Source organism: Pseudomonas putida, assembly GCF_001636055.1.
GTDB classification, from domain to species: domain Bacteria; phylum Pseudomonadota; class Gammaproteobacteria; order Pseudomonadales; family Pseudomonadaceae; genus Aquipseudomonas; species Aquipseudomonas machongensis.
The window spans coordinates 3,708,636-3,763,629 of record NZ_CP011789.1 but is presented as its reverse complement, the minus strand read 5'-3'; the positions used below and the strand labels follow the sequence as shown (position 1 = coordinate 3,763,629).

The following is a 54,994-nucleotide window of genomic DNA, read 5'->3' as shown; positions in this document are numbered from 1 at the left end:
CGCGTTATCGCGACGGCAGCAAGGACGCCGGGCAGTTGGTGCAAAGCGTCCGACAGGGCAGCCGGGGGCAATGGGGAGTGGTGCCGATGCCGCCACAGGCGCAAGCCCGCGAGGAAGATTTGCAGGCCATTACCCAGTGGATTCTCGAACAGCATTGAAAGCTGGGTTCACTATCCTGAAATTCGCAATGAATCATCCTGATCTGTCCTGCTTATCGCGACGGACCTGAACGCATAACCTGTGCCTCACCGACACCCGGCGAGGCCGTCAGTCCATGCAGCAAGTCCCTGTCTCACGTGCCCTCGCGGCACGCCTGCTCCGCCACTTCCCGGGCCAGTGCGAGAAACGCGGTCATGCCTGCCGAGGGATTGCGCCGCCCGGCGTAGTACAGGCACAGCCCCGGCAATGGTGGCGTCCAGTCGTCCAGCACACGCACCAGGCGCCCGGCCGCGATGTCCTCGCGCACGTCCTGCTCCATGAAGTAGCCAAGGCCCACGCCGGCCATGACGGCAGCACGTGCCAGGCTGGCCTCGTCCAGGGTGATGGGGCCCTGCACGTCGATCTGCTGCGCGCTGTTGCCGTTGGCGAACCGCCAGCGGAACAGCGCGCCATCCGGCAGGCGCACGCGGACGCAACTGTGGCGCTGCAGGTCGGCCGGCAACCGTGGCGTGCCCCGCGCGGCCAGGTAGGCGGCGGAGGCGACCACGGCATAGCGCTGCGGCCGGCCGAGGGAAAGGCTGATCATGTCGCTGGGCACCAGGTCGGCGACTCGCACGCCCAGGTCGAAACCATCGGCGACGATGTCCACCAGGCGCCCCTCGGTGACCAGGTCCACCTGCATCTGCGGATAGCGCCGCAAGAACTCCAGTACCAGCGGCCCGATGATCTCGCGTGCGGCGAACGCCGCAGCGTTGATGCGCAGCATGCCACTGGGCTGATCGCGCTGGGCGCGCACCACTTCCAGGGCGCCTTGCACCTCGCCCAGCGCCGGGGCGACGTGCTCGACGAACAGGCGCCCGGCATCGGTCAGCGACACGCTGCGCGTGGTGCGGTTGAACAGGCGCACGCCAAGGTTCGCCTCGAGCTTGCCGATGGCATTGCTCAAGGCGGTGGTGGACATCCCCAGGTCGATGGCCGCCGCGCGAAAACTGGCGCGCCGGGCGATGGCGAGGACGGCATCGAGGTCGTTGAGGCTGACGCGCTCCATGGTTCGGCTCGTTCGGACAAAAACACGATTCTATCCGCAACCCAGGTTGCTACCACCGGAGAATATCCATGAGTCATCCGTCAGAAACCCTGCGTGGCAAGCGCGTACTGGTCACCGCTGGCACCAAAGGCCTGGGCAAGGCCACGGTCGAGCTGTTCCTCGAGCTGGGCGCCCGTGTACTGACCTGCGCGCGCACAGCGCCCGTCGATGCCCCTCAGGCGTCGTTCGTCAAAGCCGATCTGACCACCCTCGAGGGGTGCGAGCAGTTGGCGGGCGAGGTCGAGCGGCAGCTGGGCGGTGTCGATGTCATCGTTCATGTGCTGGGCGGTTCCAGCGCACCGGCCGGGGGCTTTGCCGCCTTGGGCGAGGCGCATTGGCAACAGGAGCTGGACCTCAACCTGCTGCCCGCCGTGCGTCTGGATCGGGTCTTGCTGCCCGGCATGCTGGCGCAGGGAGGCGGGGTGATCGTTCACGTCACCTCGATCCAGCACCAACTGCCGCTGCCGGAAGCCACCACCGCCTATGCGGCGGCCAAGGCGGCGCTGTCGACCTACAGCAAGAGCCTGTCCAAGGAAGTCGCACCCAAGGGCGTACGCGTGGTGCGGGTCGCGCCCGGCTGGATCGAGACCGAGGCCTCGGTAGCCCTGGCCGAGCGCCTGGCCAGCGAGGCGGGCACCGACTACGAGGGCGGCAAGCGCATCATCATGCAGGCCTTGGGCGGCATCCCGCTGGGTCGGCCCGCCAGCCCGAAGGAAGTGGCCAACGTCATCGGCTTCGTGGCCTCGCCAGCAGCTGCGGCGGTGACTGGCACCGAGTTCGTGGTGGATGGCGGGACCGTCCCTACCGCTTGAACCGCGTTACGAGGCGGTCCACACGGCCAGTTCGTAGCCGTCCGGGTCGATGAAGTGGAAGCGCTGGCCGCCAGGGAAGGCGAAGGTGGCGCGGCTGATGCGCGCGCCTGCTGCTTCTGCACGTCGTTGGGTGGCTTCAAGGTCGTCGGCGTAGAGGATGACCAGCGGGCCACCGGGTCGTACCGCTTCGCCGGTGGTAAAGCCGCCGCTCAGGCGGCCATCGGAGAACTCGGTATAGGTGGGGCCGTAGTCGGTGAAGGACCAGCCGAACACTGCGCCGTAGAACGCCTTGCTGCGGCCGATGTCGGTGACGTTGAACTCGATGTTGTCGATCTGTCGATCCTGCCCGCGAATACCCATGTGGCCTCCTTGCGTGATGGAGCGCGCAGTCTAGCGCATCAGCGCAAGCGCAGGGGCTTGATCACGGTCTCTCCCAGCGTATCGCCGGCTCACCTGCTCGTGGCTTGCTCAAGCTCCAGGGCCTGCAACGATCGTCCACGGACGATATACTCCGCGGCCCATGTCGTCCCCCGGAGAACCCCATGCGGCAGGCTTTGCTTATCGTCGATGTCCAGTCCACCTTCAGCCCTCCTGAGTGGCTGATCGATGGAATCCGCGCGTTGGCCGCGAAACTCCCCGCCATCGCCTCGGTCGAGTTGCACGACGAGCAGGTCACGCCGTTCCAGCAGCAGCTTGGCTGGCATCCAGCGCGCGAGGACGAGAGCCTGATCGAGGCAGACGAAGTGTTCGTCAAGCACGGCTACGGGCAGACCGCCGAGGCCATCGACTACCTCAAGCGACTGGGGGTGGAGCGCGTGCTGGTCTGCGGCCTGCAGACCGAAACCTGCGTACTGGCCGCCGGCTTTGCGCTGTTCGATGCCGGACTGAACCCGACCTTGATCACTGACCTGACGGTGGGCTCTTCACTGGACCGCTCGGGCAAGTTGGGTATCGAGCTGTGGACCCATCACTTTCGCCAGGTGACCACGGTGGCGCAGGTGGTCGAGGGGCTGCAAGGCTGAAGGGGCTGCACGCCAGCCCCTTGCACCTACACCACCGCGATCAGGTCAATCTCCACCGCGGCATTCTTCGGCAACTGATACACCCCCACCGAGGTGCGGGTATGCTTGCCGGCGTCGCCCAGCACTTCATGCAGGATCGCCGAGGCGCCGTTGGCCACTTCGCTCTGCTGGGTGAAGTCTGCCGCCGACTGCACGAATACATTGATCCGCGCGATACTCTTGACCGCATCCAGCGAGCCCAGGCTTTCGCTCAGCAGCTTCAGGCAGCGCAGGGCGCTGATCTTGGCGGCAGTCTGCGCATCGGCGAGGCTGACGTCCTCGCCCACCCGCCCCGGGAGCACCACGGTGTCGTTGACCCGCGGGATTTGCCCACTGATGTACACCTGGTCGCCCAAGTGCAGCACCGGCACGTAGTCGCCGCCGATCTTCAGCGGGCCATCGAACGAATAACCCAGCGCCTGCAGAGCGGCTTCATAGCGGTCGTGTCTGGACATCGGTAGTGCTCCCTGTGTGCTCGAGGCGATGGCCAAGCGTAATCAAACGCCCGCGTGCCGACCAGTGGCTCAACCCTCCCAGCGCTTGAAAATCACGCTGGCATTGACGCCGCCGAAACCGAAGCCGTTGGACAGCGCGTATTCGGTATCCAGGGGCCGCGGCTGGCCCGCGGCAATGTCCAGCCCGGCGGCTGCGGGGTCAGGCTCGACCAGGTTGAGCGTGGCCGGCGCCTGTTGGTCGCGCAGGGCAAGCACGGTGAAGATCGCCTCGATTCCGCCGGCGGCGCCCAGCAAGTGGCCGGTGGCAGACTTGGTCGCGCTGATCACCGGTGAGGGCACGTTGGCGAACACCGCCTTGATCGCTGCCAGCTCGCCCTTGTCGCCCACCGGTGTCGAGGTGGCATGGGCATTGAGATGGCCGACCTGTTGTGCACGGATACCGGCCTGGCGCAGGGCCAGGGTCATGGCGCGTCGCGCGCCGTCGCCGTCTTCTGGCCCCGAGGTGATGTGATAGGCGTCGGCGCTGGTGCCGTAGCCCACCAGCTCGGCCAGCGGCGTGGCGCCGCGTGCCAGTGCATGCTGCAGTTCTTCGATCACCAGCAGGCCGGCGCCTTCGCCCATGACGAAGCCGTCGCGGCGGGTGTCGAACGGGCGCGAAGCCTGTTCCGGGTGCTCGTTGAAATCGCTCGACAAGGCCCGCGCGGCGGCAAAGCCGGCCAGGCTGACACGATGAATGGCCGCCTCCGCGCCCCCGCACAGCGCCACGTCCGCTTCACCGGCCAGGATCATTCGCGCGGCGTCGCCAATCGCCTGCACCCCGGCAGCGCACGCGGTGACCGGTGTACCCAGTGGGCCCTTGAGCCCGTGGGCGATCGACACCTGGCCGGCAGCCAGGTTGCCGAGGAAGGAGGGGATGGTGAAGGGTGACAACTTGCGTGGGCCTTTGCTGTCGGTGGTGCGCACGGCCTCGGCGATGGCCGGGAAGCCGCCCACGCCGGTACCGATGATGGTTGCCGTGCGTTCCTGCTGTTCGGCGCTTTGCGGTTGCCAGCCGGCCTGCGCCAGGGCCTCCTGTGCGGCGCCCAGGGCGAACAGGATGAAACGATCGACCTTGCGCTGCTCCTTGGCTGGCAGTACGCGGTCTGGATCGAAGCCGGCCTCGCTGTCCTGCTGCAGGTCCGGCACCTGGCCGCCGATGCGCACCGCCAGGTCGCCGATCAGCGATTCCGGCAACTGCGCAATACCCGAGCGCCCCGCCAGCAGGCGTTCCCAGACCCGCTCAACGCCACACCCCAGCGGTGTGACCGCTCCCATTCCGGTAACGACGATACGCTTGCTCATGAAGGTCCAACTCCCATGGAGGTTTGCTACTATTCAGCTCAAGAGACGTTACTATCATTATAGAAGTAACATCCAGCCCGAATATTTCACAGACCCGTGGTGAGCCTGCCTGATGCAACGCAAGACGCTTGTGGATTCCGAATGCCCTATCGCCCTGAGCCTTGAACACGTGGGGGAGTGGTGGAGCCTGTTGATCATGCGCGATGCCTTGCAGGGCCTGAGCCGCTTCGACGATTTCGCCAAGAGCCTGGAGATCGCTCCGAGCATGTTGACCCGCAGGCTCAATGCGCTGGTGGAGGCCGGCCTGCTCGAGCGCCATGCCTACAGCACCCGACCCTTGCGCCACGAATACCGGCCCAGTGCTCGGGGGCGCGACCTGCAGGGCGTGCTCTATGCGCTGATCGCCTGGGGTAATCGGCATTTTGCGCCTGAGGCCATCAGTGTGCAGGTGGTGGAAAAGGGCACGGGCAAGGCCTTGCAGCCGATGATGGTGGACGTGGAGTCCGGGCGCGTAGTGCCCTGGTCGCTGTGCGAGCTGGTGCAGGGCCCTGGCGCCAGTGAGGGGATGCGGGCGCGGCTGCAGCGCAGTCGCGAGGGCTGATCAGCCGCGCAGGGCAGGGGCCTGGCGCAGGCCGTCGCCGGCCACTTCCACCTGGTCGGCACGCAAGATTGCAGCGCGCTGATGTTCGTATTCCTGCTGCGACAGGCCTCGGCGTTGCAGCGCCTCGAGCTGCAACTGGCGCGTTTCCTCGGCTGTGTAGGGGCGTTGTTCGGGATGGCTGGCACAGCCGGCAAGTGCGGCGATACCAAGGGCGGCCAGGGCAGCGAGCAGCAGGCGGGCGGTGGCGTTCATCGGCGGGTTTCCTGGTTCGAGGATTCGTCTTGCGAGTCGTTGAACACAGGTTATCGAGCACGGCCGCCGGGCAGAAATCGTTGTGCTCGATAGTCACTATCGATGAACGCGTCCGGCTCAGATCACCCGCGCACTGTGCAGGGCTTCCAGCGCCTGGCCGCGCAGACGAGCCAGGCGTTCGTCCTGACGCTCGCGCGGGTAGCCGAGGCCGACCCTCAGTTCGCGGCAGACAGTGCCCGGCCGGTTGCCGATCACCAGCACGCGGTCGCTCAGGTACAGCGCCTCGTCCACGTCATGGGTGACCACCAGCAGGGCGATGCGGTGGCGGCGTGCGAGGTCCAGCAACAGGTCCTGCAGCTTGAAGCGGGTGAAGGCATCCACGGCGCTGAACGGCTCGTCGAGCAACAGCAATTGTGGTTGGCCGTACAGCCCGCGGGCGATGGCCACGCGCTGGGCCATGCCGCCGGACAATGCCTTGGGCAGCGCATCGGCGAAGCCGCCCAGGCCCACCTCGTCGATCAGGCCATTGACCCGGGCACGGTCGTAGCGCCGGTCCTCACTGAAGCCGATATTGTCGGCCACGCTCAACCAGGGCATCAGGCGCGGCTCCTGGAAAACGAAACCGACCTGTTCCGGGCGTTGCTGCAGATGGCCAACGAAGTCGCGGTCCAGTTGCGCCACCAGGCGCAGCAGGGTGCTTTTGCCGCAGCCACTGGGGCCCAGCAGGCTGACGATCTCGCCGGGTTGCAGTTGCAGCTCGACCGCCCCCAGTACCGCAGTGGCACCGAATGCCTTGTGCTCGACGCGCAGGTCGAGCAAGGGTGCAGGTGTCGGTGCGGCAACGCGCAAGGGTTGGTTCATGGATTCAGGCTCCTCGGTCCGTGCCGTCGAAGGTGTCGCGCCAGTTCAGCCAGCGCTGCTCCAGCCCGGCCAACAGGCCATCGCTGAGTTTGCCGAGCAGTGCCAGGACAATGATCGCCGCGAGCACCAGGTCCGGTCGTGAAGTCTCCCGGCCGTCGCTGAGCAAATAACCCAGGCCGCGGGTGGCGGCGATCAGCTCGGCGGCGACGAGAAACATCCAGCTCAGGCTCAGGGCGCTGCGCAGGCCGGTGAATACGCCGGGTATCGCAGCCGGCAGCAGGATGCGCCGGGCCAGGCGCAATGGGCCGAAGCCGTACATGCGCCCGACCTCGACCAGCTTGCGGTCGATGTTGCGGATCGCGGCCACGCCGTTCAGGTACACCGGGAAGAACGCGCCGATGGCGATCAGTGTCACCTTGGAGGTCTCGCCGATGCCCAGCCACAGCAGCAACAGCGGCACCCAGGCCAGGCTCGGGATCGCCCTCAGGCTGGCGAAAGTCGGTTCCAGCCAGGCCTCGGCCTCACGGCTCAGGCCCACCCAGGCGGCGAACAGCAGCCCCAGGGCGGCGCCGATGGCAAAGCCGGCCAACACCCGCGACAGGCTGGCACCGATGTGTTTCCACAGCGCGCCGTCGGCCAGTTGCACCAGGGTCTGCGCCACTTCGCTGGGGGCGGGCATCTGGTAGGAAGCGATCCAGCCCAGGCGCACGACGGCCTCCAGCAGCAGGATGATCGCCAGAGGCAGCGCCAGGCCCTTGAGCCGACGTGGCCAGGGCGAGGCGGCAGTGGCGGGCGCCCGCGCGCTCACGCTGCGAGTGTGCGTGGAGAGGCTCATCGCTCGATGCTGGCCTTGCCGAAGGACGGGTCGATCAGCTGGTCGATCACGGCGTTGACGTCGGCGCCACGCTTGACCAGCTCCTCCGACACCAGGATCGGCGCCGCGGCCTTGGAGGCTGCTACGTCCTGTTCGGTCAGTTGCGGTGCCGAGAGGTCGGTACGCGACAGCTGCAGCTTGGCCACATCCAGCGGGAGCTTGGATTCATCGGCCAGCAGGCGGGCGAACTCGTCCGGGTGTGCGACTGCCCAGTGGCGGGCCTGCTCGTAGGCCTTGATCACCGTGGCGATGGTTTGTGGATGCTGCTTGGCGAAGGTCTCGGTGACACTGACCACGCCATAGCTGTTGAAGTCCTTGTTGCGGTACAGCAGGCGTGAGCCGGCTTGCAGTTCGCTGGCAGCCATGTGCGGATCGAGGCCGGCCCAGGCATCGACATCGCCTTTCTCCAGTGCGGTGCGGCCATCGGGGTGCTGCAGGTGCAAGAGCTCGACGTCGTCCTTTTTCAGCCCGGCCTTTTCCAGTGCACGCAGGGTGAACAGGTACGGGTCGGTACCTTTTGTGGCGGCGATCTTCTTGCCCTTGAGGTCGTCGAGTGTCTTCAGCGGCGAGTCCTTGGCCACCACCAGCGCGGTCCATTCGGCGCGGCTGTAGACGTACACCGACTTGATCGGGCTGCCGTTGGCCCGGGCCAGCACCGCCGAGAGGCTGGCCGAAGAGCCGAAGTCGGCACCGCCGCTGTTGAGGTATTCCAGCGAGCGGTTGCTGCCCTGGCTGAACACCCAGGTGACCTTGGAGTCAGGCAGGGCTTTTTCCAACCACCCGAAATGCTTGAGCACCAGGCTTACGGGGGAGTAGTAGGCGTAGTCCAGGCGGACTTCCTTGGGCACGGTTTCGGCGTGGGCGACGGGATTGAAGGCCAGGGCAACGAGGCCGGCAATAGACAGCGACTTCAGGGCGCTGGGCAGGGCTTGGGCAAACAGACGCATGGGGCGATCCAGTCGAGAAGAGGGATCAGGACCGGTTGCAGGCAGCGTGCCATCTCGCCAGGCCCTTGTTCTGCGTAGGCGCAGGAGCAAATCGGGGCTGACAGCTGTGGTGAGGCGGGCAAAGTGTTGCCCTGCTGTTGCAGGGCGAACAGTTGAAGGGGCAGCAGGTCAGCGCTGCGCGAACCGTGCCATCAACGCCGGATAATCCTGTGGGTCGGGAAAGCCTTCGAAGCTGACGACAGCACCGGTACAGGCCCATGGCAGCTTCTCCTGTGTCCAGGTTTCCATGAACGGTGCGTAGTGCTGCGGGTTTTCCAGCAGGCTGCTGCGCACGCCCACGACCGCGTCGTTACCGGCGGGCCGGGTGAACAGCCAGCTCATGCAGTGGGGGCAGAACTCATGACGGGTTGCGCCCCGAAGACCTCCAGGCACCGGCGCCCCGCGCGTGACCCTGAACCCTTCGGCTGGGAACAGCGCCGTCAGCGAGAACACACTGCCCGACATCTTCTGGCAGCCCGTGCAATGACAGGCGCTGGTCATGATCGCGGGGTGATCGGATTCGAACGTCACCTGCCCGCAACGGCACCCACCTTGAATCTTCATGCAACGGACCTCTTGAGGCCCTGGCACTGCAGGAGTCTGACGTGGCGGTGCGGATTCGCAGGCCTACCGAGGCGGCAGTGGTCACCCGGCATGTGGGGGACCTGCGGATAGGCCTGTATGCGACCCCTGAGCTGCTGCTGCGCCATGGCGTGCCGAACACCCATGCAGACCTTGCGCGCTATCCGCTGATCGGGCCTGATCGCAACCTTGCTGAAGTGATGTTTCTCGAGCAGAACGGCTTTATCTGTGTGCCGGAACGCATGGCGCTGCGCACCGACGATCACCTCGCCCAGTTCGCGGCACTCAGGGCTGGTGTGGGGGTTGGGGTGTGTGCCGAGCAACTGGCGCGGCGGCATGGGCTGGTGAGGGTGTTGCCGCAGGCCGTGGCATTTTCGGTGGATGTCTGGGTGGCAATGCACGGCGATCTGCGACGGGTTCGGCGGATTGGCCTGGTGTTCGAGGCGCTGGGGGCGGCGCTGTCGGCGTTTCTGGCCGCCCCGCGTGTCAACTAGTTCTGCTGCAGAGCATCGACAATAACCTGCCGCAGCCAGCGATGCCCTGGGTCCCGATGTACCCGCTCCGGCCACAGCATCAGCATCTCGAATCCCTGCACCGCCAGGGGCGCCTCTACCACCTTGAGCCTGGGGTCGCTGACCACCAGCCGCTGCGGAAGCATGGCTACTAGGTCCGAGCCGACCAGCACCGCCGCCAGCAGCATGAAATGCGGCACCGACAGCACCACGTTGCGCGCGAGTCCTTGCGCGGCTAGCGCGGCGTCCGTAGGGCCATGGAAGCCGCCGCCGTCGGGTGAGACGATCACCTGCTCCAGCGCACAGAACTGCTTGAGTGTCGGCTTGCGCCTGAGCCCTGGATGGTCGACTCGGCCGACCAGCACGTAGCGCTCGACGAACAGGCTGCGCTGGCGCAGCTCTGCCGGCACCTGCCGGGCAATGTGAAAGGCCATGTCGATCTCGCCGAGCTCGGCCTGGCGGAGCAGGGCCGAAGGCTGCAGGTCGAGCACCGCCAGGCGTGTGCCCGGGGCGGCGCTGCGTAGCCTGGCCAGGGCGGGCAGCAGGATGGTCGAGGCACTGTAGTCGGTGGCGGCCACACGCCAGGTCTGGCGGGCGGCGGCCGGGTCGAAGGGTTGCGGCGCAGCGATGGCAAGCTGCAACGCCTCCAGCGCCTGGCGCAACGGTGCGCGCAAGGCGTCTGCCCGCGCGGTCGGGCGCATGCCCCTCGGTCCGGGTAGCAGCAGCGGGTCTTCAAGCAGCTCGCGCAGCCGCGCCAGCTGCACGCTGACGGTTGGTTGTGCCAGATGCAGGCGCTGCGCCGCGCGCGTCACATTGTGCTCGCTGAGCAGGGCGTCGAGGGTCACCAGCAGGTTGAGGTCGAGGCGACGCAGGGAATCGTACACGGCAATACCTGGAATAGTGGATATTCATTTCAACTATACCGTGCGGCCGCCCATCATGGCTCGCATCCCTTTACGGAGTGCCACCATGAATGTGCTGATCGTCTACGCCCACCCCGAACCTCGCTCGCTCAACGGCTCGCTCAAGGACCATGCGGTTGCGCACCTGCAGCGCCAGGGTCACGTCGTGCAGGTTTCGGACCTCTACGCCATGGCCTTCAAGCCGCTGATCGATGCCAGCGACAATACCGCCGGCCAACCCGGCGTGCGTTTTCGGGTTTCGGAAGATTCACGCCAGGCCTTCGCCGATGGCACGCAGAGTGCCGACATCGCGCAGGAGCAGGAGAAACTGCGCTGGGCCGATGCGGTGATCCTGCAGTTCCCGCTGTGGTGGTTCGGCCTGCCGGCAATCCTCAAGGGTTGGGTCGAGCGGGTCTATGCCTATGGCTTCGCCTACGGTGTGGGCGAACACTCCGATCAGCACTGGGGCGACCGCTACGGTGAAGGCAGCATGGCCGGCAAGCGCGCCATGCTGATGGTCACGACCGGTGGCTGGGCCTCGCACTACGCGCCGCGGGGCATCAATGGCCCACTGGAGGCGATCCTTTTCCCCATCCAGCACGGCATCCTGTTCTATCCGGGGTTCGAGGTGCTGCCGCCGTTCGTACTCCATCGCACCAGCCGCATCGACGATGCAGCATTCGTCGATGCCTGCGTGCAACTGGAGCGGCGCCTTGATGGTTTGTGGGTCGATACGCCGATCCCTTATCGACGCCAGAATGGCGGGGACTACCTGATTCCCGAATTGACCTTGAGGCCAGAGCTGGCACCGGGGGAGGAGGGGTTGGGGGTTCACTTGCGTGGCGATTGAACATGCAAGTATTTGAATAGCAGCTATGGTGTCAAAGTGCCCATGTCTGGTGCCTACACGGCCATGGGTCAAGGACCTTTTACAAATCCATTGAAGGAGCAAGTGACATGAGCATCAAACCTGGACCGAAACCGATCGCTGAATCAACTGGCAAAGAGGATCAGCGTCGTCGTGTTACTCCAGAGAACCATCCGAAGCATCCAGATCTAAAAGAGCACAATCACAAGAAAGGTAAATGATTCTGAAGCCCCTCCTTGCAGGGAGGGGCTTTTACATCAATGTGCTGGGCGGACCAGTCGCACGTGCACATGCTTGTGATAATCAGGCTCGAGTGGTGTACCTCGTGTGCGAAGGCCCGGGATTTCAATCGACATTCTGCAGATAACACGGGTACTCGTATTTCTGTCGCCGAGCCTGCTCCAGGTCAATCCGTACAACCTGCAACAAGGCGTGGTCGTCAGCCTGGGCGGCGACGGCCAGTGGCTGGCCCGCGGGGGAGTACGCCATGCCGTGGCCGCCAAAGCGCTGACCCTGTGCAGCCTGCCCGGTGCGGTTGGCGCTGATCACGTAGGCGCCGGAAACGATCGCGGCCATCGCGGCGGCGCAATCCCAGTAGCGATAGTCGGTGCCGGAGGCGCGGGGGACGGCGATCAGGTCGGCACCATCGCGTCCGTAGTGGCGGGCGCGTTCGTTGAACATCAACTCGGTACACAGCAACACACCGAGCTGGAGCTTGCCCACCTCGATCACCTCGAACCCTGGCTCGACGGTGGTGAACCAGGTCTGCTCATGAAAGCCCGGCTCCTCGGGGAAGAAGTGTTTCTGGTGGACGAAGCGGTAGCCTGTGGCATCCAGCACGAAGGCTTCGTTGATCAGGCGCCCGTCCGCGAGCAGCGGCCTGCTCGACAGCACGGCAGGTACGTCGAGCCTGGCCAGGGCGCCGAGGGCGGATTCATGCAGGGCCACACTGTGCTGCGCAGCCTGAGCGTCGAAGGTGGCGTGCTCGGCCAGCCAGGGGCCGAAGGGCATTTCGTTGGTAATCAGCAGATCGGCCTCGGCGGCACGAACCTGCTCGGCGATCTGTTGCCACTGCGGCCTGTCAGGGGTCAGGCCTTCTGGCCATTGGGCGTAGGCCACGGTGATCAGGGACATCTGCAAACCTTGAGGGGCTGGGCGGGTGCGGCCAGTCTAGGCAACGAGCGGAAGAAGCACTTGCAGATTCTTGCGCTTGAGTCAGTGTCTCAACCCGCTTGCGACCGACGCCGCTTGACCCGGTACATCTCGCCGTCAGCATGGCTGAGCAGGGCATCGGCATCGCGCCCGTCGGCGGGGTAGCAGGCGACGCCGATGCTGCAGGTCGGCATGGCGAGGCCGCCGAAGTCGGCATCCAGCGGCTCGACCATGACGGCCAGGATCTGTGTGACCTTGTCGAATACGGCGCTGCGCGACGGCAGGTCGGTGAGCAGGATGGCGAACTCGTCGCCGCCCACCCGCGCTACCGTGGCATGCGCGCCGGCACAGCGCTCCAGGCGCTGGGCCACCAGGCGCAGCACGCGGTCGCCGGCACTGTGGCCGTGGGTGTCGTTGATTTCCTTGAAGTCGTCGATGTCGACGAATAGCAGCGCCAGGGTATCGCCGTGCTGCTGCGCCGCCTTCAACGCAGCGTCCAGGCGGCTGTTGAACAGGGTGCGATTGGCCAGCCGGGTCAGCGGGTCGTGGTGGGCGAGAAAGCGCAGCTCTTCTTCGGCCTCGGTGAGGGCGGTGACGTTGCGCGCCACGCCGATGCGTGCGCCGACCTCTTCTGACCAGAACGCCGCCCAGAGGATATGGACGACACCGCCATCCTTGCGGATGTAGCGGTTGCGAAAATCGAAATGCGCCTGGCCGGACATGACCCGGACGATCGAGGCCCGAGTGGCGGGCAGGTCGTCGGGGTGCATGTAATGCGTGATCGGCGTGCCGATGAGCTCCTCGGCGCGGTAGCCCAGCAGCGCTTGGCAGGCATCGCTGACGAACACGATCTGGTCGTCCTGGTCGACCACGAAGACGGTGTCGAGCATCAGGTGGATCAACTTGGGATAGAGCGCTTGCAGGTCGACGGGCATGGTGCGGGTGTCCGGGTCGTAAGGCTCGATCAGGGCCAGATCGCAGAAGGGCCGACGAGTCATCCTGCGCGCGCCCGGCACCCGGGCGGTACCGGCCGATCGTTCGCGGCCACAGCACAGCCTACAGGGTCTGACCGTTATGGCCAGCAGGGCGTTGAAAAATAGGGGCAGGTGCAGCCGAACGGGTTCGGTGATGGCATGATGCGCCGACGAATGGCATCTTGCAGCTGCCATTGCTGGCAGCTGACGGTTTCTGGTCCAGACTGTGTTAAGCCTGTCGCTGTTCATGTCGCCTGTCGGTCAGTCATCGCTTTTTCCCTGCTGTTCTATTCAGACGAGGGCCACCAATGATCGAGCGCCGTTCCTGTCGGGCCTTGCTGCTGTCGCTGACCTTCGCGGTATTGCCGCAGGTGGCGCTGGCGGTCGATGACTGCACGCGCCTGACCGCCACCGGCAACCCCGAGTATCCACCGTACCTGTGGCGTGACCCGCAGGACCCGCAGCACCTCGTCGGGGCCAATGCCGATCTGCTCAAGTACATGGCAGATGAGCTGGGGCTGGATGTGGACGTGAAGTATTCCGGGCCCTGGGGACGCGCCCAGGAAGAAGTGCGTACCGGGCGGGTCGATCTTCTGGCGGGCTACTTCCTGACCCGCGCGCGGCAGAACGAGGTGAACTTCATCGAGCCGCCGTTCCTGCACACCCCAAGCGTGGTATGGGTGCGCAGCGACAGCGCTTTCGCCTATAAAGGCTGGGACGATCTGCGCGGGCTCAAGGGTGGGGTACTGGTCAACAACAGCCATGGCGAGCAGTTCGACGAGTTCGCCCGGACCAACCTCAACCTGGAGGCAGTGCCCGGCGCCAGGCAGGCGTTCGAGAAGCTGCTGCACAAGCGTAGCGACTATGTGATCTTCGAGCAGTTTCCAGGCATGGCCCTGGCGCGCGTGCTGAAGGTCGACGAGCAGGTGCAGGTGCTCGAGCCTCCGGTGTCCAGCGAGGGGCTGTACCTGGCGATGTCCCACGACTCGCCGTGCAACCGGCCACAGTTGCGCGAGCAACTGGCCGCGAAGATGAGGGAGATCGTGTCCAGCGATTTGCCGCAGCGCCTGGTTGCACGAAACCTGGCGCTTTGGCGCCAGCAGCAGGAGAACGTGGCGGCGCCTTGATCAGGGCGGTGTGGCTGCGGCAAGACTTCCCAGCGAAAAAACCGGATAATGGCGCCCATTTCGTTTTACGCGCTGGTGTGCCCGCATGGAAATCAAGGTCAATTTTCTCGACAATCTCCGACTTGAAGCCAAGTTCGACGACTTCACGGTGATCGCCGATCAGCCCATTCGCTACAAGGGCGATGGCTCGGCGCCTGGTCCGTTCGACTACTTCCTGGCTTCCTCGGCGCTGTGCGCGGCGTACTTCGTCAAGCTCTACTGCCAGACCCGCGACATCCCCACCGAAAACATTCGCCTGTCGCAAAACAACATCGTCGACCCGGAAAACCGCTACAACCAGATCTTCAAGATCCAGGTCGAGCTGCCTGAGGATATCAGCGAGAAGGACCGCCAGGGCATCCTGCGCTCCATCGACCGTTGCACCGTGAAGAAAGTGGTGCAGACCGGCCCCGAGTTCATCATCGAGGAGGTCGACAACCTCGACGCCGATGCCCAGGGGCTGCTGATGCCGGTGTCCGACACCACCACCTACATTCCCGGCAAGGACCTGCCGCTGGAGCAGACCATCGCCAACATGTCGGCGATCCTGGCCGATCTGGGGATGAAGATCGAGATCGCCTCCTGGCGCAACATCGTGCCCAACGTCTGGTCGCTGCACGTGCGCGACGCGCAGTCGCCGATGTGCTTCACCAACGGCAAGGGCGCCACCAAGGAAGCTGCGCTGGCCTCGGCACTGGGCGAGTTCATCGAGCGCTTGAACTGCAACTTCTTCTATAACGATCAGTACTGGGGCGAGGACATCGCCAACGCACCGTTCGTGCACTACCCGAACGAGCAGTGGTTCATGCCTGGCCCGAAGGACGCGCTGCCGCAGGAGATCCTCGACGAGTACTGCCTGGAGATCTTCAACCCCGATGGCGAACTGCGCGGCTCGCACCTGTACGACACCAACTCGGGCAACAAGGCCCGGGGCATCTGCTCGCTGCCGTTCGTGCGCCAGTCCGACGGGCAGACGGTGTATTTCCCGTCCAACCTGATCGAAAACCTCTACCTGAGCAACGGCATGAGCGCCGGCAACACCCTGGCCGAAGCCCAGGTGCAGTGCCTGTCGGAAATCTTCGAGCGGGCGGTCAAGCGCGAAATCCTCGAAGGCGAACTGTGCCTGCCGGACGTGCCGCAAGAGGTGCTGGCCAAGTACCCGGGCATCGTCGCCGGTATCCAGGGGCTGGAGCAGCAGGGCTTCCCGGTGCTGGTGAAGGATGCCTCGCTGGGCGGCGAGTTCCCGGTGATGTGCGTGACCCTCATGAACCCGCGCACCGGCGGGGTGTTCGCCTCGTTCGGCGCGCATCCAAGCTTTGAAGTGGCGCTGGAGCGCAGCCTCACCGAATTGCTCCAGGGTCGCAGCTTCGAGGGTTTGAACGATCTGCCTCAACCGACTTTCGAAAGCCACGCGTTGACCGAGCCGAACAACTTCGTCGAGCATTTCATCGACTCCAGCGGCGTAGTGTCGTGGCGCTTCTTCAGTGCCAAGGCCGACTTCGAGTTCGTCGAGTGGGACTTCTCGGGCCAGGGCGAAGACTCCAACGAGCAGGAGGCGCAGACGCTGTTCGGCATTCTGGAAGGGCTGGGCAAGGAGGCGTACATGGCGGTGTACGACGACCTCGGTGCCACCGCTTGCCGCATCCTGGTGCCGGGCTATTCTGAAATCTATCCGGTCGAGGACCTGATCTGGGACAACACCAACCGCGCGCTGGGCTTCCGAGCCGACATCCTCAACCTGCACAACCTCGACAGCCGCTCGCTGAAGTTGTTGTACAAGCGCCTGGAACAGGTCGAGGTGGACGAATACACCACCATCACCACGCTGATCGGCGTCGAGTTCGACGACAACACGGTGTGGGGCCAGCTGACTATCCTCGAGCTCAAGCTGCTGATCCAACTGGCGCTGCAGCGTTTCGAGGAGGCCAAGGAACTGGTGGAGATGTTCCTGCAGTTCAACGACAACACCGTCGAGCGCGGGCTGTTCTACCAGGCGCTGAACGTGGTGCTGGAAGTAGTGCTGGACGACGAGCTGGAGATGGACGACTACGTTTCCAACTTCCGGCGCATGTTCGGCAATGAGCGCATGGACGCGGCACTCGGCTCGGTGGACGGCAGCGTGCGTTTCTATGGGCTGACCCCAACCAGCCTGAAACTTGAAGGTCTGGACCGCCACCTGCGTCTGGTCGAGAGCTACAAGAAGCTGCATGCGGCGCGAGCCCGGGCGGCGGGCTGAGGCCCGCTTCAGCCCAAGAGAGGGTACATAGCGACCCTCTCGCCTATTTTTTTGTACCAATCCCCTCAGCCATGTGTCCATTTGGCTGAACTTGGCGTCAGATTTGCCTGTCCATCATGTAACAAAACTGTCATATATCCGTGACAAGTGTGACGAGCTAATCCGATGCCGCTGACAACCCCTCCCGCCAAACACAGAGCGACGATCATCTGCTTCGACAAAGGAAGGGTCTTGCTCGTGCGCAAGAAAGGCGGCAAATGGAACTTCCCGGGCGGCGTCATCGAGCGAGGCGAACAGCCGCATGAGGCGGCAGCCCGAGAGTTGCATGAGGAAACCGGTCTGAGCGACCACGGTTTGCTGCATCTGTGCACCTTGGAAGTGGCCGGGGTTCTCCATTACATCTTCACCACCCACCTTCACCCCGGCGATCGCCCCTGTGCGCGCAGGGAAATTGCCGCGTGTACATGGATCGAGCGCTGTGGGCTGGCGCGTGCGCCGCTCAATCCAGCGGCCGAGGCGTTGCTCGCCTGCCAGATACCGGCGCTGTCGGCCTGGGCAGCCTGATACCGAACACCGCTTCGCTTGGCGATGGCAGCCGAGACTTGTGACGGCGCCCGCATTACTGCATCTTCACCGTTCATTTCTGTAGGAGGTATCCCATGGACTGGAATGACCTGCGCGTCTTCCTGGCGATCGCCCGCAGCGGCTCGCTCGGGGCGGCCGCCAAGCAGTTGGGCGTCAGTCATCCAACCGTAGGTCGGCGCCTGCAGGTGCTCGAACAGAGCAACGGTCATGCTTTTTTCCGTCGCACCAGCGAGGGGCTGGTACTCACTGCGGCCGGGGAGAGCATTCTTGAGCTGGCCGAAAACATGGAACGTAGCGCCTTGGCCATCGAACGGCGTATCACAGGCTTAGGCGAACAGCCCGAGGGCTTGCTGCGCATCGCCTGTGCAGACTGGTTCGCAGGATTCGTGCTGGCACCTGTGCTGCATGAGTTGCACCGCCGTTATCCGTTGATCGTGGCCGAGGTGATCCCCAGCCATCGATTGTTCGACCTGGCCCGCCGGGATGCCGAAATCGCTTTTCGCATCGTCCCGTTCACCGAGCCGGACATCGTTCAGCGTCGGCTCATGACCCTGCACTATGGGCTGTACCAGGCCGAGCACCAAGCCTTCGATCCCGGCGAGGGCGGTGAGGCGCTCGGTCTTGTCACCATGAATACGGCCCAATCCCATTACCCTGACGTCCACTGGTTGCAGTCGCACTTCCCCAAGGCGCGGACTGTGTTCACCAGCAGTAGCCGCAGTGTGCAGGCGCGGCTATGTGCATCAGGGCTGGGTGTTGCAGTGCTGCCGCGAGCGATCGGCGACCAGTCGCCGTTGCTGCGCCGGCTGGATATCGGCGAGCCGCCACCAGACCGTGAGATCTGGATGGGCTATCACCAGGACATGCGCCAGATGGACCGTCTGCGGGCATTGGCCGATCTGGTGGTAGAGAGGCTTGGCGATGCTCCATGAGCGCAGGCACCGCTACCGGGCAGCTGCGGGGCGGCGCGCCAGGGTAAAACTCAAGCCTGCGCCCAACACCAGGCAAGCGGCCATGCACAGCAGCGCAATGGTGAAGGCATGACTGATGGCGGTCGGGTCGGTGCCAGCGCCCAGCACCCCATAGAATATGCCGCCGATCACCGCCACGCTGAGCGCCGTGCTCACTTGCAAGGTCGAACTGGTGACACCGGCCATCATCCCGGACAACGCTGGGGCGACGCGCCCTGTGATCATGCGCATCAGGGTCGGCATCGCCAATCCCTGGCCGAAGCCGATGACGAATAGCACGACGGCGAAAATCGCGGGCTGCGGGCCAGGGTTGCCAGGTGTGAGGGTAATGAGGCCTGCGAGTGCGACCAGGCCTGCAACCATCAATGCCAGGCCAACGGCGTTGGTGTAGAGGCCCAGCACGCGTGTGCACAACGGCGCGGTCAACGGCCCGATGAGAAACCCCGCGCCGAAGGGCAGGAAGACCAGGCCTGCATGCAGCGCGCTCACATGCAATGCACCTTGCAGGTAGATCGAGAAAAGCAGGAAGAAGGCACCGATCGTGTAGAACGACAGGGCGACCAGCAATGCCCGGCGCAGCCCCGGCACGCGCAGCGCGGCCGGATCCAGCAAGGGCGCTCCCCCCGCGCTGGCCAGGCGGGCCTGGTGGCGCCAGAAGGTCCAGCCAAGCAATGGACAGGCGATCAGCGACAGCCACGCCCACAGCGGCCAGCCGGCCTCACGACCTTCGATCAACGGCACGATCAGCGTGGCAAGTGTGAGCATCGACAGGCCCATGCCGCCGAGATCGAGCCTGCGCGCATGGCTGGCGCGAGTCTCCTTGATCAAGGGAATGCCGAAGAGGATGACCAGCAGCGCGACCGGCAGATTGATGAGAAAGATCATCCGCCAGCCAAGCCCGAACAGATCGAGCGAAATCAGGATACCGCCCAGTGCCTGTCCGATCACGCTGGCCAGGCCGAACACCGCACCATACAGGCTCAGCGCCAGGGGCTTTTCCGCCTCGGGGAAGATCGCCTGTACCGAGGCCAGTGCCTGTGGCGCCATCACTGCCGCGGTGATGCCTTGCAGCGCACGGCCAGTGATCAGCATCCAGGGCGTGGCAGCGAACCCGCAGAGCAACGAGGCGGCGGTGAAGCCGACAAGGCCGATGAAGAACATGCGTCCGCGGCCATGCAGGTCGCCCAGCCGGCCACCGGTGATCAGCGTTACCGCATAAAGCGCGGCATAGGCGGAAATGACCAGTTGCTCGGCCGATGCCGAAGCATTCAGGTCGCTGCGTATCGATGGCAGCGCCACATTGACGATGAAGAAGTCCAGCGGTGGGAGGAATGCCCCGACAAGCAGGACCACGAACATCGCCCAGCGGCGTTGGTCGGGGCCGGCTGCCCTGTCGTCAGGTGCCAGCGTGAGTGAGTGGTCAATATCAGGTGGGTTTTTCATACGAGGCCCTCGTAAAAGATGGGGCCATGCTAGGAAGCGCTTGCAGATGGGGTCAACGCTTTACCCCCTTACAAAAATGAACGTTGAAACTGCAGGAATGACAGTCCCGTCAATGCCTTGCGACTCGCACAATGGCTCGGACAACCGGCTGTGAACGCCGGCTCCCCAGACTTGCAGGAGATCGTTGCAATGAACCTTGAGACTTTGGAAAAACGCCTGGACCGCATGGAAAGCCGCCTGGCGATCGAATCGCTGATCTGGACCTACGCCCAGGCCTATGACCGCGTGGATGAGGCACTGCTGGAAAGCATCTGGCATGTCGATGCAACCCTGGACTTGCCGGCATTCGGGCACGGAACCGGGCGCGAGGGCATTCTGGCCATGGCTCGAGAATCGTGGCGGAAAATGCCGCACATGCATCACTGGATGGCCAACCCGCTGATCGAGCTTGACGGCGAAAGCGCCACCGCGGTCTCACAGGCCGACTGTCTGTTCCATGACATCGAACAAGGCCCTGTGCAGGCCGCTGGTTTGTACCATGACCGCTTCGAGCGACGCGATGGAGAATGGCGCTTTACCGCGCGTCGCTTCGAGCTGATGTTCCTGGTGCCACTGCAAAACTGGCAACCCATTGCCGGTTCGCAGGCGTTCGCCCGCTCATGAAATCAATAGCCTTGCTCGGATGTGGCAACTAGCTCGAACCCGTGTAGGAGCAACTGTCTTGTTCAAAATCTAAAGGCCAGCCCAGGAACCCGCGCTGCTTCTGTAGGAGCGGCACAAGGCCGCTCCCACAGGGGATTGGGCTGGTCTTTAAATTTTGAGCAAGACAGTTGCTTCTACAGGTGCGATGGGCACCTGTAGAAGCGGTTCAGGGTGTCCGTCGGAGCAGCAAGACAGCGCCCGCCAGCTTGCGAAAACACCTTCACTCCTTCACCACCGCCAGCCCCGCTTCCTGGGGTGTTTCGGCCTCCAGCTTCAACCGGTCGGCCTTGCTGATGTACTTGGGCTTGTTGCTCTTGGGCGCCAGCTTGGCGTTGGCTTTCTTGGCGTGAGCCTTCAACAGCTGTTTGATCTTTTTCTGACGATTCATATTTTTCGCGCCCCTTGAGCGCATCCACTGGCAAAACGCGGCGAGCTTAGCGCCGCCGGCCCTGATGGACAAGGTTATCGATGTGCCGCCAACGAGAAGGGTGCATCGCTCTCGTGCGGCCGGCCTTGAAGGATCTGCCGGGTGATCATCTCGCCGCTGGCGCACGCAAGGGTGAAGCCCAGCGCGCCATGGCCAACGTTAAGCCACAGATTCTCCAGCCCCGGCGCCCGGTCGATGATCGGCTTGCCCAGCGCAGTGGCAGGACGCAGGCCCGCCCATGCCTGGGCCTGGCGCAGGTCCAGGGCGGGGAACAGTTCCGACACCTGCGCCTTCAAAAGGTCGATGCGCCGCTTCGGGGCCTCGGCCGAACGCACGCCCATGTCCACCATCGCGGCGATCCGCAGGGTGCTGCCCAGCGGTGCGTAGACAATCTTGCGACTGGCGTCGGTGACGCTGAGCCGGGGCAGGGCGTTGGCATCGACAGGCTGCACGCTGAGGCTGTAACCGCGCAGCCCATAGAGCGGCAGGCTGATCCCCAGCGGTTTGAGCAAGCCGACACTGGCGATGCCTGAGGCGATGATGAAGGCGTCAGCCTCAAGGGTTTCGTTGCCCAACTTCAGCGCAGTAATCCGCTTGCCCACCTTGGTAAAACCGCTCACGGCCTGGCCAAGCTTGAAGCGCACATTCGCCAGGCCATCCAGATGACGTTTGAGCCCCTCGCAGAACAACCGGCAGTCTGCGGTGGCTTCGCCGGGGGTGAAGATGCCGCCGGCAAGTTGCCCGACCACCCCTGACAGCGTGGGCTCAAGGTCGCTGCATTGGCTGGGCGTCAACAGGCGTTGCTGCGACCCGGCCTGTTGCTGAAGTTCGGCCAGCCTGACTGCGGCGCCCAGCGAAGCTTGGCTGCGATGGATGATCAGCTTGCCGGTCTGGCGCAGGTTGAAATCGATCGGTGTCTGTTGCAGCAACTGCTCCAGCAACGCCTGGCTGCGCTGGGACAGCCTGAGCATCTCGCGTACCGTGCGCTCGACCCGGGTTGCCCGGCATGCCCGCAGGAAGGCCAGGCACCAGCGCCATTGCTGCAAATCCAGGCGCGGCTGCAGGCGCAGTGGCGAGTCGCTGGCGAGCAACCACCTGGGCAGGTTGGCGAACACCGACGGGTCGGCCAGGGGCGCCACGTAGTTGTAGCTCAGTTGCCCGCCATTGGCGAAGCTGGTCTCCAGGGCGATATCCTCGTTGCGTTCGACCAGCGTGACCTGAAGCCCTTCGCGCGCCAGGTACAGCGCACTCGAAAGGCCAATGACCCCACCCCCCACGACCACCACATGCATGTGCCTTCTCCTGAAATCGTGCCACTGCGCTCAGTATCCAGCCTTGCCGTTCACGTCCGCCAAGGCCTATAACTGCAGCTTCCATAACCTTGGGCTATGACCATGCGTATCCGTCACATCGAAGTGTTCCAGGCAATCCTGCGGACCGGTTCCCTGACGCGCGCAGCACAGGCACTCAACATCACCCAGCCTGCGGCCAGCAAGCTGCTGGCCCATGCCGAGGCGAGCCTGGGTTTCGTCTTGTTCGAGCGGGTCAAGGGGCGTCTGCAGCTCACCCGCGAGGCCGAAATACTGATCCCGTCCATCGACAAGGTGTTCCGCGACCTGGACGATGTGCGGCGGCTGTCGCGCAGCCTCAGGCATCAGTCCAGGGGTGCGCTGCGCATCGGCTGCATTCCGTCACTGGGCTTGAAGGTGCTGCCTCACGCCCTGGCTGCAAGCCAGCGCGCCAATCCCGAGCTGTCCCTGGACCTGATCACCGCCCACAGCGAACAACTGGCGCAGGCGCTGCTGGCGCGCGAGATTTCGATTGCCTTCACCTTCAATGGCCAGCCGCGACCCGGCTTGAAGGTCATTGCCTTGCACGAAGTCGAGCTGGTCTGCCATGACGGCACGCAAGACCAGGGGCCGGTGTCTCTGGATGCCATCGACCCTGCGCGGATCATTGGCCTGCCGGCCTCGGACCCCCTCGGTGAGCTGGTCCGGCCATGGCTTGGCGGCGTGGACAGCCGCACCCAGGTCCAGACCTACTATGTGGCTTGCGCCCTGGCCCAGGCGGGGGCAGGTATCGCCTTGATCGATGAGTTCACCGCCGACGCCTTGCTCCCGCCAGGGCAACGCGCGCGACGGATCACGCCACGGCTGCCCGTGGTGCTGACAGCGGTGGTGCATGAGAATGCGGCGTTGTCGAAGCTTGAGAAAGACTTCATGGCCTCGGTCAGGCTCATGGCTGCCGGGGCAGCCATAACCTGAACTCATGCTTTGCTGCGTTTGCCTGCCTGGCGAACGAGGTGTTCAGCGTGTTGGACCCAGTTTTTTCTCGAAGTACACCCGGTTGAAGCCGTCTTCGCTGCGCCGTGCGACCTCGACATAGCCAAGCCTGGGGTAGAGGCCGAGGTTGTCGGTCATTCGCTCGTTGGTATAGAGCTGCACTGCATTCAGCCCGAGTTGGCGCGCGCGATCTTCGCACAGGTTGATCAGCGCCTTGCCGACACCACGTCCGGCGGCACTGGGCAGCACGGCCACGTTTTCCAGCAGCATGTGGTTGTCGTGGGGGTAGAACACGATGAAGCCCTGCAGGCTGGCCTGCTCGTCCAGGGCCACGTGGACCCAGCCAGTTGCGATCTGGCTGGCGTAGTCGGCCAGCATGGGGGCGGGCTTGCGGCCTATCAAAGGGATGTAGCGGGCATAAGCCTGTTCGGCGCAGGCCTGGATGGCGGATTGGTCGGCGGGGGTGGCGGGTCGAATCATCGTGCGCTCTCCTTGGGGCGGATGCGGGCTGAACCCGCGGGCGCGATCAGGCGCCCGCAGGCTTGCAACCTAGTGAAGATCCTTGAGCAAGGCAACGAGGCTGTGCATTTGCTCCACAGCTTCGGTTGCCGCCTTGGCCGGTGGCAGGCTTTCGCTGCGACGGATGGTGAAATAGCCGTCGTCTTGTGACGTTTTGCGAATACCGCGGCGTGCCCGTTCGGCGTTGGCGATTTCGATCAGTGGCTCACGGTACTGCACGTGCACGGAGTTGAGGTAGATGTAGGAGTTGATACGGAAGTGGTCGCCTTCCTGGCGGATCAGCAGCGCCGCCGCAAACAGTGTGCCCAGATCCGGGTCAAGGAAGCGTTCGAACTCTTCCAGGCTGAAGTAGGTGATGACCCGGCGAGGATCGGTGGTGAGATCGTCGAAAGCTTCGTTCAATGCTCTGTGGAACCGAGCGAACTTGCGTTCTTTCAGGCACCTGTCCCACACCTGCGGCCGACGCGCATAGAGCTGGAACAAGCGCACATTGGCCTTTGCTTCATTGCCCGTCGGCCCGTTGACCAGGGCTGCCAGGTCCTTGGCGCGCGAACTCGGTGCATTGGGGGTGAGGATCTTGTGCAGGGCGTCGAGTGCCTCCTGATGCTTGCTTGCCACCGTGGTGACCAGCTTGCCCAGGCCGTCGCCTTCGGCGATCTCCTCTTCTTCCTGGATGGCCTTGCGAAACTGCGCCAGGGTGGATTTCACGTGAGGCGCGGTCCACTCCAGTTGTTCGATCTGGGTGAGGAATTCGGTCAGCCAGGTGTAGCCGACCGGAATCCACTGGTCGTGCTCCGGGTCGTTCTCGTGGCCGTCGAGGAAGATATGGATGCCGCGGTAGTTCGGGTAGAGATTGTTCAGGGCTTCGTAGTAGGTCTTGGTCTGGTCTTCCCCCTCGTGATGACCAAACTTGTTCTCGATGGCGATGTAAATCTTGGCCGCGGGGTCCAGCGCGAGCACGTCGATATAGCGCTTCTGGTTGCGCAGGCCCAGTTCGGCCTCCGTCATCACCATGAGCGAGGAGAAGGCCAGGGTCTGTACGTTCGAGGCGGCCAGGAAACGGCGGTCATTGAGGCTCAGGTTTTCGACATGGCTGGATTGTCCTGCCCGGGTCAGCAGCGACTTGATCGCCTGGTCACCCAGCCCGTGGCCCTGGGTCGGATCGATCAGCCAGGCGAGGAAGCGCGAGACGTTCACTTCCTTGGGAAAGCAGATCTGAAGAGCGTCGCTGTGGGTGGAAAGCGCGAGCATCCGTTGCACATCCGAGTCGGCGTAAAGAGCGTCGACCAGAGATTCCAAAGTCATGCGAGTCCTGCAAGTCAGGTGGAGAAGATTGGTTCCGGGTGTTAGGGCCATTCACATGGCAGGCTTGTGCAACGTCGGGTGGACCGAGCGGTGGACAAGCGCTAAAGGCATTGTGCCATCAGCGCTTGTAGTGTTGCTATGGAGTCACTCCAATGGTTACTGCTTACGAATACCAACGATGTTCGCAGCCCCCCCTTCCATACGGAAATCGAAGCCGACCTTGTCACCGACCTTCAGCCCTTCGAGCTGCTCGGCGCTGGCCTTGAAGCCCATGGTCATCGCCGGCCACTGCAGTGCAGCCACAGGCCCATGGGCCAGCGTCACCTTGCCGTGCTCGGTGTCGATCGCCTTGACCGTGCCTTCGGCATGTGCGCTTGGCGCTGCCTTGCTGGCCGACATGTCCATGCCCTCCATCGTCATGCCTTCCATGCTTTGCTGCGCTTGCGCACCGGCGGCAAAGGCGACCATCAATACAGCGCCGAGGTACAGATTTTTCATTGGGTTTCTCCTGGTTGGGGGGTATCGGTTACTGCAAGATCGCGACGCCTGATCAGCCAGTACGCCGCGGGAATCACGAACAACGAGAGCAGCGGGGCGGTCAGCATGCCGCCGACCATGGGTACGGCGATGCGGCTCATCACTTCGCTGCCGGTGCCGCTGCTCCAGAGAATCGGCAACAGCCCGGCGACGATCACTGCCACCGTCATTGCCTTGGGCCGGATACGTTGCACGGCGCCTTGGCGAATCGCCTCGCGCAATGCCGCTTCGGAGTGCTCGCCCGTGTCCTGGCGCTCGGTCCAGGCGTTGTTCAGGTAAATCAGCATGATTACCCCGAACTCCGCCGCGACCCCGGCCAGGGCAATGAAGCCGACCCCGGTGGCCACTGACAGGTTGAAGCCCATCAGGTACAGCAGCCACACCCCGCCCGTCAGGGCGAAGGGCAGGGTGCCCATGATCAGCAGCGCCTCGCCGAGACGGCCGAAGGTCAGGTAGAGCAGTACGAAGATGATCGCCAGGGTCGCCGGCACCACCCAGGCCAGGCGCGCATTGGCGCGCTCCAGGTACTCGAACTGGCCGGAGTAGCTCAGGCTCATGCCGGGGTCGAGCTTCACCTCGCGGTCCACGGCCTGGCGCAGGTCGGCGACCACCGACGACAGGTCGCGCCCACGCACGTCGATGTACACCCATCCGGAGGGGCGGGCGTTCTCGCTCTTGAGCATGGGCGGGCCTTCGGCAAGGCGCACCTGGGCCACGCTGGCGAGGGTGATCTGGCCGCCCAGGGCGGTGTAGATCGGCAATTCGCGCAGTGCCTGGACCGAGTCGCGCCACTCGCGGGGGTAGCGCAGGCTGATCGGGTAGCGCGCCAGGCCCTCGACCGTTTCACCCACCGTATCGCCACCGATGGCGCCGGCGACGATGGCCTGCACGTCGGCGATGTTCAGGCCGTAGCGCGCCGCGGCCTGGCGATCGATGTCGAGGTCGATGTAGCGCCCGCCGGTGAGACGCTCGGCCAACGCCGAGGTGACGCCCGCTACGCCCTTGGCTGCGCGCTCGACCGCCTGGGTGGCGCGGTCGATCTGGGCCAGGTCGCTGCCGGCCACCTTGACCCCGATCGGGCTCTTGATACCGGTGGCGAGCATGTCGATACGGTTGCGGATCGGCGGAATCCAGATGTTGGTGAGCCCCGGCACACGCACGGTGCGGTCGAGTTCCTCGACCAGTTTTTCGCTGGTCATGCCTGGGCGCCACTGATCCTTGGGTTTGAGTCGCACAAGGGTTTCGAACATCTCAAGCGGCGCCGGATCGGTGGCCGACTCGGCGCGCCCAGCCTTGCCGAACACACTGGCCACCTCGGGTACGGTGCGGATCAGGCGGTCGGTACGTTGCAACAGCTCCGCGGCTTTTTGCGCCGACAGACCGGGCAGGGCGGACGGCATGTACAACAAGTCGCCCTCATCCAGCGGTGGCAGGAACTCGCCGCCCAGGTGGCTCAGCGGCCACAGGCTGCTGAGCAGCACCAGCAGTGCCCCGGCCAGGGTCAGCAACGGCTTGCGCAGCACCTGCTCCAAGGCTGGGCGATAGAGGCGGATCAGCCCGCGATTGAGCGGGTTGCGCGCCTCGGCCGGCAGAGGGCCGCGGATCCAGTAACCCATCAGTACCGGCACCAGGGTCACCGCCAGCCCGGCAGCGGCGGCCATGGCGTAGGTCTTGGTGAACGCCAGCGGTGCGAACAGCCGCCCCTCCTGGGCCTGCAGGGTGAACACCGGGACGAACGACAGCGTGATGATCATCAGGCTGAAGAACAGCGCGGGTCCGACTTCCTGCGCCGCCTCGGTCATCACCTTCCAATGCTGTTCGCCGCGCAGCACCTGCCCGGGATGCCGCGCATGCCAGGCCTCGACATGCTTGTGCGCGTTCTCGATCATCACCACGGCCCCGTCCACCATCGCGCCGATGGCGATGGCGATACCACCCAGCGACATGATGTTGGCGTTGATGCCCTGGTGGCGCATGACGATCAGTGCGATCAGCACCCCCACCGGCAGCGACACGATCGCCACCAGCGAGGAGCGCAAGTGCCAGAGAAACGCGGCACAGACCAGCGCGACGACGATGAACTCCTCGAGCAGCTTGTGGCTGAGGTTGTCCACTGCACGGTCGATCAGTTGGCTGCGGTCATAGGTGGTGACCAGCTCCACGCCGGGCGGCAGGCTTTTCTTGAGCACCTCAAGCTTGTCCTTGACGCGCCCGATGGCCTCGCGGGCATTCTTGCCGCTGCGCAGGATCACCACGCCACCCACGGCCTCGCCCTGGCCGTCCAGCTCGCCGATACCGCGGCGTTCCTGCGGGCCAAGCTGGACCCTGGCCACATCGCCCAGGGTCACCGGTGCACCATTGGCCGCCAGGCGCAGAGGGATGGCGCGAAAGTCATCGAGCGTCTTCAGGTAGCCCGAGGCGCGCACCATGAACTCCGCCTCGGCCTGTTCCAGCACGCCGCCACCGGTCTCCTGGTTGGCCTTGCCGATGGCCTGCGCCACCTCGTCCTGAGTGATACCCAGGCTTGCCATGCGCAGCGGATCGAGCACCACCTGGTACTGCTTGACCATGCCACCGATGCTCGCGACCTCGGCCACATCGGGCAGGGTCTTGAGCTCGAAGCGCAGGAACCAGTCCTGCAGGCTGCGCAACTGTGCAAGATCGTGCCCACCGCTGCGGTCGACCAGGGCGTACTGGTAGATCCAGCCCACCCCCGTGGCATCCGGGCCAAGCACAGGCCTGGCCGTGGCCGGCAGGCGCGACTGCACCTGGCTGAGGTACTCCAGCACCCGCGAGCGTGCCCAGTACAGGTCGGTGCCGTCCTCGAACAGCACGTAGACGAAGCTGTCGCCGAACGCGGAGAAACCGCGCACGGTCTTGGCCCCCGGCACCGAAAGCATGGTGGTGGTCAGTGGGTAGGTGACCTGGTTCTCGACGATCTGCGGGGCCTGCCCGGGGTAGGAGGTGCGGATGATCACCTGCACGTCCGACAGGTCCGGCAAGGCATCGATCGGCAGGCTGCGCAGGGAAAACACGCCCCAGGCTGCCAGGAACAGCGTGGCCAGCAACACGAGGATGCGGTTGCCGACCGACCAGCGAATCAGTTTCGCGATCATGGCCGAGCCTCCTGCGCGGCAGGCATCGAATCCGGCGCAGTGGTGGCCTCGATGCCCTTGAGGCTGGCCTCGGAGTCGATCAGGAACTGTCCCGATGCAACGACCTTCTGGCCTGCCTGCAACCCCTGCAGCACGGCGACCTGGCCGCCGCTCTCCTGGCCCAGCAGCACCTCGACCGGGCGGAAGCGGCCCTGGTCCTCGGCGAGCATCACCAGGTCGCGCTTGCCGGTCCGGATGACGGCCTCGGCCGGCAGCGTCAGGCCCTCATCGTCTGGCGCTTCCGGGCTCAGGGTTACCTGTGCCGTCATGCCGGGCCGCAGTCCTCCCTCGCGGTTGGGCAGCTCGATGCGCAGGCGCAAGGTGCGGCTTTGCGGATCGGCATCGGCCAGCAGGGCGGTCAGTGTGCCGCTCACCGTCTCGCCGGGATACGCCGGCAGGCGTGCCTGCACCGCCTGGCCCTCGCGCAGACCCTGGGCCTGGGCTTCGGGTACCGCGGCTTCGAGCCATACCTGGGCGATACCGTTGATCCGCGCCAGTGTTGCGCCCGGCGTCAGGGTCATGCCCGGTCGCAGGTCCAGGCTCTGCAGCGAACCCGCGCTGGGTGCCACCAGGGTCACCCACTGCTGTACCTTGCCGCTGCGCGCGACTCGCTCGATCAGTTCGGCAGGCATGCCGGCCAACAGCAACCGCTGGCGCGCAGCAGCCTGCAACCCCGCATCGCCGGTACGGCGCAGTGCGAGAAACTCCTCCTGCAACCCGGCCCACTCCGGTGCCAGCACATCGGCCAGCGGCGCGCCTTTGGCGACCACATCGCCGGTGGCGCGCCCGTAGGTGCGCTCGACGAAACCCGCGGTACGTGCCTGCAATACGCTGAAGTCGCGTTCGTCGAAGGCCATCACGCCGCTGACCTGCAGTGTGCGTTGCAGCCGGCTGCGCGTCACGGTCGCCAGACGTACCCCCAGATTCTGCTGAACGCCCGGGGTGATCTGCACCGCCGGTTGCCCCTGACCGCCATCACCCTCGGCATACTTGGCCACCAACTGCATGTCCATGAAGGGTGACTTGCCCGGTGCGGGGAAATGCTGCTGCGGGTACATCGGGTCATACCAGTACAGCGCCTTCTGTTCTGCGAGTGCCGCCGCCGTGGTCGGGCCGCCTTTGCGGGCGAGCCCGTAGCCGACGCTGGCGCCGACCGCCAGCGCGAGCACCGCGATCAAGCCGATGGATGTGTGTTTCATGCCTGCACCTCGCCATAGATGAAGTGCAGCCGTGCGGCGGTCGCCGCCAACTGCCCTTGCCAATCGATATCCTGCAATTGCGCCTCGACCCGCTGACGGCGGGCTGCGAGCAGATCGCCCAACGCCGACTTGCCGGCCCGGTAATCGGCCAGGGCCAGGCGAACCCGTTCTTCGGCCAGGGGTAGCAACGTCTCGCGACTGCGCGTGACGGCCCGTTGCAGGCGCTGGTACTCGGCCAGGTCCGTTTCCAGTTGCGCGGTGTGCTCGCGCAGCGCGGCTTGCTGCTCATCCTCGAGCTGACGCACCTGGGCCTGGCGAGCGGCGATGGTCGGGTCCTGGCGCGAGCCGGTGAACAGCGGCAACTGGAAGCTGACTTGCAGGCTGACCATGTTGCTGAATGCCGGGCCGCGTCGTTGGTAGTCCAGCTCCCAGCCCCAGTCGGATTTCTTCTCGGCTTGTGCCTGGTGCACCTGCGCCTGGGCTTCGCGGGTCATCGCGCCATAGGCGGCCAGTTCCGGGTGCACATGCAGGGCGTGCAGGTATGCCGGGGCATCCACTGCCCATTGCGGGAAGCTGCGCGCCAGGGTCTCGCCGTCCTGGCCGATCCAGCGTTTGAGCGCCGCACGCGCCTGGGAGGCCTGGCTGAGCAACTGGTCTTTCTGCTCATCCAGTTGCGCGGCCTCCTGCCCAGGTGCCAGGGCATCGGCCGCGGCGCCGCCACCACCGGCCAGGCGCGCCCGCACGGCGGCGTCCAGCAGACGGTTCTCGTGGTAGAACGCCTCGAACTGCTGCAGCTTGCGTTGCACGGTGTAGGCCGCGATCCACGCCTGGGCCGTGGCTGCACGTACTTTCAGGCGCTCCACCAAGGCTTCGGCATCGGCCCGTTCGACGGTCGCCTGGGCGGTCTCGACCCGCGCCTTGCGCTTGTCGCGGTTGGGCACTTCCTGGGCCAGGCCGACCACTTGCATGGTCATGAAGTCGCGGTTCGTGCTCCAGCGGTCGCTGCCGTCCACCGGCAGGTTCTGCAGCCCGAGGTTCAGGCGTGGATCGGGCAATTCACCGGCTGGCAGCACCGCATTGCGTGCCGCAGTGACCTGCTCCTGGCGCGCCTGCAGGGAAGGGGCGTTGCGTTCGGCCAGTCGCAGGGCATCGTCCAGGGACAATGCAGCGGCCTGCGCCGACAGTGCCGGCAGCAGGATCAGCAGGGTGGCCGCAAGCGTCCACCCGGCTTGGAAACGTAGGGGAGTCATGGACATGATTCCTTGAAAACACTCGCGCACAGGCGCATGCCATTGCCTGGCCGCAAGGACAGGGCAATGGAGTGAGGGTCAGCAAGGGATCAGGCGCGCGGAGGACGCCAGCGATCAGGCGGTGCGCGCGACAGCAGACTGTGGGCGTAGCTGTCGGAGGGGCGTGGGGTGGCGAAGGTCAGGGCAGGTGTCGCGAGGCTGACCTGCAAGGTGGTGGCGGTCTTGCACTCTTGGCCGGCCTTGCAGGCCTTGGAGGCGTGCTGGGAGGAGGATTTGCCGCTGTCCTGGTCCTGGCAGCAGTCATGGTCCATCCCCGCCATCATGCTCATGCCCATGGCCTGCATGGGGCAGGGTTCGGCAGGCGATTCGATGCCCGCCATCCCGGAGAGGGGAAGCGAGAGCATCAAAAGCAGGATGATCAGGCGGCGCAGGGTGGCGGACATGGCGCGAGTCTAGCGGGAATTGCGTTAGGGGAACATTAACAAAATGTGTCTGCGCCAGGCTGGCCGCTCGCTTCGAAACCAAAAGCCAGCCCAATCCTTGTTCAAAATCCAAAAGCCAGCCCAATCCCTGTGGGAGCGGGCTTGCCCGCGAAAAGGACACTGCGGTGAATGGCACGAGCTACGCCCGTGTTCGCGGGCGAGCCCGCTCCTACAGAGATCCGGGCTGGCCTTTGATGCCGGGCGGTTCAGTGAACGGCGCCGAACCCCGATCCTGGTACCTGCCGCAATGCTCCGACCAGGGCATCTGCCTGTCCGAGCGCGATCTCAAGGCTGCGCATGCTGGCACTCATCAACTGGCGCACCTCGACATCGGCACAGGTATCGTGGGCGTGGTACGCGTCGGTATAGGCGTGGAGCATGAAGTGGCAGGCGTTGGACAGCACCTCCTCGATGGGGACCAGACCTTCGAGAATGGCGGTGGAGAGGGATTTGCCGGCGGGGACTGCGAATTTGCGGAGGAGATTTTCGGGTGGGTCGGGGACGATTTTTTTCATGTGATTTCCTGAATGCAGTGAGTGCTGCACCATCCGTTTCCACACGAAAGGGTGGCAGCCATACGCGGGGTGGAAACCCGAGAGCATTCAGGAAAGCTCGGTAGGCACAGGGCCTCCCGCGCATAGCTGCCATGACGACACAACGCTGAATACTCTTCGGGTTTCCACACCCGGTCGCTGAACATCAGCGACCGGGGAAGCCTATGGGCCAGGCTTCCCCGGGACAATCAGACGGGAGTCGACAGGTTGCGTAGGGTATTTCCCTGTTGCCATTGTTCTCTGTCAGACGCGGAGTAGTCCGCTGTAGGAATCAGCCCTTTATCGCGGCGCTTACGGCAAGTCCAGGCTGTACTCAGCGGCCGCGCCCTAGCGCATCCGGATTGGCCACATTCATCGGCGCACCCTCGAAAAACGCCAGCACATTGTCGAAAGCATCACCGAAGTACAGCTCGTAACCCGCCTTCTCCACGTACCCCAGGTGCGGCGTGCACAGTACGCGCGGGTGCTGGAGCAAGGGGTGGGCAGGGTCGAGCAGCGGTTCGCTCTCGTACACATCCAGGGCAGCAAAGCCCGGGCGTCCATTGTTCAGTGCCGCGAGCAGGGCACCGGGGGCGATCAGCTCGGCACGGCTGACGTTCACCAGCAGGGCATCGCGCTTCATGCGTGCCAGGTCATCGCCGGTCACGAGGTGGCGAGTGCTGTCGGACAGGCGCAGGTTGAGGCTGACAATGTCGGCTTCGGCGAAGAACGCCTCGCGCGAGGCTGCAGCCCGGTGGCCATCGGCCTGGGCAGCCGCGCGGCTGCTCTCGCTGCCCCACACCAGCACCGGCATGTCGAAGGCCTGGGCGTAACGCGCCAGGCGTTGGCCGATCTTGCCGTATCCCCAGATCCCCAAGGTCTGCCCCGCCAGGGCCTGCCCCAGGTTGACCTGCCAGCGCCCTTGCCTGAAGGCATCGATGGCCGACACTAACTGACGGCGGGCGTTGAGGATCAGCGTCCAGGCCAGCTCAGCCGGCGCTACCGGCGAGCCGCGGCCTTCGGTCACGACAACGCCGCGTGCGGTGCAGGCAGCCAGGTCAAGGTGGCTGGATACCTTGCCGGTCTGGCTGATCAGCTTGAGCTTGGGCAACCGGTCGAGCAGCGCCGCGTCGATGCGCGTGCGTTCGCGGGTGAGCACGAGCGCGTCGGCATCGGCGAATCGCTCGACGAGCTGGTCCTCGGTGGCCGGTTGCAGTTGGTGGAGCACTGTGACCTTGTGGTTGCCCAGGCGGGCGAAGCAGTCGAGCGTGCTGATCACATTCTGGTAGTCGTCGGGGATGACAATGTGCATGTGCGGCGGTCCGAGCGGGTCTGGGGGAGGTTCAGACGATAGCCGAATTCGCCAGCGGTGCACGAGCCCTCTTCAGGTATCGCCACCGCGCGATAGCGCCTGGAGTACGGCCATCGCCTGTGCGGCGTCGTGACTGGCGACAAAGATATGGTCGTGATAATAGGCGGCGATCACGTTGCAACTGATGCCCGCTTCGCCAAGTGCGCTGGCGAAGGCCGCAGTGAGGCCGACGGCATCGAGCGCGGAGTGAATGGTCAGGGTGATCCAGGCCGCGACGAAGCTGTACTCCAGGCCCAGCGCATCGGCGCGTGAACGGTCGAGTATCGCGGTCAGACCTTCCTGCTCGAGGAAGCTGCCGAGCACTTCGCTGCCCTGCAAAGCTGCGCTGTCGGCCACGGTGCAGAACACGTATTCGCCGGGGTTGAGTTTGGGGCTCATGCCGCGCAGCAGCGCGGTGATGGATTTTTCGCCTGACATGGGGGAACTCTGTGTCTGAAAAGTTTGCCAGTGTGCCTGTCCGGTACCGATCAGTAGAGCGAATGTTGCTGATAGCCGATTAGCCTGGCTTATGTAGACAACGATGGACGCAGGCTTGCGGGCTGTGGAAGATTGATCCCCCTTTGGTGCCAGACTGTTCCCCCGCAAAGCGAGTGAAGCAATGGATCTGAAATTCAGTCATGTCGATGTACTGGTGAGCGACCTCGAGGCCGCGTGTGCGTATTACGCACGGATACTCGGTGCGCGGATCTCGAAAACCCAGGTCTGGGAGCGCGGCGGCCTGCATGTGCGCTACGCCGTCGTGCTGATGGGGGCGGAGCGTTTCATGCTGGTCCAGCCGCTGGCAGGCAATCTCAAGACGCTGCTCGAGACCCAGGGCGAGGGCACCATCTACCGCCATTGCTATTCGACCCCGGACATCGAGGTGGTGTACGACCAACTGATGGCGCAAGGTGTTCAGCCCGAGGACGAAAATGGCAACCCGCTGGCCCGGAATGACCTGCAAGCGCCGGGAGGCGGGCGGATCATCTGGCTACCCAAGCAGTTCGGGCACTTTTCGATCGAGATCCTCGAGGCCGAGGGGCTGGAGCGCTTTATCGAAGAGGTGTTTGCCTGAGGCACTGTCGACTCGGTCGCTCACTCAAGATCAGTGGGCGATAGGCGAAGCGTCTCGTAACCTTGGCGGTGTCGATCGATAATTCACGCACTTGTGCCGACGACTGCCCTCCCATGAGAAACGACACCCGTCTGGCGCTGCCGCTCGAGCGCCTGGGGAGCGTGACCCAGGCGCAGTTGGCAGACGATTTCGAACGGCGTTACCAGGGCCGTGTGCCCTTGGCCAAAGCGTGATTTGCCGGTATCGATCAATACCGGCACCGGTCACCAAAGCACGATATCGTAGGTCAGGTAGAGCCGATTGCTATCGCGGCCACGGGCGAAATCCGAGCGGTACACGTAGTTGCGCAGCTTGGCGCCCAGCCCCTTGAACGGTCCGGATTGCACAACGTAGGCCAGTTCCGCGTCGCGTTCCCATTCGCGCAACCCGTCTTCGCCTGAACGGTGGTTGTCGCCACTCAGGTAGCGGGTCATGAAGGTCAGTCCCGGCACCCCTGCGGCAGCGAAGTTGTAGGCATAGCTGGCCATCCAGGTCTTCTCGTCTTCCTCGATGAATTTTCCGATACCGACGTTGCTGAACGAATACACGGTCGCGCCGCTGATGTAGGGCAGGCCGGCGTCGCCGCGCAGCACCTGGTAGCCGGTGCCGAAGGCATGGCCACTGTGGCTGTAGGTCAGTTGCCCGCTGAGCATGTGGTTGTCGATGCGTCCGGCCTGGGCCGCGCCCTCGTCGCGACTCCTGAAATAGCGCAGGTCGCTGGCAAGCGTACCACCGGCCAGCGGTAGGTCATGCTGGATGCCGGCGAAGTCCTGGCGGTAGAAGTCGCTCAACTCACCGTGGAAATAACTCAGGCGCAGTTGCTTGCTGACCGCGTAGTCGGCGCCGCCGTAGCTGAAATCGCCGGATTCACGACCGCTGTAGCCGTCCACAAACAGCCCGGTGCTGTTCGATGAGTCGCGCTGCTTGAAGCGATCCAGATGCCCGAACGTGAGGGTGAGGTTGTCGAATTCGTTGCTGACCAGTTGGCTGCCCTGGTAGGTCTGCGGCAGCAGGCGGGCGTCGTTGTAGACCAGTACGGGTGTCTTGGGCAGCAGTGTGCCGTGCTTGACGACTGTCTTGCCCAGGCGTGCCTTGGCAGTGACGCCGGCGCTGGCGAATTCTTCGGCGGCGTGGCCGTCGTCGTGTACCGGCAGCAAGCCGGTGCCACTGCGTCCGGGGCCAGAGTCCAGGCGCACGCCAACCAGGCCCGATGCGTCGATGCCAAACCCCAGGACACCCGGGGTATAGCCGGATTGATAATCGAGCAGAAAGCCTTGCGCCCATTCCACTCGCTCGCTTTTGGCGTTGGCGGCGGCGCGGCTGCTCATGCCCTGTTCGTCACGGAAATTCTCGTTGAAGTAGACGTTGCGCAGTTGCAGCTTCAGTGTGCTGTCGTCGATGAAACCGGCAGCGTCGACAACAGGCATGCAACCGCAGAGCAGGGCACAGCCGGCCCCTCGCAGAACGATTCGAGACATGATCGGTACTCTAATGTGGGACGCGCAGAAGGCGGGCGCCAGTGGGCGCCGCGCAGCGGTTCAGACGAAGAACGACAGGGCGCCGGTGAGTAGCGCCAGTGCGGTGATCACCAGTGAGGTCAGCACCGCCCATTTCACCGTGGCCTTCTGGAAGTCGCCGATGTCGCGGTCGACCATGCCCACCAGCAGCAGGGTCGAAGCCACCAGTGGGCTCATCAGGTGCACCGGTTGGCCGAGTACCGAGGCCCGGGCGATCTCCACCGGATCGATGCCGTAGGCTGCCGCAGCGTTGGCCAGGATCGGCACCACACCGAAGTAGTAGGCATCGTTGGAGAGCACGAAGGTCAGCGGCATGCTGGTCAGCGCCACCACCAGCGGGAACCAGTGGCTCCAGGCCTCCGGGATCCAGTCCACCAACGTCTGGGCCAGCGCATCGACCATCTTGGTGCCGGAGAAGATGCCGGCGAAGATGCCCGCTGCGAACACCAGCAGCACCACGGTCATGGCGTTGCCGGAGTGAGCGAGGATGCGTGCTTTCTGCACCTCGAGCTGCGGGTAGTTGATCATCAGTGCGGCGACGAAGCCAATCATGAACAGGATCGCGGCGTGCATCAGGCCCATGACCAGGGCGCTCATCACGATGATGACCAGCACCAGGTTGACGTAGGCCAGGCGTGGGCGCTTGTGCGGGTTATCGCCGAGGATCTCCTTGATGTAGCAGTTGCCGCCCCCGGACTCCAGCGCCACGTTGCCGATGCGTCGGCGTTCGGCACGACCGAGCAGGAACGCGGTGAATACCACCCAGGCGGCACCTCCGATCACCGTCGGCAGCATCGGGATGAAGTATTCGGTCGCATCCAGGCCAAGTGCGGCGATGGCGCGGGTCGCCGGGCCGCCCCAGGGGCTCATGCCGCTCATGATGCTCAGCGACAGCATGGAAATGGTGGCGAGGATCATCGGGTTCATGCCGATGCGCTTGTAAAGCGGCAGCATCGCCGCGCAGGTGATCATGTAGGTGGTGGTGCCGTCGCCGTCGAGGGCCACCAGCAACGACAGCAGCGCGGTGCCGATGGCGATCTTGATCGGGTCACCATTGACCCGCTTGAGGATCTTGCGAATCAGCGGATCGAACAGGCCGGCATCGATCATCAGGCCGAAGAACAGGATGGCGAACAGTAACAGGGCGGCCGATGGTGCGACCATTTTCAGGCCGTCGAGCATCATCTTGCCCAGGTCCGGGGCGAAGCCGCCGATGATCGCGAAGACGATCGGCACCACGGTGAGTGCGACGATCGGTGACAGGCGTTTGCTCATGATCAGGTAGGTGAAGGTCACCACCATGACCAGGCCAAGGAGTGCAAGCATGGGTCGTTTCTCTTGTTTTTATTGTCGTCATGGTCGCCTGGCGCGCAGGCGTCCGCCAGCCCCCGCCCGAGGCGGGGGATCAAGTGAGGTGAATGTCAGTGAGTACGATGGGGTGGGGTTGCAGCCTGGGTAGGCTGCCAGGCCTGCTCGGCCGGGGTGTCGGCTTTGCCGCTGGCCAGGGTGCGCATGAGCGTTTCACGGTCGCAGGCGTTCTCTGACAATGAAATGACCACGGTGGCCACCGCGTTGCTCGCCAGGCTGGTGAGGGCTCGCGCCTCGGACATGAAACGGTCGATACCGATCAGCAGTGCAAGGCCGGCCAGCGGGATGTCGTGGATGACCGTGAGGGTCGAAGCCAAGGCGACGAAACCGCTGCCGGTAACACCTGCAGCCCCTTTGGACGACAGCAGCATGATCGCCAGCATGGTCAGGATCTGGCCGAGGCTCAGGTCGATGTTGCAGGCCTGGGCGATGAACACCGCGGCCAGCGACAGGTAGATCGCGGTGCCGTCGAGGTTGAACGAGTAGCCGGTCGGTAGCACCAGGCCCACCACGCCTTTCTTGCAGCCCAGAGCCTGGAGCTTTTCCAGCATGCGTGGCAGCACCGGCTCTGTGGACGAGGTCCCCAACACCACCAGGAACTCTTCGCGCAGGTAGCGCAGCAGCTTCCACAGGCTGAAGCCATGCGCCCGGCAGATGCCGCCCAGCACCACCATGACGAAGAAGGCGCAGGCGATGTACAAGGTGCCGATCAGCTTGGCCAAGGCACCGAGCGAGGTGATGCCGTACTGGCCGACGGTGAAGGCCAGTGCGCCGAAGGCACCGATCGGGGCGAAGCGCATCAGGTAGCCAAAGATGCGGAACACCATCTGCGACGCGGACTCCAGCACCTCCAGCACCGGCCTTGCGGATTCGCCCATGGCTGAGAGGGCGAAACCGCAGAGCACGGCGATGAACAGCACCGGCAGTACTTCGCCTTTGTCGAAGGCACCGATGAAGGTCTCGGGGATGATATGCATGAAGAAGTCCACCACGCCCAGTTTGGCGGCGGAGGTGGTGTATTGGCTGAGGCCCGCAGTACTGAGCGTTGCTGGGTCGATGTTCATGCCCACGCCTGGACGGAACAGGTACACCGCGACCAGGCCGATGATCAGGCTGACCACGGTCAACACCAGGAACAGCAACAAGGTCTTGCTCATCAACCGACCCAGCGAACGGCGGTCGGTCATGCCGGCGATGCCGGTGACGATGGTGCAGAACACCACGGGCGCGATCATCATCTTGATCAGCTTGATGAAGGCATCGCCCAGCGGCTTGAGCGCAACGGCCTGTTGCCCCCAGAAGTGGCCGACCACCACGCCTAGCAGGACGGCGCAGAGAATCTGAAAGTACAGCGATTTCATGAGTTTCATAAGGCATCACCCATTATTGAAGTTGTGCGGATGCGCTGGATGGAGCTGGATCGGGCTTAGCCCGCGAGTCGCCGCGTGGACGGTGCGTAGACGAACCCCGAGAACAATCGGCGTGCGGTGCGTACCACCGAGGCTTGCAGTGTCTGGCCATCGGCACCGGAGCGCGACAGGGCGATGTCGATGGCCCCGCTTGGATGCTCCAGACGTACCTCACGCAGGGTCAGGGCCTGTTCACCGAGCAGGTCGCCGATCACTGTGCCGGGGCTGACACAGGCAGTGGCCAGTCCGATCGCACCGGTGATCGCCAGCGCCCGGTGGCAGCTGTGCGGCATGAAGTAGCGAACCTGCAGAGTGCCATCGAAGCGTGGTGCGGATACCACGACCGGCTTCGGGATCACCATGTTGCTTACATCTCCCAGGCCCATGGCCCGGCCGGCCTTCAGCCGCAGGGCTTCGAGGCGTTTGAGCAGCTTTGCATCGGCGTCCAGTTGAGCCGGGCTCTCGCTGCCCTCAAGCCCCAGGTGACGGGCGTCGACGATCATCATCGGCATGGCCATGTCGATACAGGTGACCGGTACGCCATCGATTACCTGCTGGGACTGGCCAGTGGGGAACAGGCTGCCGGTCTTGCTGCCGACGGCATCGAGGAATGTCAGGTGCACAGGGGCCGCAGTCCCAGGAACGCCGTCGATGGCGGTACGGCCCTCGTAGCGCACGATCCCGCCAGGCGTCTGTACCAGCGAGTTAACGAATGTGCCGGTATTGAGGTTGCGGATGCGGACCAGTGTCTGGCCGTCGCTGCCCTTGACCAGCCCTTGTTCGATGGCGAAGGGGCCGACCGCGCAAAGCATGTTGCCGCAGTTGGGTGCAGTATCGACACGGCGCTCGGCGACCATCACCTGCACGAACAGATAATCGACATCGGCATCGGCGTGCAGTGAGGGGCTGATGATCGCAACCTTACTGGTCTGCGGGCTGCCGCCGCCAATGCCATCGATTTCCAGTTCATGGCCCGAGCCCATCAGGGCGATCAGCATCTCGTCGCGCTCGACGATATTGGACGGCAAGTCCCAGGCATGGAAGAAGGGGCCCTTGGAGGTCCCGCCGCGCATCAGCACACAAGGAATTCGTTGCATGAAATCTAGCTCTTGTTGATCAATGGACATCATTGATGTGTATGGGACAAGAGTGACAGGGGTGGATAAATCAATCCAATGCAAATATCGTCGCTATTATTGCGTTATACAAATAAATTGTCGGCCAGTGTCTGAAAGAGAATCAGCATGGAATATGAGCTTCAAGACATACGATCTTTCGTGAAAATCGCCGAACTGGGCAGTTTCCACGAGGCAGCAGAGGTTTTGCACTTGTCGCAGCCAGCCTTGAGCCGCCGCATCAAGAAGCTTGAGGACGGCCTTGGGACACCCCTGCTCGAACGCACCACGCGGCGCGTCGGACTGACCAGTGTCGGGCGTGACTTTCTACCCAAGGCCCGGCGCCTGCTGGACGATTTCGAGGATTCGATCCTGAGCATTCGCGAGCTGGCCGAGCGCCAGACCGGGCAGGTAACTTTGGCCTGCATCCCCACCGCAGCGTTCTACTTCCTGCCCTCGGTCATTCGCCTCTACAACGAACAGTACCCCAAGATTCGCATTCGCCTGCTCGACCTCAGTGCGAACGACGGGCTCGAGGCGGTGCTGCGTGGCGAGGCCGATTTCGGGATCAACATGATGAGCGGGCAGCACCCGGACATCGAGTTCGTTCCACTGGTGCAGGAGCAGTTCGTGCTGGCCTGTCGGCGCGACCATGTGCTGGCTGGGCGCGTGTCGGTGAGCTGGACGGAACTGGCCGAGCACCGGCTGATCGGGGTAGGGCGGCTCAGCGGCAACCGCATGCTGCTCGACCACGCGCTGTCGGGATTGGGGCTGCGGCCAAAGTGGTTCTACGAGGTACAGCATCTGTCGACCTCGCTGGGCATGGTCGAGGCCGGGTTGGGGGTGTCGGCGATGCCGAGCCTGGCGATGCCGGCGGCGGATCACCCGACCCTGGTCAGCGTGCCGCTGATCGAGCCCGAGGTGACCCGCACGCTGGGCCTTGTGTATCGCCGCGGCGCTTCATTGTCGCCAGCGGCGGAGAAATTCGTCTCGATCCTGCTGGAGCAGTGGCCGAACGTGTGAGCCGCCCTGTAGACAGGGCGGGCTGTTGCGCCTCGGTCAGCGAATCGCCACCGGGTTGATGTTCACCTGGGTCGAGCCTTTGTAGAGCGGCTGGCCAAGCACGAACATGAACTCGAAGGCCTTGTCCTTGACCAGCGCTCGAGTGTCGATCAGCTCGAGGTTGTAGATCCCGCGCTTGGCCAGCATGAACTGGTTGACCGGGAACTCTTCGCCCGTGGGGTTCGGATACACCTCCGAGGCCCAGGTATCACCGCCGAAGGCGACGATGCCCTGGTCGGCCAGCCATTGCGCAGCCGGCAGGTCGATGCCGGGCTCGGTGGCGAGAAACTGTGCGTTATCCTTGCCGATCAATTCCAGCCAGCCGGTGTTGAACAGCACCACATCGCCTTTGCGCAGGGTGATGTGCTGCTTTTTCAGCACGGCCTGGATGTCGGCGACGGTGAACGCGGTGCCGCCGGGAACGATGGCCTGGCCGTAGTGTGCGGTCATGTCCAGCACCACGCCGCGGGTCACCATCGGCGGTGCCTTTTCGATCCCAAGCTTCGTCACGCCTTCGACCGTGACGAAATCGGCGGCCTTGTTGCCGTTGTAGTAGACGTTGTCGATGCCGATATGGCCGATGCCGTTGAGCTGGGTGCCGACGCCGGTCCAGCCATTGACCAGTTCATCGTTGAAGGTGAACTTGTTGCGACCGAGGGTCTGGCCGGCCTGTTCGCCGGGCTGGATGTTGTAGAGGTGGAAGCTGCGGTGGCGAAAGGCTGGCAGGTCCTTGCTCACCGGCACGGCAAGGGGGTAGGTCTTGCCGGTCTTGATCAACTCGGCGGCCTGCTTGACCACGTCGGGGGTGAGTAGGTTGGCCGCGCCGATTTCATCCTGCGCGCCATAAGGCGAGGCTTGCCAGTCGGCGGCCAGTGCACTGTGCGCAGTGGCGGCCAGTGCGGTGGCCAGGAGCAGGGGTTTGAACGCTTTCATGGAATCTCCGAGGTGTGAAATGCAGTCGGGAGATTCTCGGCAGCGGGCGGTCTGGGAAAAAGTAGCGGTCGGGACAATCACTTTTGTCTGTGGGTCAACAGGGTTGCCCATCGCGGGACAAGCCCGCTCCCACAGGAATTGAGCTGGCTTTTAGATTGATGGATCAGGCCCTTGCTCCGGCCATCACGGTGTCCAGCTACCTGAGAACACTCGACAATCACACCTCCAGACACCGCTGCAACGCCTCGATAAACACCCCCTCTGCCCGACTCAAGCGCTGCTCGCGGTTCCACAGCAGGTGGATATCCACGTCGGCAATCCCTTCATGCGGCGCCAGCTTCCATAGCAGCCCGGCCTGCACATCGGCGGCCACCACATGCTCGGGCAGGCACCCTATACCGAACCCTGCGATCACCAGCCGACGCACTTCTTCAAGGCTCGGGGAGGACGCGACGATCCTGCCGGAAAACCCTTGCTGGTCGCGGAAGATGGTCAATGGCGAGAGCATGCCGCCAATCTGGTCGCTGGTGAAACTGACGAAATTCTCCCGTTGCAGGTCGCCTTCCTGGGCGCCGAACAGCGCATGGTGCTTGCCGCAGAAGAAGGCATAGCGCTGGCGCAGGAACAGGCGTTGCTCCAGGCGCGGTTGAGCACGGCGGTTGAGGCTCAGGGCTGCGGTGGCGGTCTTTTCCTGCAGGGCGGCGACGATGTCGGAGCTGCGCATGACGTCGATTTCCAACTCCACCCGTGGGTGCTGGCGATGAAAGTCGGCGAGAAAGTCGTCGAAGCGCTCACTGACGATACGGCTGATCATCAGCAGGCGCACCTTGCCCACCACTTCGTCAGCAGGCTGCTCCAGCAGCCCACCGATCTGCGACATCTGCCCATACACCTCGCCTGCGAGCTGGAACAGTTGCTCGCCCGTTTCGGTAAGCACGAAGCGTGGGCCGCGGCGGGCGATGAGCTGGCGGCCGAGTTGTTCTTCCAGGCGCTTGAGCGCCTGGCTCACGGCAGGTTGCGTAAGGTGCAGGCGAGCGGCTGCGCGGCTGATGGAGAGTTCCTGGCCGATCACGCGGAAGGTGCGCAGCAGGTTCCAGTCGAGGCGGTCGTTGAGCAGGCGGTCGGACATGATGGGCTCGAATTATAAGCGTGTCTAATAGTTCGAATAATAAATAGAAAATTGACTAATCATAGCCCCAGGCCGATAAATCAAGGGCATGCAGGGGCCAGTAAAAGCGGGCTCGCCCGTGAAACGGCCACCCCTGCAGCAAGACCAAGCGCCAAAGAGCGCCACCGTGACCCTCAACTCCTGCCAGAACAACAAGCAAAGGAGCCACCCCCATGCAGCCTTCCGCTTCGCCCCAGCCACGTCGGGCCGCGGCCGCCGCGTTCATCGGCACCATGATCGAATGGTACGACTTCTACATCTACGCCACTGCCGCCGCGCTGGTGTTCGGTGCCTTGTTCTTTCCTTCCGACAACAGCCTGTTCAGCACCATGGCGGCCTTCGGCACCTTCGCCGTGGGCTTTTTCGCCCGGCCATTGGGCGGCATCGTGTTCGGCCATGTGGGTGACCGCATCGGGCGCAAGAAATCCCTGGTCATCACCCTGCTGATGATGGGCGTCGTCACCATCGGTATCGGCCTGCTGCCGACCTATGCACAGATCGGCGCCACCGCACCGGTGCTGCTGATCCTGCTGCGTATCGTCCAGGGCATCGCCGTGGGTGGCGAGTGGGGCGGGGCGGTGTTGATGGCAGGCGAGCATGCGCCCAAGGGCCGACGTACCTTTTTCGCATCGTTCGCCCAGCTGGGCAGCCCGGCCGGCTTGATCCTCTCGCTGCTGGCCTTTGGCGCCGTCACCCGCCTTCCGGAAGAAGACCTGATGAGCTGGGGCTGGCGCCTGCCGTTCCTGGCCAGTGCGTTGCTGCTGCTGGTGGGCCTGGCGATTCGCCTGGGGGTCAACGAGTCGCCGGAATTCATCGCCAGCCGCGAGCAGGCGCTCAAGGCCCAGCGCAAGGAGCAGGCGCCGGTGCTGGAGGTGCTGCGTACCGCCTGGCGTCCGCTGTTGCTGTGCATCGGTGCCAATACGCTGGGCATCGCCGGCGTCTACTTCACCAACACCTTCATGATCAGTTACACCACCCAGCAGCTGCACCTGGAGCGCGCGCTGATCCTTGAGTGCCTGTTCTTCGTGGCGATCATCCAGTTCTGCGTGCAGCCGGTTGCGGCCTGGCTGTCGGAGAAGCTCGGCGCCACCCGCTTCCTTGCCCTGATGGCGCTGCTGGCGATGGCTTCGCCCTACCCGATGTTCGTGCTGGTCAGCTCCGGGCAGGGGCCGCTGATCGTGCTCGGTATCGCCCTGGCGGCGGCTTGCATGGCGTCGTTCTACGCGGTGATTGCCGGCTTCGTCAGCGGCATGTTCCCGACGCGGGTGCGCTACACCGCGATTTCCCTGGCCTACCAGGTGTGCGGCGCCATCGCCGGTGGCCTGACGCCGTTGATCGGCACCTGGCTTGCCCATCAGTTCAGCGGCCACTGGTGGCCGATGGCGCTGTTCTACACCTTGATCGCCAGCATCTCGCTGGTCTGTGTACTGGCCCTGGCCCGCCAGTATGCCCACAGCCAGCGCCTCGAGCTGGCCTGAAATCCCGATTCGACTGGAGTACCCATGATGTTGAAAAGCAATGGCGAACGCCTGTGGGCGAGCCTGATGGCCATGGCCGAGGTCGGCGCTACCGCCCGTGGTGGCAGTTGCCGCCTGGCCTTGAGCGAGGACGACAAGGCCGGCCGCGAGCTGTTCGCCGGTTGGTGCCGCGAGGCTGGCTTGAGCCTGTCGGTGGATGCCATCGGCAACCTGTTCGCCCGGCGCCCCGGCCTCGACCCGCAAGCCGCGCCCGTGATGATGGGCAGCCACCTGGACACCCAGCCTGAAGGTGGGCGCTTCGATGGCGTGTATGGCGTGCTGGCCGGCCTGGAAGTGGTGCGACGCTTGAACGACCTCGGCATCCAGACCCGCAAACCCCTGGAAATCGCTGTGTGGACCAACGAGGAGGGCGCACGCTTCACACCGGCGATGTTCGGCTCGGCGGTGTTCACTGGCGTGCTCGACCTGCAGCAGGCCCTGGCGATCCACGATGCCGATGGCATCAGCGTCGCCGAGGCGCTGGCCTCCACTGGCTATGCGGGTGAGCGGCCATTGGGCGGGCCGGTGGACGCCTATTTCGAGGCGCACATCGAGCAGGGGCCGATCCTGGAAGACAATGCCAAGAGCATTGGCGTAGTGACGGGCGGTCAGGCGATTCGCTGGCTCGACGTGACGGTCCAGGGCATGGCCGCCCACGCGGGCACCACGCCGATGACCCTGCGCAAGGATGCGTTGTATGGCGCTGCGCGGATGATCCAGGCGGTGGAGCAACTGGCGGTCGACTTCGCCCCCGAAGGGCTGACCACGGTGGGCGAACTGTCCATCGCCAAAGCGTCGCGCAACACGATCCCAGGCGTGGTGCGCTTTACCGTGGACCTGCGCCATCACCGCGACGAAGCCATCGAGGCCATGGAACGTGGCCTGGGTGAGTTGCTGCAAGCTGTCGCCGCCCAGCGCGGGCTGCAGGTGAGCGTCACGCGGCACTGGGTCAGCCCGGCCACCCCGTTCGACGCCGAGTGTGTGGCGACGGTGCAGCACGCGGTCGATGCCCTCGGCCATACCCAGCAGCGGATCGTCAGTGGCGCCGGGCACGATGCGATTCTGCTGGCGCGCTACTGCCCGACAGCCATGATCTTCATCCCTTGCGTGGGCGGCCTGAGCCACAACGAAGCCGAAGACGTGCTGCCCGACGACGCCCGTAACGGCGCCGATGTATTGCTCAACGCCGTGCTGGCCCGTGCCGGCCGTGTCGAACCAGGAGAGGCCTGATGCGCTGCTATTTCCACCCCGAACAACTGCTGCACCATCCGCGCAGCTACTACTCCCGTGGTGCCATGCGCACCCCCCAGGAAGTCCCTGAGCGCGCTCAGCGCCTGCTGCAAGCGGCCCGCGACCTGGACATGGACATCCGCCAACCGCAGGATGCCGGCCTGGCGCCGCTCGCTGCGGTGCATGGCGAGGCCTACCTGGCCTTCCTTCAGGAGGCTCACGCGCGCTGGAAAGAAGTGCCCGAGGATTGGGGCGATGAAGTGATGTCGAACATCTTCGTGCGCGAACCCAACGCCTTGCGCGGCATCCTGGCCCAGGCCGCGCGGTACCTGGCCGATGGCAGTTGCCCGGTGGGCGAGCAGACCTGGCGCTCGGCCTACTGGTCGGCGCAGAGTGCGGTTGCCGGGGCACGGGCGATTCTCGACGGTGAGCGTGCGGCCTACGCGCTGTGCCGACCGCCAGGGCACCACGCACGCGTCGAGGCTGCAGGCGGTTTCTGCTACCTCAACAATGCGGCCGTCGCCGCCCAGGTATTGCGCGAGCGTTACCACAAGGTCGCAGTGCTGGACACCGACATGCACCACGGCCAGGGCATCCAGGAGATCTTCTACGCGCGCAACGACGTGCTGTATGTCTCGGTGCACGGTGATCCCACAAACTTCTACCCGGGCGTGGCCGGCTTTGCCGACGAGCGCGGCACGGGCGAGGGCGAGGGTTACAACCTGAACCTGCCGATGGCCCATGGCGCGAGCGAAGGGGACTTTATGGCGCAACTGGGCATTGCCCTGGATGCGGTGAAGGATTTCGATGCCGAGGTGCTGGTGCTGTCGCTCGGCTTCGATATCTACGAACTCGACCCGCAGAGCAAGGTGGCGGTCACGACCCAGGGCTTCGCCACGCTCGGCGAGCGGATTCGCGAGCTGGGGCTGCCGTGCCTGATCGTGCAGGAGGGCGGCTATCACCTGCAGAGCCTGGAAGCGAATGCCCAGGCGTTCTTCGCTCAAACGAGTGACTGGCGTTGATATTGGCATCCAAATGGATTGTTTTGCCGCGTAAAGTCGCCTTTTTGCTCGCCAAAACCGGGCAAGCTGCTGTGCAGCTCGCCCGGTTGGCCTTTGCCGCTCAGGCCGAGCGGCGTTGAGTCTCGGCCATGGCCGGGGCCGTTTGCCCGGCCGATTCGAGAATCAGGTCTGCACCTTTTTCTGCCACCATCATCACTGCCGCGTTGGTATTGCCTGAGGTCACATTGGGGAATACCGAGGCATCGACGATGCGCAGCCCCTCCAGCCCATGCACTGCCAATCGCGCATCCACCACGCTGGTCGACGGGTCGTTGCCCATCGCGCAACTGCCGCACAGGTGATAGATCGATCCGCAGTTCTCGCGAAAGTACTGCAGCATGCTCGCGTCGTCGTCCACCGCCGGGCCCGGCAGCACTTCCTCGACCGTGATCGCGCGCAGCGCCGGGGCCTGCATGATCGAGCGCATCAGACGGCTGCCCTGGATGGCCTCGTCGATGTCTTTCTGCGTGCTCAGGTAGTTCGGATCGATCAGCGCAGGCTCACGCGGATCGCGCGAGGCGATGCGGACTTCGCCGCGGCTGGTCGGTCGGCAGGGGTTGAAGCACAGCAGGAAGCCCGAGTAAGGCTCCGGCTGCAAACTGGCCTTGTTGTTCTTGGGAATCTGGTACGACAGCGGGTTGAAGTACAGCTGCAGGTTCGGGTGCGCCTGTTGGGCATCGCTGCGGAAGAACCCGCCGGACTGGTTGACGCTCAGCGCCAGCGGCCCCTTGCGGGTCAGCAGGTATTGCAGGCCGAGCTTGAGCTTGCCCAACAGCGAGCCGAACACATCGTTCAGGGTCGGGATATTGGCCTTGTAGTAGTAGCTCACGCACAGGTGGTCCTGCAGGTTCTTGCCCACGGCCGGCAGGTGGTGGCGGGTGTCGATGCCGTGCCGGTCGAGCAGGGCGCGGTCACCGATGCCGGACAGTTGCAGGATCTTGGGCGTGTCCACCGCACCTGCCGCCAGGATTACCTCGCGGCGGGCACGAAACTCGCGCGCTACGCCGTTTTGCGAAATGCGGACGCCGACCGCGCGCTTGCCCTCGAGCAACACCTGTTCGACCAAGGCGTGATGCTCGATGTGCAGGTTCGGGCGCCCCAGCGCCGGGTGCAGGTAGGCGAAGCTGCTGGAGCTGCGTTGGCCGTCACGCACGTTGACGTCGTAGATGCCGGCGCCTTCGAAGTGCTTGCCGTTGAAGTCTTCGCTGCGCGGGTAGCCCAGTTGCTCGCAGCCTTCGAGAAACACATCGCAGATCGGATGGGCCTGGCCCTTCATCGGGGTGATGCCGATCGGCCCGCTGGCACCGTGGTATTCGCTGGCCCCAGCCGGGTGCGATTCGAGCTTGCGAAAATACGGCAGCACGTCCTTGAACGACCAGCCCTTGGCGCCATTGGCGGCCCAGTCATCGAAATCATGAGCCTGGCCGCGTACGTAGATCATCGCGTTGATCGAACCGGAACCCCCTTGCACCTTGCCGCGCGGCGCATACAGGTTGCGCCCGGCCAGATGGGCCTGGGGCTGGGTGTAGTACATCCAGTTGAAGGTGGGGTTGTAGTAGAGCTTGGCGAAGCCCACCGGCAGCTTGAACCATGGCGAGCTGTCCTTGCCGCCGGCTTCGAGCAGCAGCACGCTGTGGCGCCCCGACTCGCTCAGGCGCGCGGCGAGGATGCAGCCAGCCGAGCCTGCGCCGGCGATGATGTAGTCAAAATCGTTCATTTATCGCTAACCCTGTGAATAGAGGGCCGCCCCGAGGCCGGGGCGGCTTGACGCTCAACCTTTGGCCGGCGAGACGTCCTTGACGTCGACCGGATGCGGCGCCATCTGCAGGTGCAGGCGCTCGCCTTGGTAGCCCGAGTGACGGCGTACCACGTCCATGTCCAGCTCGACCCCGAGGCCCGGCTCGCGGGACGGGATGATGTAGCCGTCTTCCCATTGCAGGGGCTTCTTGAGGATTTCGGCGTGGAAGCCACCCCAGGTGCCGATGCTTTCCTGGATCAGGAAGTTCGGTGTGCAGGCCGCCAGCTGGAAGCTCGCCGCCGCGCCGATCGGGCCGTTGTAGAGGTGCGGGGCGATCTGCGCGTAGTAGGCCTCGGCCATGCTGGCGATCTTCTTGCCTTCGAGCAGGCCGCCGCAGCGTCCGACGTTCATTTGCAGGATCGACGCACCGCCCGCCTGCAGCAGCTTGAAGAACTCGTACTTGGTGGTCAGCCGCTCGCCGGTGGCAATCGGAATGCTGGTCTTGGCCGCGACCTGGGCCATGGCTTCTTCCTGGCCCGGTGGGATCGGCTCTTCGAACCACAGCGGATCGTATTTTTCCAGGCGCTTGGCCAGGCGGATCGCCGACGACGGCACCATCTGCCCGTGGGTGCCGAACAGCAGGTCGCAACGGTTGCCCACCGCTTCACGGATGCGCTTGCAGAAGGTTTCGCAGCGCTCCAGCACCTCCAGCGACAGCTGATGGCCGGAGAACGCGGTGTAGGGGCCGGCCGGATCGAACTTCAGCGCGGTGAAGCCCAGTTGCATGTTCTGCACGGCGCACTCGGCGGCCAGGTCTGGGTCGCTGTAGTCGTACTCGCCCTGGGCGTTGACGGGGTAGAGGTAGGTGTAGGAGCGCAGGCGCTCGTGCACCTGGCCGCCGAGCAGCTCGTAGACCGGCTTGTTCGCGGCCTTGCCGATGATGTCCCAGCAGGCCATTTCCAGGCCGCTGACCACGCCCATCATGGTCAGGTCCGGGCGCTGGGTGAAACCGCTGGAGTAGGCGCGGCGGAAGAAGCGCTCGATATGGTGCGGGTCCTGGTCGAGCAGGTAGCGCTCGAACACATCCTCGATGACCGGCACCATGGCGCGCGGATGGAAGGTCGCGGCGTAGATCTCGCCGACGCCCTCGATGCCGCAGTCGGTCTTGAGGGTGACGAACAGCCAGTACATGCCGCCGACATGCGGCGGTGGCACGGCCACCACGTGGGTTTGCAGGGATACGATCTTCATGCTTTGCCCGCCTTGGACTTGATGCGTTTGTTCAGGATGAGGGTGGCGACAACGCCGAGCAGGCCCATCACCACGACGTAAGAGAAGTAGATCTGGTAGCCGAGGAAGCCTGGGAAGTGATCGATGATCCAGCCGTTGAGCAGGGGCAGGAACACGTCAGGCGAGTAGCCGACCAGAGAGATGATGCCGATCGCCAGGCCCGTGACCCGCAGTGGCACCTGGCAGTCGTCGAGGATGGCCCAGTACAGGCCGCGGATGGCGTAGGTCATCAGGCCGATGAAGATCACCAGGAACACCAGCACGCCCAGCACCCGCAGGCTCGGCAGCACGATCAGGCCGATCATGCCGAAGGCGGCGAGGACCATGGCCCAGGCCAGTACGCCGGTCTTGGAGAAGCGGTCACCCAACCAGCCGCCGCCGATGCCGCCCAGCGGGCGCATCCACAGCTTGATGGTGGTGATCAGGCCGGCTGCGGTGGCGCTGAGTCCGAAGCCACCCTCCTGCAGGTAGGCCGAGAAGCTGTAGGTGGCCCAGAAGAAGTGGTAGCCGCAGAACACGATCGCAGTGACCAGCCACAGTTCAGGGATCGCCATCAGGGTGCGCAGGTCGTGCAGCAGGTTGGCCTTTTCGCGGGCCTGCTGGGCGCTGCTCTTGACCTGCGGGTCGCGCACCAGCATCAGCGCCAGGCCCAGGATCACGCAGCAGGCAGCGTAGAAGTGGATGACCCGAGTCAGGCCCACGGCGCTGCCACCGGCACTGTCGGCGACCTGGGCGAACAGGGCGATGGCGATGGTCGCCAGCAGCGCCTCGACCAGGCCACGGCCGCCATCGAGCACGCCGAAGAAGCGGCCTTGTTCGCTGTCACCCGCGATCATCTTGACCCGCTTGATCAGCGAGGCCCAGAAGGTCAGGCCGGTGGTGATGCCAAAGCCGCAGAAGATCGCCAGCAGTGCTTCGAAGCCTGGCAACTGGGCGTACCAGACGCCGAGCAGGCCGGTGCCGACCAGCGAGAAGCTGATCAGGAAACGCGGTGAAATGCGGTCGGCGAGCCAGCCGCTGGGCAGGTAGCTGACCAGGAAGGCGGTGCCGAGGATCGAGTACAGGTAGCCCAGCTCGCTGTTGCTGATCGACAGCGCCTCGAGCATGGTGCTCTGGTACACCTGGCGCAGGTACAGCATCGGGTAGATGGCGCCAGCGGCCAGCACCAGCAGGGCCAGTTGCAGGTAGCGTGAGAAGTTGGCAGAAGTGCTGGGCACGCTGAGCGCCTCGGGGTTTATTGTTTTTTTCATTGTTGTTCTCGTGGGCGGATCTGTCGTCGGGGTTGTCGCAGGGCAGTGGAGCAGGGCACGCAGGCAGCGTGCCCTGCGCGGGTCAGTACTTGAGGACCACCAGGCGGGTCTGGGTGAATTCGAGCATGCCGTGCTTGCCGTCATCGCCGCCCAACCCCGAGCGTTTCCAGCCGGCGTGGTAGCCCTGGTACGGATCGGCAGGCGTGCGGTTGACGTACAGCTCGCCAGCCTCGATGGCGTTGGCCAGCTTCATGGCGCTGCGGTAGTTCTCGCTGTAGAGCACCGACGACAGCCCGAACTGGTGGTCGTTGGCCATGGCCAGGGCCTCGTCGAGGGTGTCGTAGGCCAGTACCGGCAGCACCGGGCCGAAGGTCTCTTCCTGGACGATTTCCATGTCCTGGCGGCAAGCGCTGAGCAGGGTCGCGGGGTAGAAATTGCCTGGGCCCTCGGGCAGGTAGCCGCCGGTTTCGATACGGGCCCCGGCCGCCACGGCGCGCTGCACCTTGGCGTGGATCTCCTCGCGCGAGCCTGCACTGATCAGCGGGCCCATGCAGGCGGCATCCTCGGCGCGGTTGCCGATGCGCACGGCGGCGAACTTGTCGCGCAGCAGGTCAAGGAAGCGCTGGTGCACGCTGGCCTGCACATAGACGCGCTCGATGGCGGTGCACAGTTGGCCGCAGTGGGTGGTCTTGGAGGCGACGATGGCGGCGGCAGCGGCCTCCAGGTCGGCATCGGCCTCGATGATGGCCGGGGTCTTGCCGCCCAGCTCCAGCGAGGGCTTGGCGATGTTGGCCTTGCAGTATTCGAGCACCGTGCGCCCGGCGCGCACGCTGCCGGTGAGGGTGATCATGCCGACCGCCGGCTGGGTGCAGAGGGTGGCGGCGACATCGTGCTGCATGGCCAGGATGTTGATCACCCCGTCGGGCAGTTGTGCCTGTTGCACGGCGCGGGCGATGGCGAAGGCCGACAGCGGGGTGTTGTTGCTTGGGCGCACGACGACGGTGTTACCGGCGATCAGCGCCGGGGCAACCTTGCGCAGCAAGGTGTAGACCGGGTAGTTGAACGGGATCAGGCAGGCGACCACGCCGATGGCTTCGCGCTTGAGCAGGAGGGTTTCGTCGCGGGTGTCGCTAGGGATCACTTCGCCTTCGATGCGGCGTGCCCATTCGGCGTGGTAACGGGTGATCTCGGCGGCGTACAGCGCCTCGTTGCGGGCTTCGCCGGGGGCCTTGCCGGATTCGCAGGCCAGCGCTGCACCGATGTCGTCGGCGCAGGCTTCGAGGGCATCGGCCAGGCGGCGCAGGTGCTGGGCACGCTCGATCGAGGGCAGGGCAGCCCAGCTGCGCTGGGCGCGGCTGGCGGCTTCGACGGCCTGGATCGCCTGGGCAAGGCTGGCGGCGCTGACGCTGCCGACCTGCACGTCGGTGGCCGGGTCGAACACGCTCAGGGCGGGTTGCTCGGGGGCGACGACGAAGCGACCGTCGATGAAGTTGTGCTCTGTACGCATGAAATTGTCCGCTTGCGGGGTGAACGGGCCCACAAGGGGCTGGCGAGCGGGCACGGGGCGGCGCTGGCGCAGCGGTTTTTCTTGTGGGTTATGGCGAACAATTTGTCGCAGGCAGGGACGGGGAACAAACGATTAATGCGTGGGGGTAATGTGCTTAAAACGCATGTTACTTGAGCTGTAGTGGGGACTGCTTCGTGGGCAAGCGGGGCGCCGAACCGCCACTCCTGCGGGTACCCCAACGACTCTGAAATCGGCGCGGTACCTGTGGGCACCTGTCTTGCTCAAAAATCCAAGGCCAGCCCAATCCCTGTGGGAGCGGGCTTGTCCCGCGATCACCGGCGTAGCCGGTGCCATGCTCCGCGGTGTTCTTTTCGCGGGTAAACGCGATCCCACAGGGATTGGGCAGGCCTCAGATTTTTGAGCAAGACAGTTGCTCAACAGGTAACTGGAGCAGTATTCAGAAGTTGCGGGGCTGTTGGAGGCGGTTCGGCGCCGCGACTTGCCCCGCGATGGCGGCGGCGCCTATTCGCAGACCGCCACCTCCGATGGCCCACCCAGGTTGCGCTCGGCCAGCCACACTTCCTGCATCAGCCACTCGCGAAACTGCTCCACATGCGCGGGCAGTTGCTGGTCCGGTCGGGTCACGAACCAGTACGACTGGTGGCCGTCGACCTGCACATCCAGCACCTGCACCAGTTGCCCGGCAGCCAGCTCCCTGGCGACCATCTGCCGGTCGGCGATGGTGATGCCGAGCCCGTCGATGGCGGCGCGGATGGCCATGTCCAGCAGGTCGAATTCATAGCCGCCACGCAGGTCCACGCCCTGGATCCTGGCGGCGTCCAGCCAGTGGCGCCAGGTCAGGAAGCGTTGGTCCTCGCGGGCCAGGACATGCAGCAAGGTCATGTGATGCAGGTCGACCCGGCGCTCCTCCTGCTGTGCCAGCAGCGAGGGCGAGCACACCGCGATGTGCCGTTCGTGCATCAGCAGCGAACTGTCCAGGCCGTCCCATTCGCCATTGCCGAAACGGATCGCGCAGTCGAGCGTGGCGATTTCCGCGAGGTTGTCCTGCAGCTGGGTCGTCAGCGTCACCTCCAGGCCCGGACACGCCTCACGCAGGCGCCCAAGGCGCGGCAGCAGCCAGCGGCTGGCAAAGGTTGGCGGGGCGTTGAGGCGGATGCGCGTGGGGTGCTGGCGTTGCTGGATGCCGCGTACGGTGAGCTCGATGCGGTCGAACGATTGCTGCAGTGCATTGAGCAGCGTACGCCCGGCGTCGGTGAGCTGCAGGTGATGGTGGCGGCGCTGCAACAGCGATTCGCCAAGCTGCTCTTCAAGCTGACGCACCTGGCGGCTGACCGCGCTCTGGGTGACATTGAGCAGTTCGGCGGCGCGGGTGAAGCTGCCGGTGCTGCCGGCCACCTCGAAGGCTTTGAGGGCGTTGAGTGCCGGGATCTTGCGTTTCACTCGCCGGGTCTCCTGGTGGGAGTGGGGCCGCACAGCGGCCCGGGGTTTCAGAAGTAATAGCCGATGTTCATGTACAGCTGGTTCTCCCAATGGTCGGTGCCGCCCTGGGCGAGGCTTTCGGTGTAGCTGCTGCCGCCGATGTACGGGTCGTTGCGTCCGTTGAGCCACTCCACCGCGATGTAGAAGCTGCGCACCGAGAACGAGGTGCCGAGGATGAAGCGTTCGGAGCTGTCGAAGCCGCTGGCGGACTTGTCGAAGCGGCTGTAGTTGCCATACAGCGTGACTCCGCTGACCCAGTCGCCGAGAAAGGTGCCGGGCACGCTGTAGCTGAGGTCGCCGACGTACAGGTTACCGCGACTGGCGACGTTGTAGGTGCCGTCGTAGCCACCGAAGGTCACTCGCTCGCTGTTGTCCGGGTTGCGTGGCGACATCTGCTGGCGCGCGGCAAGCATCTGCACCCCCCAGGGGCCGTTCTTGCCCAGGTAGTGCACGCCGATCACATTGCGCCGGCCGTCGTCGTGGGTGTCGCGGTTTTCCAGGCGCGAGGTCAGGCCCGAGATGCCGGCCTCCGATTGCCAGTCGCCGAGCTTGAACGAGCGCGCCAGGCGCGCCACGGCGAGCTGGCGCTCCTG

55 protein-coding genes (2 of these 55 only partly in view) are annotated in these 54,994 nt (G+C 64.5%); 18 read left to right on the top strand and 37 right to left on the bottom strand.

The window, feature by feature from the left end; genetic code table 11:
• Positions 1–158: the 3' portion of a c-type cytochrome gene (locus tag AB688_RS16655; RefSeq protein ID WP_196759865.1), read on the top strand. It extends 154 nt beyond the left edge of the window; only the last 158 of its 312 coding nucleotides appear in the window; its start codon lies off the left edge, out of view; it ends in the stop codon at positions 156–158.
• Between the two features lie 134 nt (positions 159–292).
• Here AB688_RS16655 and AB688_RS16650 read toward each other — a convergent pair whose 3' ends face one another.
• Entirely contained in the window at positions 293–1,207 is a 915-nt protein-coding gene (locus AB688_RS16650; RefSeq protein WP_063545182.1) for a LysR family transcriptional regulator, read from the bottom strand.
• 68 nt (positions 1,208–1,275) lie between these two features.
• Here AB688_RS16650 and AB688_RS16645 point away from each other — a divergent pair, with 68 nt between their 5' ends.
• Positions 1,276–2,058 carry an SDR family oxidoreductase gene (locus AB688_RS16645; protein WP_063545181.1) on the top strand — a complete coding sequence of 261 codons (783 nt, stop codon included), beginning with the start codon at positions 1,276–1,278 and terminating at the stop codon, positions 2,056–2,058.
• A 6-nt stretch (positions 2,059–2,064) separates the two neighbouring features.
• Here AB688_RS16645 and AB688_RS16640 read toward each other — a convergent pair whose 3' ends face one another.
• Positions 2,065–2,418 carry a VOC family protein gene (locus tag AB688_RS16640; RefSeq protein WP_063545180.1) on the bottom strand — a complete coding sequence of 118 codons (354 nt, stop codon included), beginning with the start codon at positions 2,416–2,418 and terminating at the stop codon, positions 2,065–2,067.
• Positions 2,419–2,600: 182 nt separating this feature from the next.
• Between AB688_RS16640 and AB688_RS16635 the strand changes: the two genes are divergently transcribed.
• A complete protein-coding gene (locus AB688_RS16635; protein WP_063545179.1) occupies positions 2,601–3,080 on the top strand; it encodes an isochorismatase family protein in 480 nt (159 codons plus the stop codon).
• A 26-nt stretch (positions 3,081–3,106) separates the two neighbouring features.
• Here AB688_RS16635 and AB688_RS16630 read toward each other — a convergent pair whose 3' ends face one another.
• Both AB688_RS16630 and fabF read right to left on the bottom strand, forming a co-directional pair.
• Complete coding sequence (locus AB688_RS16630; RefSeq protein WP_063545178.1) at positions 3,107–3,574, bottom strand: RidA family protein; 468 nt, start codon at positions 3,572–3,574, stop codon at positions 3,107–3,109.
• A 69-nt stretch (positions 3,575–3,643) separates the two neighbouring features.
• On the bottom strand, positions 3,644–4,915 hold the full coding sequence (gene fabF, locus AB688_RS16625) for a beta-ketoacyl-ACP synthase II (protein WP_063545177.1): 1,272 nt from the start codon (positions 4,913–4,915) through the stop codon (positions 3,644–3,646).
• A gap of 112 nt (positions 4,916–5,027) precedes the next feature.
• On the opposite strand from fabF, the gene AB688_RS16620 reads away from it, so the two are divergent.
• On the top strand, positions 5,028–5,516 hold the full coding sequence (locus tag AB688_RS16620) for a winged helix-turn-helix transcriptional regulator (RefSeq protein WP_063545176.1): 489 nt from the start codon (positions 5,028–5,030) through the stop codon (positions 5,514–5,516).
• On the opposite strand, the gene AB688_RS16615 is transcribed toward AB688_RS16620, so the two are convergent.
• The 5 genes from AB688_RS16615 to AB688_RS16595 form a co-directional block, all read right to left on the bottom strand.
• On the bottom strand, positions 5,517–5,768 hold the full coding sequence (locus AB688_RS16615; RefSeq protein ID WP_054891461.1) for a hypothetical protein: 252 nt from the start codon (positions 5,766–5,768) through the stop codon (positions 5,517–5,519).
• Positions 5,769–5,885: 117 nt separating this feature from the next.
• Entirely contained in the window at positions 5,886–6,629 is a 744-nt protein-coding gene (locus AB688_RS16610; RefSeq protein ID WP_054891460.1) for an ABC transporter ATP-binding protein, read from the bottom strand.
• A gap of 4 nt (positions 6,630–6,633) precedes the next feature.
• Complete coding sequence (locus AB688_RS16605) at positions 6,634–7,464, bottom strand: ABC transporter permease (protein WP_063545175.1); 831 nt, start codon at positions 7,462–7,464, stop codon at positions 6,634–6,636.
• A complete protein-coding gene (locus AB688_RS16600; protein ID WP_063545174.1) occupies positions 7,461–8,450 on the bottom strand; it encodes an aliphatic sulfonate ABC transporter substrate-binding protein in 990 nt (329 codons plus the stop codon). The genes AB688_RS16605 and AB688_RS16600 overlap by 4 nt, the downstream gene beginning before the upstream one ends.
• A gap of 168 nt (positions 8,451–8,618) precedes the next feature.
• Positions 8,619–9,053, bottom strand: a complete 435-nt coding sequence (locus AB688_RS16595) for a GFA family protein (protein ID WP_063545173.1) — start codon at positions 9,051–9,053, stop codon at positions 8,619–8,621.
• Positions 9,054–9,094: 41 nt separating this feature from the next.
• Between AB688_RS16595 and AB688_RS16590 the strand changes: the two genes are divergently transcribed.
• Positions 9,095–9,565, top strand: a complete 471-nt coding sequence (locus tag AB688_RS16590; RefSeq protein ID WP_063545172.1) for a LysR substrate-binding domain-containing protein — start codon at positions 9,095–9,097, stop codon at positions 9,563–9,565.
• Here the strand turns inward: AB688_RS16590 and AB688_RS16585 are convergent.
• Positions 9,562–10,467 (bottom strand): LysR family transcriptional regulator, encoded by a 906-nt coding sequence (locus AB688_RS16585; protein WP_063545171.1) that lies wholly within the window; start codon positions 10,465–10,467, stop codon positions 9,562–9,564. The two genes, AB688_RS16590 and AB688_RS16585, sit on opposite strands and share 4 nt — an antisense overlap.
• A gap of 85 nt (positions 10,468–10,552) precedes the next feature.
• On the opposite strand from AB688_RS16585, the gene AB688_RS16580 reads away from it, so the two are divergent.
• Positions 10,553–11,335 (top strand): NAD(P)H-dependent oxidoreductase, encoded by a 783-nt coding sequence (locus AB688_RS16580; RefSeq protein ID WP_063545170.1) that lies wholly within the window; start codon positions 10,553–10,555, stop codon positions 11,333–11,335.
• A 107-nt stretch (positions 11,336–11,442) separates the two neighbouring features.
• Entirely contained in the window at positions 11,443–11,574 is a 132-nt protein-coding gene (locus AB688_RS27345) for a hypothetical protein (protein ID WP_256093727.1), read from the top strand.
• A gap of 124 nt (positions 11,575–11,698) precedes the next feature.
• Here the strand turns inward: AB688_RS27345 and AB688_RS16575 are convergent, their stop codons facing one another.
• Both AB688_RS16575 and AB688_RS16570 read right to left on the bottom strand, forming a co-directional pair.
• Positions 11,699–12,487: a carbon-nitrogen hydrolase family protein gene (locus AB688_RS16575; RefSeq protein WP_081255249.1), complete on the bottom strand. Its 789-nt coding sequence runs from the start codon at positions 12,485–12,487 to the stop codon at positions 11,699–11,701.
• An 89-nt stretch (positions 12,488–12,576) separates the two neighbouring features.
• Entirely contained in the window at positions 12,577–13,440 is an 864-nt protein-coding gene (locus tag AB688_RS16570; RefSeq protein WP_063546765.1) for a sensor domain-containing diguanylate cyclase, read from the bottom strand.
• Between the two features lie 347 nt (positions 13,441–13,787).
• Here AB688_RS16570 and AB688_RS16565 point away from each other — a divergent pair, with 347 nt between their 5' ends.
• The 4 genes from AB688_RS16565 (at position 13,788) to AB688_RS16550 (ending at position 18,398) form a co-directional block, all read left to right on the top strand.
• The gene (locus AB688_RS16565) at positions 13,788–14,606 is read left to right on the top strand and encodes a substrate-binding periplasmic protein (RefSeq protein WP_063545169.1); all 819 of its coding nucleotides are present in this window, start codon (positions 13,788–13,790) and stop codon (positions 14,604–14,606) included.
• 85 nt (positions 14,607–14,691) lie between these two features.
• Positions 14,692–16,881 (top strand): OsmC domain/YcaO domain-containing protein, encoded by a 2,190-nt coding sequence (locus AB688_RS16560; protein ID WP_063545168.1) that lies wholly within the window; start codon positions 14,692–14,694, stop codon positions 16,879–16,881.
• Positions 16,882–17,046: 165 nt separating this feature from the next.
• Positions 17,047–17,445, top strand: coding sequence for an NUDIX domain-containing protein (locus AB688_RS16555; protein ID WP_063545167.1), 399 nt, complete (start codon positions 17,047–17,049; stop codon positions 17,443–17,445).
• A gap of 95 nt (positions 17,446–17,540) precedes the next feature.
• Positions 17,541–18,398 carry a LysR family transcriptional regulator gene (locus AB688_RS16550; RefSeq protein WP_063545166.1) on the top strand — a complete coding sequence of 286 codons (858 nt, stop codon included), beginning with the start codon at positions 17,541–17,543 and terminating at the stop codon, positions 18,396–18,398.
• 12 nt (positions 18,399–18,410) lie between these two features.
• Here the strand turns inward: AB688_RS16550 and AB688_RS16545 are convergent, their stop codons facing one another.
• Positions 18,411–19,880: an MFS transporter gene (locus AB688_RS16545; RefSeq protein ID WP_196759864.1), complete on the bottom strand. Its 1,470-nt coding sequence runs from the start codon at positions 19,878–19,880 to the stop codon at positions 18,411–18,413.
• Between the two features lie 189 nt (positions 19,881–20,069).
• Here AB688_RS16545 and AB688_RS16540 point away from each other — a divergent pair, with 189 nt between their 5' ends.
• Entirely contained in the window at positions 20,070–20,543 is a 474-nt protein-coding gene (locus AB688_RS16540) for a nuclear transport factor 2 family protein (protein ID WP_063545165.1), read from the top strand.
• Between the two features lie 259 nt (positions 20,544–20,802).
• On the opposite strand, the gene AB688_RS26345 is transcribed toward AB688_RS16540, so the two are convergent.
• Both AB688_RS26345 and AB688_RS16535 read right to left on the bottom strand, forming a co-directional pair.
• Positions 20,803–20,970 (bottom strand): DUF2986 domain-containing protein, encoded by a 168-nt coding sequence (locus AB688_RS26345; RefSeq protein ID WP_065862662.1) that lies wholly within the window; start codon positions 20,968–20,970, stop codon positions 20,803–20,805.
• 74 nt (positions 20,971–21,044) lie between these two features.
• Entirely contained in the window at positions 21,045–22,301 is a 1,257-nt protein-coding gene (locus AB688_RS16535) for a D-amino acid dehydrogenase (RefSeq protein WP_063545164.1), read from the bottom strand.
• Positions 22,302–22,403: 102 nt separating this feature from the next.
• Here AB688_RS16535 and AB688_RS16530 point away from each other — a divergent pair, with 102 nt between their 5' ends.
• A complete protein-coding gene (locus AB688_RS16530) occupies positions 22,404–23,273 on the top strand; it encodes a LysR family transcriptional regulator (protein WP_063546761.1) in 870 nt (289 codons plus the stop codon).
• 42 nt (positions 23,274–23,315) lie between these two features.
• Here AB688_RS16530 and AB688_RS16525 read toward each other — a convergent pair whose 3' ends face one another.
• The 10 genes from AB688_RS16525 to AB688_RS16480 all read right to left on the bottom strand — a co-directional run bounded on the left by AB688_RS16525 (position 23,316) and on the right by AB688_RS16480 (position 34,060).
• Positions 23,316–23,771 (bottom strand): GNAT family N-acetyltransferase, encoded by a 456-nt coding sequence (locus AB688_RS16525; RefSeq protein WP_063545163.1) that lies wholly within the window; start codon positions 23,769–23,771, stop codon positions 23,316–23,318.
• 69 nt (positions 23,772–23,840) lie between these two features.
• Complete coding sequence (locus AB688_RS16520; RefSeq protein WP_063545162.1) at positions 23,841–25,115, bottom strand: PD-(D/E)XK nuclease family protein; 1,275 nt, start codon at positions 25,113–25,115, stop codon at positions 23,841–23,843.
• A 156-nt stretch (positions 25,116–25,271) separates the two neighbouring features.
• Entirely contained in the window at positions 25,272–25,613 is a 342-nt protein-coding gene (locus AB688_RS16515) for a copper-binding protein (RefSeq protein ID WP_054891448.1), read from the bottom strand.
• Positions 25,610–28,768 (bottom strand): efflux RND transporter permease subunit, encoded by a 3,159-nt coding sequence (locus AB688_RS16510; RefSeq protein WP_063545161.1) that lies wholly within the window; start codon positions 28,766–28,768, stop codon positions 25,610–25,612. The genes AB688_RS16515 and AB688_RS16510 overlap by 4 nt, the downstream gene beginning before the upstream one ends.
• Positions 28,765–30,006 (bottom strand): efflux RND transporter periplasmic adaptor subunit, encoded by a 1,242-nt coding sequence (locus AB688_RS16505; protein ID WP_231100246.1) that lies wholly within the window; start codon positions 30,004–30,006, stop codon positions 28,765–28,767. Before AB688_RS16505 ends, AB688_RS16510 begins: the two co-directional genes overlap by 4 nt.
• On the bottom strand, positions 30,003–31,256 hold the full coding sequence (locus AB688_RS16500) for a TolC family protein (RefSeq protein WP_063545160.1): 1,254 nt from the start codon (positions 31,254–31,256) through the stop codon (positions 30,003–30,005). The genes AB688_RS16505 and AB688_RS16500 overlap by 4 nt, the downstream gene beginning before the upstream one ends.
• An 89-nt stretch (positions 31,257–31,345) precedes the next feature.
• Positions 31,346–31,699: a hypothetical protein gene (locus tag AB688_RS16495; RefSeq protein WP_063545159.1), complete on the bottom strand. Its 354-nt coding sequence runs from the start codon at positions 31,697–31,699 to the stop codon at positions 31,346–31,348.
• 245 nt (positions 31,700–31,944) lie between these two features.
• Positions 31,945–32,253 (bottom strand): hypothetical protein, encoded by a 309-nt coding sequence (locus tag AB688_RS16490; protein ID WP_063545158.1) that lies wholly within the window; start codon positions 32,251–32,253, stop codon positions 31,945–31,947.
• Positions 32,254–32,605: 352 nt separating this feature from the next.
• Complete coding sequence (locus tag AB688_RS16485; protein ID WP_063545157.1) at positions 32,606–33,583, bottom strand: D-2-hydroxyacid dehydrogenase family protein; 978 nt, start codon at positions 33,581–33,583, stop codon at positions 32,606–32,608.
• A 72-nt stretch (positions 33,584–33,655) separates the two neighbouring features.
• Complete coding sequence (locus AB688_RS16480; RefSeq protein WP_063545156.1) at positions 33,656–34,060, bottom strand: ACT domain-containing protein; 405 nt, start codon at positions 34,058–34,060, stop codon at positions 33,656–33,658.
• 181 nt (positions 34,061–34,241) lie between these two features.
• Between AB688_RS16480 and AB688_RS16475 the strand changes: the two genes are divergently transcribed.
• Positions 34,242–34,697 carry a VOC family protein gene (locus tag AB688_RS16475; protein ID WP_063545155.1) on the top strand — a complete coding sequence of 152 codons (456 nt, stop codon included), beginning with the start codon at positions 34,242–34,244 and terminating at the stop codon, positions 34,695–34,697.
• A 263-nt stretch (positions 34,698–34,960) separates the two neighbouring features.
• On the opposite strand, the gene AB688_RS16470 is transcribed toward AB688_RS16475, so the two are convergent.
• The 4 genes from AB688_RS16470 to AB688_RS16455 form a co-directional block, all read right to left on the bottom strand.
• On the bottom strand, positions 34,961–36,214 hold the full coding sequence (locus tag AB688_RS16470; RefSeq protein ID WP_063545154.1) for an OprD family porin: 1,254 nt from the start codon (positions 36,212–36,214) through the stop codon (positions 34,961–34,963).
• A 60-nt stretch (positions 36,215–36,274) separates the two neighbouring features.
• The gene (locus tag AB688_RS16465; protein ID WP_054891438.1) at positions 36,275–37,579 is read right to left on the bottom strand and encodes a CitMHS family transporter; all 1,305 of its coding nucleotides are present in this window, start codon (positions 37,577–37,579) and stop codon (positions 36,275–36,277) included.
• Positions 37,580–37,674: 95 nt separating this feature from the next.
• The gene (gene dctA / locus AB688_RS16460) at positions 37,675–38,991 is read right to left on the bottom strand and encodes a C4-dicarboxylate transporter DctA (protein ID WP_063545153.1); all 1,317 of its coding nucleotides are present in this window, start codon (positions 38,989–38,991) and stop codon (positions 37,675–37,677) included.
• A gap of 56 nt (positions 38,992–39,047) precedes the next feature.
• On the bottom strand, positions 39,048–40,127 hold the full coding sequence (locus tag AB688_RS16455; protein ID WP_081255247.1) for a 4-oxalomesaconate tautomerase: 1,080 nt from the start codon (positions 40,125–40,127) through the stop codon (positions 39,048–39,050).
• Between the two features lie 147 nt (positions 40,128–40,274).
• On the opposite strand from AB688_RS16455, the gene AB688_RS16450 reads away from it, so the two are divergent.
• The gene (locus tag AB688_RS16450) at positions 40,275–41,168 is read left to right on the top strand and encodes a LysR family transcriptional regulator (protein WP_054891435.1); all 894 of its coding nucleotides are present in this window, start codon (positions 40,275–40,277) and stop codon (positions 41,166–41,168) included.
• 36 nt (positions 41,169–41,204) lie between these two features.
• On the opposite strand, the gene AB688_RS16445 is transcribed toward AB688_RS16450, so the two are convergent.
• The gene (locus AB688_RS16445) at positions 41,205–42,140 is read right to left on the bottom strand and encodes a cyclase family protein (protein ID WP_063545152.1); all 936 of its coding nucleotides are present in this window, start codon (positions 42,138–42,140) and stop codon (positions 41,205–41,207) included.
• 217 nt (positions 42,141–42,357) lie between these two features.
• Complete coding sequence (locus AB688_RS16440; protein WP_063545151.1) at positions 42,358–43,269, bottom strand: LysR family transcriptional regulator; 912 nt, start codon at positions 43,267–43,269, stop codon at positions 42,358–42,360.
• 212 nt (positions 43,270–43,481) lie between these two features.
• On the opposite strand from AB688_RS16440, the gene AB688_RS16435 reads away from it, so the two are divergent.
• Genes AB688_RS16435 through AB688_RS16425 form a run of 3 tightly spaced genes read left to right on the top strand, consistent with a single transcriptional unit; the run spans position 43,482 to position 47,077 of the window.
• Complete coding sequence (locus AB688_RS16435; protein ID WP_054895603.1) at positions 43,482–44,786, top strand: MFS transporter; 1,305 nt, start codon at positions 43,482–43,484, stop codon at positions 44,784–44,786.
• Positions 44,787–44,813: 27 nt separating this feature from the next.
• Positions 44,814–46,055, top strand: coding sequence for a Zn-dependent hydrolase (locus AB688_RS16430; protein ID WP_063546757.1), 1,242 nt, complete (start codon positions 44,814–44,816; stop codon positions 46,053–46,055).
• On the top strand, positions 46,055–47,077 hold the full coding sequence (locus AB688_RS16425; RefSeq protein ID WP_063545150.1) for a histone deacetylase family protein: 1,023 nt from the start codon (positions 46,055–46,057) through the stop codon (positions 47,075–47,077). Before AB688_RS16430 ends, AB688_RS16425 begins: the two co-directional genes overlap by 1 nt.
• Before the next feature lie 100 nt (positions 47,078–47,177).
• Here the strand turns inward: AB688_RS16425 and AB688_RS16420 are convergent, their stop codons facing one another.
• The 6 genes from AB688_RS16420 to AB688_RS16395 form a co-directional block, all read right to left on the bottom strand.
• On the bottom strand, positions 47,178–48,833 hold the full coding sequence (locus AB688_RS16420; RefSeq protein WP_063545149.1) for a GMC family oxidoreductase: 1,656 nt from the start codon (positions 48,831–48,833) through the stop codon (positions 47,178–47,180).
• A gap of 54 nt (positions 48,834–48,887) precedes the next feature.
• Positions 48,888–50,105 (bottom strand): mandelate racemase/muconate lactonizing enzyme family protein, encoded by a 1,218-nt coding sequence (locus AB688_RS16415; RefSeq protein WP_063545148.1) that lies wholly within the window; start codon positions 50,103–50,105, stop codon positions 48,888–48,890.
• Complete coding sequence (locus AB688_RS16410) at positions 50,102–51,394, bottom strand: MFS transporter (protein WP_063545147.1); 1,293 nt, start codon at positions 51,392–51,394, stop codon at positions 50,102–50,104. Before AB688_RS16410 ends, AB688_RS16415 begins: the two co-directional genes overlap by 4 nt.
• A gap of 82 nt (positions 51,395–51,476) precedes the next feature.
• Complete coding sequence (gene aldA, locus AB688_RS16405; protein WP_063545146.1) at positions 51,477–52,901, bottom strand: aldehyde dehydrogenase; 1,425 nt, start codon at positions 52,899–52,901, stop codon at positions 51,477–51,479.
• A 522-nt stretch (positions 52,902–53,423) separates the two neighbouring features.
• On the bottom strand, positions 53,424–54,362 hold the full coding sequence (locus AB688_RS16400; RefSeq protein ID WP_063545145.1) for a LysR substrate-binding domain-containing protein: 939 nt from the start codon (positions 54,360–54,362) through the stop codon (positions 53,424–53,426).
• Between the two features lie 47 nt (positions 54,363–54,409).
• Positions 54,410–54,994 carry the 3' end of a porin gene (locus AB688_RS16395; RefSeq protein WP_063545144.1) on the bottom strand. Its footprint extends 585 nt past the window's final position, so 585 of the gene's 1,170 nt are visible here — the last part of the coding sequence; its start codon lies beyond the right edge, outside the window; the stop codon is at positions 54,410–54,412.

Excerpts from the sequence above, each read along its gene's own strand:
- AB688_RS27345 (WP_256093727.1), top strand. The coding sequence starts at position 11,443 with ATGAGCATCAAACCTGGACCGAAACCGATCGCTGAATCAACTGGCAAA.
- AB688_RS16630 (WP_063545178.1), bottom strand. The coding sequence starts at position 3,574 with ATGTCCAGACACGACCGCTATGAAGCCGCTCTGCAGGCGCTGGGTTAT.
- AB688_RS16650 (WP_063545182.1), bottom strand. The coding sequence starts at position 1,207 with ATGGAGCGCGTCAGCCTCAACGACCTCGATGCCGTCCTCGCCATCGCC.
- AB688_RS16515 (WP_054891448.1), bottom strand. The coding sequence starts at position 25,613 with ATGAAAAATCTGTACCTCGGCGCTGTATTGATGGTCGCCTTTGCCGCC.
- AB688_RS16530 (WP_063546761.1), top strand. The coding sequence starts at position 22,404 with ATGCGTATCCGTCACATCGAAGTGTTCCAGGCAATCCTGCGGACCGGT.
- AB688_RS16615 (WP_054891461.1), bottom strand. The coding sequence starts at position 5,768 with ATGAACGCCACCGCCCGCCTGCTGCTCGCTGCCCTGGCCGCCCTTGGT.
- AB688_RS16550 (WP_063545166.1), top strand. The coding sequence starts at position 17,541 with ATGGACTGGAATGACCTGCGCGTCTTCCTGGCGATCGCCCGCAGCGGC.
- AB688_RS16580 (WP_063545170.1), top strand. The coding sequence starts at position 10,553 with ATGAATGTGCTGATCGTCTACGCCCACCCCGAACCTCGCTCGCTCAAC.
- AB688_RS16605 (WP_063545175.1), bottom strand. The coding sequence starts at position 7,464 with ATGAGCCTCTCCACGCACACTCGCAGCGTGAGCGCGCGGGCGCCCGCC.
- AB688_RS26345 (WP_065862662.1), bottom strand. The coding sequence starts at position 20,970 with ATGAATCGTCAGAAAAAGATCAAACAGCTGTTGAAGGCTCACGCCAAG.
- AB688_RS16470 (WP_063545154.1), bottom strand. The coding sequence starts at position 36,214 with ATGTCTCGAATCGTTCTGCGAGGGGCCGGCTGTGCCCTGCTCTGCGGT.
- AB688_RS16415 (WP_063545148.1), bottom strand. The coding sequence starts at position 50,105 with ATGAAGATCGTATCCCTGCAAACCCACGTGGTGGCCGTGCCACCGCCG.
- fabF (WP_063545177.1), bottom strand. The coding sequence starts at position 4,915 with ATGAGCAAGCGTATCGTCGTTACCGGAATGGGAGCGGTCACACCGCTG.
- AB688_RS16490 (WP_063545158.1), bottom strand. The coding sequence starts at position 32,253 with ATGAAAAAAATCGTCCCCGACCCACCCGAAAATCTCCTCCGCAAATTC.
- AB688_RS16425 (WP_063545150.1), top strand. The coding sequence starts at position 46,055 with ATGCGCTGCTATTTCCACCCCGAACAACTGCTGCACCATCCGCGCAGC.
- AB688_RS16485 (WP_063545157.1), bottom strand. The coding sequence starts at position 33,583 with ATGCACATTGTCATCCCCGACGACTACCAGAATGTGATCAGCACGCTC.
- AB688_RS16535 (WP_063545164.1), bottom strand. The coding sequence starts at position 22,301 with ATGCATGTGGTGGTCGTGGGGGGTGGGGTCATTGGCCTTTCGAGTGCG.
- AB688_RS16500 (WP_063545160.1), bottom strand. The coding sequence starts at position 31,256 with ATGACTCCCCTACGTTTCCAAGCCGGGTGGACGCTTGCGGCCACCCTG.
- AB688_RS16565 (WP_063545169.1), top strand. The coding sequence starts at position 13,788 with ATGATCGAGCGCCGTTCCTGTCGGGCCTTGCTGCTGTCGCTGACCTTC.
- aldA (WP_063545146.1), bottom strand. The coding sequence starts at position 52,901 with ATGCGTACAGAGCACAACTTCATCGACGGTCGCTTCGTCGTCGCCCCC.
- AB688_RS16525 (WP_063545163.1), bottom strand. The coding sequence starts at position 23,771 with ATGATTCGACCCGCCACCCCCGCCGACCAATCCGCCATCCAGGCCTGC.
- AB688_RS16640 (WP_063545180.1), bottom strand. The coding sequence starts at position 2,418 with ATGGGTATTCGCGGGCAGGATCGACAGATCGACAACATCGAGTTCAAC.
- AB688_RS16440 (WP_063545151.1), bottom strand. The coding sequence starts at position 43,269 with ATGTCCGACCGCCTGCTCAACGACCGCCTCGACTGGAACCTGCTGCGC.
- AB688_RS16435 (WP_054895603.1), top strand. The coding sequence starts at position 43,482 with ATGCAGCCTTCCGCTTCGCCCCAGCCACGTCGGGCCGCGGCCGCCGCG.
- AB688_RS16465 (WP_054891438.1), bottom strand. The coding sequence starts at position 37,579 with ATGCTTGCACTCCTTGGCCTGGTCATGGTGGTGACCTTCACCTACCTG.
- AB688_RS16455 (WP_081255247.1), bottom strand. The coding sequence starts at position 40,127 with ATGCAACGAATTCCTTGTGTGCTGATGCGCGGCGGGACCTCCAAGGGC.
- AB688_RS16540 (WP_063545165.1), top strand. The coding sequence starts at position 20,070 with ATGAACCTTGAGACTTTGGAAAAACGCCTGGACCGCATGGAAAGCCGC.
- AB688_RS16410 (WP_063545147.1), bottom strand. The coding sequence starts at position 51,394 with ATGAAAAAAACAATAAACCCCGAGGCGCTCAGCGTGCCCAGCACTTCT.
- AB688_RS16495 (WP_063545159.1), bottom strand. The coding sequence starts at position 31,699 with ATGTCCGCCACCCTGCGCCGCCTGATCATCCTGCTTTTGATGCTCTCG.
- AB688_RS16610 (WP_054891460.1), bottom strand. The coding sequence starts at position 6,629 with ATGAACCAACCCTTGCGCGTTGCCGCACCGACACCTGCACCCTTGCTC.
- AB688_RS16620 (WP_063545176.1), top strand. The coding sequence starts at position 5,028 with ATGCAACGCAAGACGCTTGTGGATTCCGAATGCCCTATCGCCCTGAGC.
- AB688_RS16575 (WP_081255249.1), bottom strand. The coding sequence starts at position 12,487 with ATGTCCCTGATCACCGTGGCCTACGCCCAATGGCCAGAAGGCCTGACC.
- AB688_RS16560 (WP_063545168.1), top strand. The coding sequence starts at position 14,692 with ATGGAAATCAAGGTCAATTTTCTCGACAATCTCCGACTTGAAGCCAAG.
- AB688_RS16595 (WP_063545173.1), bottom strand. The coding sequence starts at position 9,053 with ATGAAGATTCAAGGTGGGTGCCGTTGCGGGCAGGTGACGTTCGAATCC.
- AB688_RS16450 (WP_054891435.1), top strand. The coding sequence starts at position 40,275 with ATGGAATATGAGCTTCAAGACATACGATCTTTCGTGAAAATCGCCGAA.
- AB688_RS16555 (WP_063545167.1), top strand. The coding sequence starts at position 17,047 with ATGCCGCTGACAACCCCTCCCGCCAAACACAGAGCGACGATCATCTGC.
- AB688_RS16480 (WP_063545156.1), bottom strand. The coding sequence starts at position 34,060 with ATGTCAGGCGAAAAATCCATCACCGCGCTGCTGCGCGGCATGAGCCCC.
- AB688_RS16505 (WP_231100246.1), bottom strand. The coding sequence starts at position 30,006 with ATGAAACACACATCCATCGGCTTGATCGCGGTGCTCGCGCTGGCGGTC.
- AB688_RS16420 (WP_063545149.1), bottom strand. The coding sequence starts at position 48,833 with ATGAACGATTTTGACTACATCATCGCCGGCGCAGGCTCGGCTGGCTGC.
- AB688_RS16545 (WP_196759864.1), bottom strand. The coding sequence starts at position 19,880 with ATGAAAAACCCACCTGATATTGACCACTCACTCACGCTGGCACCTGAC.
- AB688_RS16645 (WP_063545181.1), top strand. The coding sequence starts at position 1,276 with ATGAGTCATCCGTCAGAAACCCTGCGTGGCAAGCGCGTACTGGTCACC.
- AB688_RS16570 (WP_063546765.1), bottom strand. The coding sequence starts at position 13,440 with ATGCCCGTCGACCTGCAAGCGCTCTATCCCAAGTTGATCCACCTGATG.
- AB688_RS16475 (WP_063545155.1), top strand. The coding sequence starts at position 34,242 with ATGGATCTGAAATTCAGTCATGTCGATGTACTGGTGAGCGACCTCGAG.
- AB688_RS16510 (WP_063545161.1), bottom strand. The coding sequence starts at position 28,768 with ATGATCGCGAAACTGATTCGCTGGTCGGTCGGCAACCGCATCCTCGTG.
- AB688_RS16520 (WP_063545162.1), bottom strand. The coding sequence starts at position 25,115 with ATGACTTTGGAATCTCTGGTCGACGCTCTTTACGCCGACTCGGATGTG.
- AB688_RS16430 (WP_063546757.1), top strand. The coding sequence starts at position 44,814 with ATGTTGAAAAGCAATGGCGAACGCCTGTGGGCGAGCCTGATGGCCATG.
- AB688_RS16635 (WP_063545179.1), top strand. The coding sequence starts at position 2,601 with ATGCGGCAGGCTTTGCTTATCGTCGATGTCCAGTCCACCTTCAGCCCT.
- AB688_RS16600 (WP_063545174.1), bottom strand. The coding sequence starts at position 8,450 with ATGCGTCTGTTTGCCCAAGCCCTGCCCAGCGCCCTGAAGTCGCTGTCT.
- dctA (WP_063545153.1), bottom strand. The coding sequence starts at position 38,991 with ATGAAACTCATGAAATCGCTGTACTTTCAGATTCTCTGCGCCGTCCTG.
- AB688_RS16445 (WP_063545152.1), bottom strand. The coding sequence starts at position 42,140 with ATGAAAGCGTTCAAACCCCTGCTCCTGGCCACCGCACTGGCCGCCACT.